53 protein-coding genes and 3 pseudogenes (2 of these 56 cut by a window edge) are annotated in these 57388 nt (G+C 57.2%); 25 read left to right on the plus strand and 31 right to left on the minus strand.

Translation table 11 applies throughout. The features are described from left to right. The 4 genes from ggt to repA all read right to left on the minus strand — a co-directional run. A protein-coding gene (gene ggt, locus GVK95_RS19670) for a gamma-glutamyltransferase (protein ID WP_159952454.1) crosses the window boundary here: on the minus strand, positions 1–1593 show its 5' portion. 165 nt of this gene lie to the left of the window's left edge; only the first 1593 of its 1758 coding nucleotides appear in the window; the start codon lies at positions 1591–1593; its stop codon lies off the left edge, out of view. Between the two features lie 560 nt (positions 1594–2153). Beyond that, complete coding sequence (gene repC / locus GVK95_RS19675; RefSeq protein ID WP_159952385.1) at positions 2154–3368, minus strand: plasmid replication protein RepC; 1215 nt, start codon at positions 3366–3368, stop codon at positions 2154–2156. 155 nt (positions 3369–3523) lie between these two features. Continuing rightward, positions 3524–4522: a plasmid partitioning protein RepB gene (gene repB, locus GVK95_RS19680; RefSeq protein ID WP_159952386.1), complete on the minus strand. Its 999-nt coding sequence runs from the start codon at positions 4520–4522 to the stop codon at positions 3524–3526. Beyond that, entirely contained in the window at positions 4519–5754 is a 1236-nt protein-coding gene (repA, locus tag GVK95_RS19685) for a plasmid partitioning protein RepA (protein WP_159952387.1), read from the minus strand. The genes repB and repA overlap by 4 nt, the downstream gene beginning before the upstream one ends. A gap of 754 nt (positions 5755–6508) precedes the next feature. On the opposite strand from repA, the gene GVK95_RS19690 reads away from it, so the two are divergent. The 12 genes from GVK95_RS19690 to trbI are packed head-to-tail and all read left to right on the plus strand — an operon-like array spanning position 6509 to position 16619. Continuing rightward, positions 6509–7135, plus strand: a complete 627-nt coding sequence (locus GVK95_RS19690; RefSeq protein WP_159952388.1) for an acyl-homoserine-lactone synthase — start codon at positions 6509–6511, stop codon at positions 7133–7135. A gap of 2 nt (positions 7136–7137) precedes the next feature. Next, positions 7138–8109: a P-type conjugative transfer ATPase TrbB gene (trbB, locus tag GVK95_RS19695; RefSeq protein ID WP_159952389.1), complete on the plus strand. Its 972-nt coding sequence runs from the start codon at positions 7138–7140 to the stop codon at positions 8107–8109. Further along, on the plus strand, positions 8099–8476 hold the full coding sequence (locus GVK95_RS19700) for a TrbC/VirB2 family protein (RefSeq protein ID WP_159952390.1): 378 nt from the start codon (positions 8099–8101) through the stop codon (positions 8474–8476). Before trbB ends, GVK95_RS19700 begins: the two co-directional genes overlap by 11 nt. Further along, on the plus strand, positions 8473–8757 hold the full coding sequence (locus GVK95_RS19705; protein WP_159952391.1) for a conjugal transfer protein TrbD: 285 nt from the start codon (positions 8473–8475) through the stop codon (positions 8755–8757). Before GVK95_RS19700 ends, GVK95_RS19705 begins: the two co-directional genes overlap by 4 nt. 10 nt (positions 8758–8767) lie before the next feature. Continuing rightward, on the plus strand, positions 8768–11224 hold the full coding sequence (locus GVK95_RS19710) for a conjugal transfer protein TrbE (protein ID WP_159952392.1): 2457 nt from the start codon (positions 8768–8770) through the stop codon (positions 11222–11224). 16 nt (positions 11225–11240) lie between these two features. Continuing rightward, positions 11241–11999, plus strand: a complete 759-nt coding sequence (trbJ, locus tag GVK95_RS19715) for a P-type conjugative transfer protein TrbJ (protein WP_244618834.1) — start codon at positions 11241–11243, stop codon at positions 11997–11999. Continuing rightward, a complete protein-coding gene (trbK, locus tag GVK95_RS19720; protein WP_159952394.1) occupies positions 11993–12169 on the plus strand; it encodes an entry exclusion protein TrbK in 177 nt (58 codons plus the stop codon). The genes trbJ and trbK overlap by 7 nt, the downstream gene beginning before the upstream one ends. Before the next feature lie 34 nt (positions 12170–12203). Continuing rightward, positions 12204–13352: a P-type conjugative transfer protein TrbL gene (trbL, locus tag GVK95_RS19725; RefSeq protein WP_244618835.1), complete on the plus strand. Its 1149-nt coding sequence runs from the start codon at positions 12204–12206 to the stop codon at positions 13350–13352. A gap of 21 nt (positions 13353–13373) precedes the next feature. Next, a complete protein-coding gene (locus GVK95_RS19730; RefSeq protein ID WP_159952396.1) occupies positions 13374–14036 on the plus strand; it encodes a conjugal transfer protein TrbF in 663 nt (220 codons plus the stop codon). 16 nt (positions 14037–14052) lie between these two features. After that, complete coding sequence (gene trbG, locus GVK95_RS19735; protein WP_159952397.1) at positions 14053–14865, plus strand: P-type conjugative transfer protein TrbG; 813 nt, start codon at positions 14053–14055, stop codon at positions 14863–14865. A 3-nt stretch (positions 14866–14868) separates the two neighbouring features. Next, positions 14869–15306: a conjugal transfer protein TrbH gene (trbH, locus tag GVK95_RS19740; protein WP_159952398.1), complete on the plus strand. Its 438-nt coding sequence runs from the start codon at positions 14869–14871 to the stop codon at positions 15304–15306. A gap of 14 nt (positions 15307–15320) precedes the next feature. Beyond that, complete coding sequence (gene trbI / locus GVK95_RS19745) at positions 15321–16619, plus strand: IncP-type conjugal transfer protein TrbI (protein WP_159952399.1); 1299 nt, start codon at positions 15321–15323, stop codon at positions 16617–16619. A 521-nt stretch (positions 16620–17140) separates the two neighbouring features. Here trbI and GVK95_RS19750 read toward each other — a convergent pair. Both GVK95_RS19750 and GVK95_RS19755 read right to left on the minus strand, forming a co-directional pair. Continuing rightward, entirely contained in the window at positions 17141–17755 is a 615-nt protein-coding gene (locus GVK95_RS19750; RefSeq protein WP_159952455.1) for a substrate-binding domain-containing protein, read from the minus strand. A gap of 54 nt (positions 17756–17809) precedes the next feature. Beyond that, positions 17810–18319, minus strand: coding sequence for a cytochrome b/b6 domain-containing protein (locus tag GVK95_RS19755; RefSeq protein ID WP_159952400.1), 510 nt, complete (start codon positions 18317–18319; stop codon positions 17810–17812). A gap of 325 nt (positions 18320–18644) precedes the next feature. On the opposite strand from GVK95_RS19755, the gene coxB reads away from it, so the two are divergent. From coxB to ligD, 5 genes are all read left to right on the plus strand, one after another. Further along, entirely contained in the window at positions 18645–19622 is a 978-nt protein-coding gene (gene coxB, locus GVK95_RS19760) for a cytochrome c oxidase subunit II (protein WP_159952401.1), read from the plus strand. Beyond that, positions 19619–22126, plus strand: a complete 2508-nt coding sequence (gene ctaD / locus GVK95_RS19765; RefSeq protein ID WP_159952402.1) for a cytochrome c oxidase subunit I — start codon at positions 19619–19621, stop codon at positions 22124–22126. Before coxB ends, ctaD begins: the two co-directional genes overlap by 4 nt. Continuing rightward, positions 22126–22509, plus strand: coding sequence for a hypothetical protein (locus GVK95_RS19770; RefSeq protein WP_159952403.1), 384 nt, complete (start codon positions 22126–22128; stop codon positions 22507–22509). Before ctaD ends, GVK95_RS19770 begins: the two co-directional genes overlap by 1 nt. Continuing rightward, positions 22506–23144: a cytochrome c oxidase assembly protein gene (locus tag GVK95_RS19775; protein ID WP_159952404.1), complete on the plus strand. Its 639-nt coding sequence runs from the start codon at positions 22506–22508 to the stop codon at positions 23142–23144. The genes GVK95_RS19770 and GVK95_RS19775 overlap by 4 nt, the downstream gene beginning before the upstream one ends. 243 nt (positions 23145–23387) lie before the next feature. Beyond that, complete coding sequence (ligD, locus tag GVK95_RS19780) at positions 23388–26054, plus strand: DNA ligase D (RefSeq protein ID WP_159952405.1); 2667 nt, start codon at positions 23388–23390, stop codon at positions 26052–26054. A 76-nt stretch (positions 26055–26130) separates the two neighbouring features. Here the strand turns inward: ligD and GVK95_RS19785 are convergent, their stop codons facing one another. The 4 genes from GVK95_RS19785 to GVK95_RS19800 all read right to left on the minus strand — a co-directional run bounded on the left by GVK95_RS19785 (position 26131) and on the right by GVK95_RS19800 (position 29472). Further along, complete coding sequence (locus GVK95_RS19785) at positions 26131–26937, minus strand: Ku protein (protein WP_159952406.1); 807 nt, start codon at positions 26935–26937, stop codon at positions 26131–26133. A 14-nt stretch (positions 26938–26951) separates the two neighbouring features. Further along, complete coding sequence (locus tag GVK95_RS19790) at positions 26952–27860, minus strand: Ku protein (RefSeq protein WP_159952407.1); 909 nt, start codon at positions 27858–27860, stop codon at positions 26952–26954. Positions 27861–28814: 954 nt separating this feature from the next. Continuing rightward, a complete protein-coding gene (locus GVK95_RS19795) occupies positions 28815–28985 on the minus strand; it encodes a hypothetical protein (protein WP_159952408.1) in 171 nt (56 codons plus the stop codon). 235 nt (positions 28986–29220) lie between these two features. Beyond that, the gene (locus GVK95_RS19800) at positions 29221–29472 is read right to left on the minus strand and encodes a hypothetical protein (protein ID WP_159952409.1); all 252 of its coding nucleotides are present in this window, start codon (positions 29470–29472) and stop codon (positions 29221–29223) included. A 165-nt stretch (positions 29473–29637) separates the two neighbouring features. Here GVK95_RS19800 and GVK95_RS19805 point away from each other — a divergent pair, with 165 nt between their 5' ends. Together GVK95_RS19805 and GVK95_RS19810 are read left to right on the plus strand one after the other, a co-directional pair. Further along, positions 29638–29868, plus strand: coding sequence for a hypothetical protein (locus GVK95_RS19805; protein WP_244618830.1), 231 nt, complete (start codon positions 29638–29640; stop codon positions 29866–29868). Between the two features lie 122 nt (positions 29869–29990). Further along, the gene (locus tag GVK95_RS19810) at positions 29991–30713 is read left to right on the plus strand and encodes an SOS response-associated peptidase (RefSeq protein WP_159952410.1); all 723 of its coding nucleotides are present in this window, start codon (positions 29991–29993) and stop codon (positions 30711–30713) included. A 723-nt stretch (positions 30714–31436) separates the two neighbouring features. Here the strand turns inward: GVK95_RS19810 and GVK95_RS19815 are convergent. The 8 genes and pseudogenes from GVK95_RS19815 to GVK95_RS19855 all read right to left on the minus strand — a co-directional run bounded on the left by GVK95_RS19815 (position 31437) and on the right by GVK95_RS19855 (position 41913). Then, positions 31437–31658 (minus strand): HU family DNA-binding protein, encoded by a 222-nt coding sequence (locus GVK95_RS19815; RefSeq protein WP_159952411.1) that lies wholly within the window; start codon positions 31656–31658, stop codon positions 31437–31439. 264 nt (positions 31659–31922) lie between these two features. After that, positions 31923–32171 (minus strand): annotated as a pseudogene (locus GVK95_RS19820) (zinc-binding dehydrogenase); the annotation flags it as partial. A gap of 40 nt (positions 32172–32211) precedes the next feature. Next, positions 32212–34266: a hypothetical protein gene (locus GVK95_RS19825; RefSeq protein WP_159952412.1), complete on the minus strand. Its 2055-nt coding sequence runs from the start codon at positions 34264–34266 to the stop codon at positions 32212–32214. A gap of 9 nt (positions 34267–34275) precedes the next feature. Next, positions 34276–35097 (minus strand): hypothetical protein, encoded by an 822-nt coding sequence (locus tag GVK95_RS19830; protein ID WP_159952413.1) that lies wholly within the window; start codon positions 35095–35097, stop codon positions 34276–34278. A 19-nt stretch (positions 35098–35116) separates the two neighbouring features. Continuing rightward, complete coding sequence (locus tag GVK95_RS19835; protein ID WP_159952414.1) at positions 35117–36007, minus strand: hypothetical protein; 891 nt, start codon at positions 36005–36007, stop codon at positions 35117–35119. Between the two features lie 913 nt (positions 36008–36920). Further along, positions 36921–38549, minus strand: coding sequence for an HWE histidine kinase domain-containing protein (locus tag GVK95_RS19845; protein WP_159952416.1), 1629 nt, complete (start codon positions 38547–38549; stop codon positions 36921–36923). 585 nt (positions 38550–39134) lie between these two features. Then, entirely contained in the window at positions 39135–41246 is a 2112-nt protein-coding gene (catE, locus tag GVK95_RS19850) for a catalase C (RefSeq protein WP_159952457.1), read from the minus strand. Between the two features lie 167 nt (positions 41247–41413). Further along, positions 41414–41913, minus strand: a pseudogene (locus tag GVK95_RS19855) (DUF892 family protein). A gap of 187 nt (positions 41914–42100) precedes the next feature. Here GVK95_RS19855 and GVK95_RS19860 point away from each other — a divergent pair. Next, positions 42101–42382 (plus strand): hypothetical protein, encoded by a 282-nt coding sequence (locus tag GVK95_RS19860; RefSeq protein WP_159952417.1) that lies wholly within the window; start codon positions 42101–42103, stop codon positions 42380–42382. Between the two features lie 211 nt (positions 42383–42593). Here GVK95_RS19860 and GVK95_RS19865 read toward each other — a convergent pair. Beyond that, positions 42594–42818: pseudogene (locus tag GVK95_RS19865) on the minus strand (DDE-type integrase/transposase/recombinase); the annotation flags it as partial. 102 nt (positions 42819–42920) lie between these two features. Then, on the minus strand, positions 42921–43640 hold the full coding sequence (locus GVK95_RS19870) for a Crp/Fnr family transcriptional regulator (protein ID WP_159952418.1): 720 nt from the start codon (positions 43638–43640) through the stop codon (positions 42921–42923). 93 nt (positions 43641–43733) lie between these two features. On the opposite strand from GVK95_RS19870, the gene GVK95_RS19875 reads away from it, so the two are divergent. Next, positions 43734–43961, plus strand: coding sequence for a hypothetical protein (locus tag GVK95_RS19875; RefSeq protein WP_159952419.1), 228 nt, complete (start codon positions 43734–43736; stop codon positions 43959–43961). Positions 43962–44059: 98 nt separating this feature from the next. Here GVK95_RS19875 and GVK95_RS19880 read toward each other — a convergent pair whose 3' ends face one another. Both GVK95_RS19880 and GVK95_RS19885 read right to left on the minus strand, forming a co-directional pair. Continuing rightward, positions 44060–44353 carry a hypothetical protein gene (locus tag GVK95_RS19880; RefSeq protein ID WP_200844340.1) on the minus strand — a complete coding sequence of 98 codons (294 nt, stop codon included), beginning with the start codon at positions 44351–44353 and terminating at the stop codon, positions 44060–44062. A 169-nt stretch (positions 44354–44522) separates the two neighbouring features. Beyond that, entirely contained in the window at positions 44523–45389 is an 867-nt protein-coding gene (locus tag GVK95_RS19885) for an SDR family oxidoreductase (protein WP_200844341.1), read from the minus strand. 710 nt (positions 45390–46099) lie between these two features. Here GVK95_RS19885 and GVK95_RS19890 point away from each other — a divergent pair. Continuing rightward, entirely contained in the window at positions 46100–46615 is a 516-nt protein-coding gene (locus GVK95_RS19890) for a hypothetical protein (protein WP_159952420.1), read from the plus strand. Between the two features lie 324 nt (positions 46616–46939). Continuing rightward, on the plus strand, positions 46940–47272 hold the full coding sequence (locus GVK95_RS19895) for a helix-turn-helix transcriptional regulator (RefSeq protein ID WP_159952421.1): 333 nt from the start codon (positions 46940–46942) through the stop codon (positions 47270–47272). A gap of 86 nt (positions 47273–47358) precedes the next feature. Here the strand turns inward: GVK95_RS19895 and GVK95_RS19900 are convergent, their stop codons facing one another. Continuing rightward, positions 47359–47661 (minus strand): hypothetical protein, encoded by a 303-nt coding sequence (locus tag GVK95_RS19900; protein ID WP_159952422.1) that lies wholly within the window; start codon positions 47659–47661, stop codon positions 47359–47361. A gap of 136 nt (positions 47662–47797) precedes the next feature. Continuing rightward, positions 47798–48232, minus strand: coding sequence for a pyridoxamine 5'-phosphate oxidase family protein (locus GVK95_RS19905; protein WP_159952423.1), 435 nt, complete (start codon positions 48230–48232; stop codon positions 47798–47800). A gap of 594 nt (positions 48233–48826) precedes the next feature. On the opposite strand from GVK95_RS19905, the gene GVK95_RS19910 reads away from it, so the two are divergent. Both GVK95_RS19910 and treZ read left to right on the plus strand, forming a co-directional pair. Next, on the plus strand, positions 48827–49063 hold the full coding sequence (locus tag GVK95_RS19910) for a hypothetical protein (protein WP_244618831.1): 237 nt from the start codon (positions 48827–48829) through the stop codon (positions 49061–49063). Between the two features lie 319 nt (positions 49064–49382). Then, positions 49383–51146 carry a malto-oligosyltrehalose trehalohydrolase gene (gene treZ / locus GVK95_RS19915; protein ID WP_244618837.1) on the plus strand — a complete coding sequence of 588 codons (1764 nt, stop codon included), beginning with the start codon at positions 49383–49385 and terminating at the stop codon, positions 51144–51146. Positions 51147–51286: 140 nt separating this feature from the next. Here treZ and GVK95_RS19920 read toward each other — a convergent pair whose 3' ends face one another. The 7 genes from GVK95_RS19920 to GVK95_RS19950 form a co-directional block, all read right to left on the minus strand. Then, positions 51287–51580 (minus strand): HU family DNA-binding protein, encoded by a 294-nt coding sequence (locus tag GVK95_RS19920; protein WP_280178088.1) that lies wholly within the window; start codon positions 51578–51580, stop codon positions 51287–51289. Positions 51581–51833: 253 nt separating this feature from the next. Then, positions 51834–52739 carry a nucleotidyltransferase and HEPN domain-containing protein gene (locus GVK95_RS19925; protein WP_159952426.1) on the minus strand — a complete coding sequence of 302 codons (906 nt, stop codon included), beginning with the start codon at positions 52737–52739 and terminating at the stop codon, positions 51834–51836. A 99-nt stretch (positions 52740–52838) separates the two neighbouring features. Beyond that, entirely contained in the window at positions 52839–53540 is a 702-nt protein-coding gene (locus tag GVK95_RS19930; protein ID WP_159952427.1) for an autoinducer binding domain-containing protein, read from the minus strand. Positions 53541–53577: 37 nt separating this feature from the next. After that, on the minus strand, positions 53578–54831 hold the full coding sequence (locus GVK95_RS19935; protein ID WP_159952428.1) for an aminotransferase class I/II-fold pyridoxal phosphate-dependent enzyme: 1254 nt from the start codon (positions 54829–54831) through the stop codon (positions 53578–53580). A 106-nt stretch (positions 54832–54937) separates the two neighbouring features. Beyond that, a complete protein-coding gene (locus GVK95_RS19940) occupies positions 54938–55648 on the minus strand; it encodes a response regulator transcription factor (protein ID WP_159952429.1) in 711 nt (236 codons plus the stop codon). Between the two features lie 140 nt (positions 55649–55788). Then, positions 55789–56850 (minus strand): ABC transporter substrate-binding protein, encoded by a 1062-nt coding sequence (locus GVK95_RS19945; RefSeq protein WP_159952430.1) that lies wholly within the window; start codon positions 56848–56850, stop codon positions 55789–55791. Next, positions 56847–57388, minus strand: partial view of an ABC transporter permease gene (locus GVK95_RS19950; RefSeq protein WP_244618838.1) — the 3' portion only. The gene runs 268 nt beyond the window's last position; 542 of the gene's 810 nt are visible here — the last part of the coding sequence; its start codon lies off the right edge, out of view — the gene reads right to left on this strand; the stop codon is at positions 56847–56849. Before GVK95_RS19950 ends, GVK95_RS19945 begins: the two co-directional genes overlap by 4 nt.

Genomic DNA, 57388 nt, shown 5'->3' on the forward strand with positions numbered 1-57388 from the left:
GATGTCATACTTGCCGAAGCGGTTGATAAGATGCGGTGCAGCGACGATCTCCTCCACTGGCATGCCCCAATCGATATAGCCGAGCAGCGCCTGCACGACATAGCCGATGATCTGGCTGCCGCCGGGCGAACCGATCGCCAGCACCGGCTTTCCCTCCTTCATCACAATCGTCGGCGCCATGGAAGAGCGAGGGCGCTTGCCAGGTTCCACACGGTTGGCAACCGGCAAGCCCCCATTATGTGTCCTGAAAGAGAAGTCGGTGAGTTCGTTGTTGAGAAGAAAACCGCCTGTCATGAGGCGCGAGCCGAAGCCGTTCTCGATTGTAGTGGTCATTGAGACGACATTGCCTTCTCGGTCAACGATGACGAAATGGCTGGTGGATGGCAATTCTAACGCAACATCTCTCCCGAACAGCAGCGCATGATCCCAAGTCGGCTCGCCAGCCGTCACCTGATCATCTGAAAGCGCTTTGTTCCCATCGAGCAGTCTTGCTCGTTCTCCAAGATAATCCTTGCTCAGCAGGCCCTTGACTGGTGCGGGGACAAAATCCGTATCGGCAAGATAACGTTCGCGATCAGCGAAGGCTAGGCGTTGTGCGTCGCCAATCAGCCGCCAGCTCTGCACGTGGTCGGGGCCGAGAGCCCTGATGTCGAAATTCTCGAGCATGCCGAGGATCTGTCCGATTGCGACGGCTCCAGACGAAGGCGGTCCCATGCCGCAAACATCGAAGGAGCGGTAGGTAAGGCAGACCGGCTGGCGCTCCTTGACGCGGTAGTTCGCAAGGTCGGCAAGCGACAAGACGCCCGGATTGCCCGCGGCTTCACGCACGGTATTGACAATTGCTTCAGCGATTGGCCCCTCATAGAAGGCGTCCGCGCCACCTTCAGCGATGGTCTTTAGCGTGGCCGCGTAACTCTTGTTCTTCAATACTGCACCGGCCACTAGTGGGGCACCGTCTGGACCAAAGAAATAGGAGCGGGCACCTTCATAGCGTTTCAGCTTGTCGCCCTCGCCGGCCACCAGCTTCGCCAGTCGCGGCGAGACTTCAAATCCGTCGATCGCAAGCTTCTCCGCCGGCGTGAAGAGCTCCGCCCAGGACAGCTTGCCGTAGCGGCTATGCACCACATCCATCAAGCGCACGGTACCAGGGGTACCGACAGAGCGACCTCCGACCACGGCATCCATGAATTTCAGCGGCTGTCCATCTGCGTCAAGGAACAGCTTCGGCGTAGCCAAAAGCGGTGCGGTTTCGCGCCCGTCGAAAGTCGTGAGCTTGCCGGATGATGCATCGTAATAAACAAGAAAGGCACCGCCGCCGAGGCCGGAACTCTGTGGCTCCACGAGGCCGAGCACTGTCTGAACGACCACGAGGGCGTCGATGGCATTGCCACCACTGGCAAGGATTTTTCGACCGGCCTCTGCGGCAAGCGGATTGGCGGCCGCAACCATGAAGTTCTTCGCTTCCACCCGTTTGGCTGAGGTGACATTCGTCGCCTTCTCGGGAGCAATCGTATCCGAAGCCTGCTGAGCGAGTGCCAACTGCGGGCACGAAAACACGAATGCGAAAACAAGGGCCAATGAAACTGCGCGCATAGTCGCCTCCCTTTTTTGGTCGGTCGATTGTGAAGGACAGGGAAGATAAGGACAAGGTCCACGCTCTGGATCTTCCTCTCGCCTATGGCAATCCGCCCAACGCTTTTGTTCGCAGCAGGGGCCGTACCCACAGCAAATACCCTCGCGGCCTGCAAATACGCGTGTCAATTCTGAAAAGCGCTTTCGTTTCAGATATTTAAGCATGTTGGGAGCGACCAACAGCCAAATCGAGGCGGAAAGGCTTCCGTTCGCCTACCCGGATCATCGCCACGCCGACATACTGTTTCAACACCATCTTCACGCTTCGAGCAAACGCCGTGGGCGATCACTCCTCGGTGCCCTACCCTGGCACACCCGATTTCCAGCGTTCCGGCCCGGTGCGGCGGAACACAGAACCAGCACTGTTGAGATGGAACAGACCACGCGCCTCGTCAGTCAGGCACCATGTCATTTTTGGAGTATTGTCCGTTCTCGTCCCAAGAACCGCCAACCCTGTTTGAACTTAAAATCCAGAAAGCACGTTTTTCCATATAGTTAGCTAGGTTGGGAGCGACCAACCACTAGCCCGCCCGCAACCGCTCCTGCCCGCTTGCCTTGATCAGCGCCATGATCATCGGCCCCAACGAAAACTCGCCGCGCGCCGCTCGTCTGGTCAGGTCGCGGAGATATCCTCCAGCCGACGTGATCATCGTTGCTCGCTCCAGGATGCAGGCCACAGCCACCGCAGCGTTTTCCGGCCCCATGATTTCGCAGGCCTCCTGGTAGGCCGACGGGCTGATCCCAAGCATAGATCGCACCACCACGGCCGCCTTCATCATGCTGCGCCAGTTCTCAATCGCACCGCCATCCCCATAGTCGGTGATTTGTGGGCATGCCTTCAACACCATCCCCAACGGGAATGCCTTCAGCGTCTCGGTACTTGGTTGGCGGGCTGGGTTCGGCTTCACCCCCTGCTCATTTCGAGAGCTTGGTTCAAGTTCATTTATAGATTCGGTATTTGAATTTTGTATGTGCTGCTCGTTATGGGCATCATTGGTGCTGGATTTTCCTGAAAAATCCTGAACTTCCAGCCGATTGAGAACTTCCTCCCGCAGCATCTGCATCTCGTCAAGTATTTCCCCGATCGTTGCCAGTGGTGCAACACGAGGGATACGTCCGACCAGTGCGACGTACATGTCCTCAATTGCCTGCCAGTCGCCTTCCGCGCCTTCATCCATTGCAGCCGTGATCAGCTTGCGGACGTCTCTGCGGCAAATCGTCAAGCTCTCTTTCGCCTTCCTGAGCGCTGCGCGATCGGCCATGACTTGCTGGGCCATATGCGCCAACTCCTCCGAACGCGCCAGAAGCGGCGACAGATCGAAGCCGTAGGCGCATTCGATCTCCCCTTTGCCGTCCTTCCTTGCGTATCGCTTTCCATTGGCGCTATCCTTACGCACGATCAAGCCCGCATCGACCAGCACGGCGAGATGGCGACGCAACGTGGCGCCAGCCATCGAATGGGCCCGCAGGCACAGCTGAACGTTCGATGGGAATACGACCAACTGCCCGTCCTGCCGGAGTTCATTGTCTGGATGAAACGTTAGCAGCGCATCGAGAACAGCCAAGCTGTTCGACTGGATACCAAGCAATTCGATCGCTGCGGAGGCATCCCTGAATACCTTCCACTTATCCACGGCCTTGCCCGGCTTGATGTCGGCTGTCTGCGTCTGCCGACGCACCAGCGCAAGCGTCATCGGCCGCCGCCCAAAGGGCGTCGTTACACTTCCCGTTTGCATTGTCTTTCACCTTTCAGCAGGCAAAAGAAAAACGCTCACCAAAACGGTGCCAAAGACTCTTGACGATGAATCCGGGAAATGCGATTCTGTGCTTGCTTAGGACACAGATTGGGCTTCCGGAACGGCGACGTTTTGGGGGCCTTTTCTTTTTGCGATTACGCTTCCTTCTTCTTCAGTTTCTCAGCTTGATGCTCCGCGAAGAGCCCAGGCAATAGTTCGAGCACGAAGGTCGCGAATTCCGGCGTGGCCTTCTTGTCGATTGAAATTTCAAGCTTGCCACGGCCATCCTTGACCAGCGCCAGGCGTGTCCCCGTCGGCGTCGACAGGATACCCGGTGCGCCGCGTTCGACGCGACGCGGCTTCAGCTGTGCAATCATCGCCTTGACCCGGTCTGCAGACGGTAGGTCCTGGACCGCATCCGACATGGCAAATCGCAATGCTTCCGGAAGGGCAGGGGTCTTGTCGAGCAAGTCGGCGAGTTGCTGCCAACCACCTCGCCCGACACCCGGGGCGGGCCCAATTGCATCGATGAGCTCCGCCGGCAGGGATTCGACGAGGCTCAACATCCTCGAGAGATCCGCCTTGTCCACAGACATGGCCGAGATGATGGTTTCACGCGAGAAACGATCCTTGAGCCGCGCCGCGAACCGCGCCTTCTCGATGAAGGTCAGGTCCTCGCGCTCGTTGTTTTCCTGGCCCTGTGCGATGACGAGCTGTTCATCCGTCATTTCGCGGACGATAGCTTTGACCGGCAGGCCCAGATCCGACACCACACGCAGCCGCCGGTGGCCGAAGGCGACCTGATAGCGGCCCGGCTCATCTGGGTGGGGCCGGACAAGAATAGGCACTTGCTGACCCTGGTCGCGAATGGATGCACGCAGACCATCGACGTCGCCCGGCATGCGGTCGCGGACAAAAGACGGCTCGATCGCGGCAGTGTCCAGCTCTACAACAGACTGGCCCTCGGCCAGTTTGCGCTCAATCTCGTTGGCGCGACGGCTCCGCTCATTCAAATCGCCAAGCGACCTGGTGACGGCCGCCATCGGTTTCGACTTTGCCGCATCGAGATGTGGACGGGAAAATGGCGGTGGCGCGGAAGGCTGGTCAGGCTTTGCGGTGCCGTTGAGCGAGGAGAGAAGATTTTTGCGGCTCATGATCTACCCCATGTCGCCTTGATCAGACCCTCGATCTCGGCGTTGACGTTGTTCATCGATTCCAGAGCCCGGTCGTAGGTCGTTCGAGTGAACTGGCTGCGCTCAACCTCAAAGAGGGTCTGGTTGGTTATTCCTGCATCCGATACGGCCGTGCTCTTCAGCATAGGATTGACCAGAACATCCTCGCCGAACATGGAGCGAAGAAATGCCACCATCTGGTTCTGTGGTCCGTCGGTTGGCTCGAAACGGGTGATCAGATAGCGCATCCAGTTGTTGCTATCCTCAGCACCCGCATCAGCGATCTCGCCGAGTAGTGCGCTTGTCATCGCCAGGAACTGGTTCATCGACATGACGTCCAGCATTTGAGGATGGATAGTTATAAGGACCGATGTCGCGGCCGTCAGCGCCGAAAGTGTCAGGAAGCCGAGTTGGGGAGGGCAATCAATGACCACGACATCATAGTCGTCACGAATCTCCTGGATCGCGGCCTGCAACCGGGCAAAAAACAGCACGTCGTCTGGCTTGCGCTGAAGCAGAGCCTTGGGCGTATCATGCTCAAATTCCATGAGTTCGAGATTGCCTGGAATAATGTGAAGATCGGGGATGTAGGTCCCGCGAATGATCTCCTGGATCGGCCGGCGCTCGTCATCGTATCGGATCGCACCGTAGATTGTCTCATTTGGGCCAACGTCGAATTCCGGCTGGTTGCCGAAAAGAGCCGAAAGGCTGGCCTGTGGGTCAAGATCAACGGCGAGCACGCGGTAGCCACGCAATGCAAGATATTGCGCAAGATGGGCAGCCGTCGTCGTCTTGCCCGATCCACCCTTGAAGTTCATGATAGATAGGACCTGAAGCTCCTCGCCCTCGCGCCGATGAGGCACATAGCGGCCGGTCGAACGTGCGGGTTTGTCCAGATGTGCCCGCATGGCTGCGATATCATGAACGGAATACATCCGTCGGCCGCCGGCCAGTGCCGGGCTGAATTCGTGCTCGCCTTCTTTGGCCGACTTTTTTTCCAGTCCAACTGCGGCGGTGCGAAGGTAACCCTCGGCTACTCCCAGAAGTTTAGCGGCTTCCGATGGTGTGAACGATCGAATTCCCTTACGGGCGTGGGGAGGGAAAATATTCGATTGATGCTCTTGCAGTCTGGCCGAAAGCGATGCCGCATGCGCCGTGATCTTCGAGCGCAGCGTGATTGTCTTTTTGATCTCAGCCTTTGCAGTATTCGTCATCTTCTCGCCTGTTTCGCCTCGCCTGCGGATCGAGGCCAGAAAATGACCAAAGTCCGCACACGACGAATAAGACCCGTTTACGTTCGCCGGGCAAGCTCTTTAAGGTTAATGTTTCCTTAAATAATCCGATTCCCGTTCCGGCTATTTCGATCTTTACTGTTTCTATTCAAGGCCTTGGTAGCACCACACCCGCCTAGTGATGTGGTGAGGAAAAAGTGTCGAAAAACCGCATCCCCGTCTCATATCCGTGTCCTGTCCATCTTCTTTCAGTTTTTGCCCTCTCATTTTGCGACTCAGTGCGACTCACGATGCGAGATTCGATTTCCCTAAGTCGTGGAGGGAAAGAACAAAAACCAACTCCTTCCTTTCTCTCAAGCGGCGATTTTCACGTTCATTTGGATTGTTTGCCATCATGAGGATTTGATCCAATTGTCGTGACAATCACCCGATACCCACACAGCATGGCAAGAAAAATAGAGCAGACAAACCATCAACGTGCACCAGTCAGTGCAAGGTCGGTCTGACCGAAAACCACTTTTCATAAATGATTCCGACGTGTTGCCTCTTGCGCGTTAGAAATCGCGCATCAAGCCCACTAACACTTTTGCTAGTCAACGTCCGCGGTTCAGTATTGGCTCAATCCGCGCTGGACACCCGAACAACGAGAATCACTCACTAACACTTTTGCCAGTAGATCGAAGTTTCTTGCCCCGGCAAATCTTATCGCGTCATCAATGCAAGGGAGATTTGCTCGATGCGCGTCATAGCCTTCAAGAGCCCAAAGGGCGAAGTTGAAAAGCGTCTCATCCACGAAATGTACCGGCTGTGCGCCCGCATGTTTTCAGGGCTGCGGGCACGGAAAGTCGGGTTCGGCTTCGGTGTGCAAGCCGACACTTTCGACGGAGTGAACACCGCCTACCTTTCTTACCGGGATCCGACTGATGCAGCTGTCGGCTGTGCACTCCCCGTATCAGTAGAAGGCGGATCAAGGATGCGAAACGTCTTTCCGCAGCGTTTGTCAGCAGGTCACCGGTCTACGCCTCGGAGAATAATCGAAAGTTCTCGCTCCTGCGTCGATACCAGAGCGATTGCCGACTGGGAGCAGGGCGGTCTCCATTTGGCGATCTTCTTGATGTCCGCCGAAATCGCTGAGTGGCGCATCCGCAGCGGCTACCGCGAAATCGGCATGGCAACAGACCTCCGGCTCGATGGCATTTTTCGTCGAGCCGGTTGGCCTTTCATCCGTATGTGGCGGCCGTCACAGATCAATGAAACGGGAAGCATCGCTGGCGTCGTGCGCGCCGACCGACAAAGCTTCGATCCGCTCCGACCCAACAGCCATTCCTCGCACTTCGTACGCCTTGAAGAGAAGGCGGTTTGATCATGATCAACAGCCAGAACCGCTCGCTGCCGCGACTTGTCAGCAAGCTTCGAAACGCCTTGGGAGATCATCTATGCGTCGCACTCGAAGACCCTGGTGTCGTCGAGATCATGCTCAACCCTGATGGGCGTCTGTTCATCGAACGGCTTGGTCACGGTATGGCAGCGGCTGGCGAGATGACACGCTCTGCCGCGGAAACCGTCATCGGTAGCGTCGCCCATGTTCTGAACTCGGAGGTCGATGACGATCGCCCAATCGTTTCGGGCGAACTGCCAATCGGTGGGCACCGATTTGAAGGATTGCTGCCACCGGTGGTCTCCGGACCATCTTTCACCATCCGTCGTCGCGCGTCCCGTCTCATACCTTTAGATGACTACGTGACCAGCAAGGTTATGGCATCAAAGCATGCGGAGTTCATTCGCAGCGCCATTGCCTTGAAGCTCAACATCCTGGTTGCCGGTGGCACGGGCTCGGGCAAGACCACGCTCACCAACGCAATCCTCGCTGAAATCGTGGCAAGCTCACCAGATGATCGACTTGTCATTCTGGAAGATACCGCCGAGATCCAGTGCGCCGCTGTGAACGCAGTCAGCCTGCACACCAGCGACGCCGTCGACATGTCGCGTCTCCTGAAGAGCACGATGCGCCTTAGACCGGACCGGATCATCGTTGGAGAGGTCCGTGACGGCGCAGCACTCACCATGTTGAAGGCCTGGAACACGGGGCACCCCGGAGGGATCGCAACGATCCACTCGAACAGCGCGCGCTCCGCGCTCCAGCGTCTCGAGCAACTAACTGCAGAGGTGAGCCACCAGCCAATGCAGGCTGTCATCGGAGATGCAATCGATCTGATCATCTCGATTGAACGAACGGCCAAAGGCCGGCGGATCAGCGAGATCCTTCACGTAACCCGATTTGCAGACGGCCAGTATCAGACCAAACCCTACGCAGAGGATAACCGCGATGCAGCATAAGAAGTCTTTCCTCGCCCTCATGCTGATCGCCGGCAAAGCAATCGCGGCCGCAACGCCTGCTTTCGCCAGCTCCGGCGGAAGTCTCCCATGGGAAGGACCGCTCGAGCAGATCCAGGAATCCATTACCGGCCCGGTCGCGGGTTATATCGCACTGGCTGCTGTCGCGATTGCCGGCGGCATGCTGATATTCGGTGGCGAGCTCAACGATTTCGCCCGAAGGCTAATGTACGTCGTCCTGGTCGCAGGCATTCTGCTCGGTGCCACTACGATTGTGGGTCTGTTCGGTGCCACCGGCGCCTCAATCGGCTTGCCAAAGGAACCGGTCAGCCAACTTGTTCCGCACGGCGAAGGGGAGGGGGCCCGATGAGCCTCCACCGCAATCGCATCCACCGCGCCCTGTCGCGACCAAACCTCTTGATGGGCGCTGACCGCGAACTGGTGTTGATCACCGGACTTGCGGCCGTAATCCTGATCTTCGTCGTGCTGACGGTCTATTCCGCGCTTTTTGGCGTAGCAGTCTGGATCGTTATCGTCGGCCTGCTTCGCATGATGGCCAAGTCTGATCCGCTGATGCGACAGGTCTATATCAGGCACATTTCCTACAAGTATCACTACCGGCCGACGACGGCGCCATGGCGAAAATACTAGAGGTGTCCTGATGGTTGTCCTCAAACGTTTCCGCGCCACCGGTCCGTCCTTCGCTGACCTGGTCCCCTATGCAGGCCTGGTCGACAACGGCGTCTTGCTCCTGAAGGACGGGAGCCTGATGGCCGGCTGGTACTTCGCCGGCCCGGACACCGAAAGTGCCACCGACCTCGAACGCAACGAGCTCTCCCGGCAGATCAATGCGATCCTGTCGAGGTTGGGCACGGGCTGGATGATCCAGGTCGAAGCAATCCGGGTGCCGACGGTCGAATATCCTTCTCCAGAGCAGTGTCATTTCCCGGACCCTGTCACCCGCGCGATCGATGCGGAGCGCAGGAGCCATTTCGGGCGAGAGCAGGGGCACTTCGAGAGCAAGCATGCGATCATTTTGACCTATCGGCCGCTCGAGTCGAAGAAGACGGCGTTTGCAAAATACATCTACTCGGACGAGGAGAGCCGGAAGAAATCCTATGCGGACACGGTCCTGTTCGTGTTTCGCAACGCCATCCGGGAAATCGAACAATATCTGGCCAACACTCTGTCGATCACCCGCATGCAGACGCGCGAAGTCCGCGAAAGGGGAGGGGAGAGGACAGCGCGCTACGACGAGCTTTTCCAGTTTGTCCGCTTCTGCATCACGGGGGAGAGCCATCCGGTTCGCCTGCCTGAGGTCCCAATGTACCTCGACTGGCTGGTAACGGCGGAGCTGGAGCATGGCCTGACGCCGAAGGTCGAGAACCGGTTCCTCGCTGTCGTCGCCATCGATGGCCTACCGGCGGAGAGCTGGCCCGGAATCCTCAACAATCTCGACTTGATGCCGCTGACCTACCGCTGGTCGTCGCGCTTCATTTTCCTCGATGCGGAAGAGGCACGCCAGAAGCTCGAACGCACCCGAAAGAAATGGCAGCAGAAGGTTCGCCCCTTCTTCGACCAGCTCTTCCAAACCCAGAGCCGATCGCTCGATCAGGACGCTATGACGATGGTCGCCGAGACCGAGGATGCCATAGCCCAGGCGTCCTCGCAGCTCGTCGCCTACGGCTACTATACCCCTGTGGTCATCCTTTTCGATGAAAACCGCGAAGCCTTGCAGGAAAAGGCAGAAGCTATCCGGCGGTTGCTTCAAGCCGAGGGCTTTGGAGCGCGCGTCGAGACTTTGAATGCGACCGATGCCTTCCTCGGCAGCCTGCCCGGCAACTGGTACGCCAACATCCGTGAGCCGCTGATCAACACAAGCAACCTCGCCGACCTCGTTCCCTTGAACTCAGTATGGTCGGGCAATCCGGTGGCGCCCTGCCCGTTCTATCCGCCGAACTCGCCACCGCTGATGCAAGTGGCCTCGGGCTCAACGCCATTTTGCCTCAACCTGCATGTCGACGATGTCGGGCACACCCTGATCTTCGGGCCGACGGGCTCGGGCAAATCGACCCTTCTCGCACTGATTGCCGCGCAATTCCGTCGCTACGAGTTCGCCCAGGTCTTTGCATTCGACAAGGGCAACTCGCTCCTCCCGCTGACGCTTGCTGCCGGCGGCGATCACTATGAGATCGGCAACGACCCATCCGGGGAGGGGAGGGCTCTGGCATTCTGCCCGCTGTTCGATCTCTCGACGGATGGACATCGGGCCTGGGCGACCGAGTGGGTTGAAATGCTCGTCGCCCTTCAAGGCGTCACCATCACGCCTGACCATCGCAATGCGATCTCACGCCAGATTGCACTGATGGCGACCGCGCCCGGGAAGTCGCTCTCGGACTTCGTCAGTGGCGTGCAGCTGCGCGAGATCAAGGATGCGCTGCATCACTACACCGTCGATGGCCCGATGGGTCAGCTTCTCGACGCGGAAGAGGACGGCCTGACGCTCCGGACGTTTCAGTGCTTTGAGATCGAGCAGCTGATGAATATGGGCGAGCGTAATCTGGTGCCCGTCCTCACCTATCTCTTCCATCGGATCGAAAAACGGCTCGACGGCTCGCCGAGCCTGATCCTGCTGGATGAGGCATGGCTGATGCTTGGTCACCCGGTGTTCCGCGACAAGATCCGGGAATGGCTGAAGGTGCTGCGCAAAGCCAATTGCGCTGTCGTTCTAGCGACCCAATCGATCTCCGACGCCGAACGCTCCGGGATTATCGACGTACTGAAGGAATCCTGCCCGACAAAGATCTGCTTGCCCAACGGCGCCGCACGCGAGCCGGGTACCCGCGAATTCTATGAGCGGATCGGCTTCAACGAGCGTCAGATCGAGATTGTCTCAAGCGCCATTCCCAAGCGCGAATACTACGTCGCCACACCGGATGGGCGCCGACTTTTCGACATGTCACTCGGACAAGTGGCGCTGAGCTTTGTTGGCGCATCCGGGAAGGAAGACCTGAAGCGCATCCGGGAGCTGAAGGCGGACCATGGCCAAGACTGGCCGGCCCATTGGCTTGAAATAAGAGGAGTTCACGATGCCGCATCGCTATTCAAAGCCCCATAACTGGGGCGTCGCAACGATGACGGCTCTGATTGCGCTGTCGCCAATTGTCTTCGCTCACGCGGGAGCCGCCACAGGCGCCGCAACGGAATGGACGCAGCTCGCCAACAATGCGCAACTCATCGACCTTCTAAAAAGCTCTGGCCTGCAGGTCGACAACCAGCTGACCCAGATCACCCAGTTGGCAGAGCAGATCCAGAACCAGCTAAAGATCTACGAGAACATGCTGCAGAACACGGCCCAGCTCCCTGACCACATCTGGGGCCAGGTCGAAGGCGATCTCAATCGGCTTCGCGATATCGTCGACCAAGGACAAAGCATCTCGTTTTCCATGGGCAATGCTGACGATGTCCTTCAGCAGCGGTTCAAGGGCTATGCGGACCTGAAAACCAACCTGCCCAATGCTGAATCCTTCTCCAACACCTATCAGATCTGGTCGGATACGAACCGGGACACGATCGGCAGCACGCTGAAGGCGGCAAGCCTGACTGCGGACCAGTTCGATACGGAAGAGGGCACGATGGACTCGCTGCGATCCATATCGGAGTCGGCCGATGGCCAGATGAAGGCGCTCCAGGTCGGACACCAGATCGCAGCCCAGCAGGTTTCCCAGATGCAGAAGCTGCGCGGTCTTGTCTCGCAGCAGACGACGATGATGGGGACGTGGCTCCAGTCCGAGCAGACGAACAAGGATCTCGCCCAGGCCCGGCGAGAGGAATTCTTCAAATCTGCCGCGCCCTCAACATCCGCCGGCGAAAAGATGAAGGTGGAATGGTGAGAACGAAACTGATCCTGGCCATCGCCGCTGCAGTCATCTCTCTCGGAGGAACGGGCCTCTGGTTCCTGATCTCGGAGAGACAGGAAGCGCAAGAACGGCGCGAGAAGTTTTTCGGGTCGACGAAGGAGCATCCGACGTCGGGCGGCGATAAGATGAAGATCGAGTGGTGATCGCATGACCTCTAAACTTCAGAACATCAGGGCCATGGTGGTGCCCGTCGCATTCATCGTCATATCGTTCCAGCCCGCAATTGCGCAGGAGGGATCGGTCCTAACTGCCCTCCAGAACGAGATCACCACTGCCGCCAAGGGTTGGGAAACCACAATCATGGATGCGGCCAGGTCCCTGTTCTGGATCCTCGCAGGGATCGAGATCGGGATAGCTGCCGTATGGTTGGCGCTTCAGGCCGCGTCGCTCGACAGCTGGTTCGCCGAACTGGTCCGGCGCATCATATTCGTCGGCTTCTTCGCCTTCGTTCTCGAGCAAGGGCCGACCTTCGCGAAGGCGGTCGTCGATAGCTTGTTCCAAATCGGCGCGGGGGGAGGCACGGCGTCGCCGGCCGATGTCTTCAACGCAGGCTTGGCCGTTGCGACCAAGATGTCAGAGAAGGTGCAATTCGGCCTGTTCGAGGACAACGCGCTCGCAATTTCAGCGGCTTTTGCGATGGTCGTGACGGTGATCGCATTTTCGCTCGTTGCCGCGATTTTCGTGTCAGTGATGGTCGAGATGTATCTCGGTCTGCTCGCGGGAATGATCATGCTCGGATTGGGAGGCTCGTCATTCACCAAGGATTTTGCCATCCGCTACCTGATCTATGCGTTCTCGGTCGGCATGAAATTGATGGCCCTGGTCATGATTTCCCGGATTGGATCCGAGGTCCTGATTGGCCTCGCGGGCCGGCCTGACGTCGGAGACCAATTCCAGTCCGCATTGGCGATCGCAGGGATCGCAGTCGTGGTCTTCATTGTCGCCATGTACGTCCCGAACATCATCCAGGGCCTTGTTCAAGGGGCATCGGTCACGGGCGGAATGGAAACCATTCGTCACGGTGGGCAGGCAGCATCTTTCGCGCTTGGTGCTGCATCGCTCGCCGCTGGCGCCGCCGGAACCGGCGCTGCTGCAACTCAGTCCGCCCGCGCTGCAGGATCTTCTGTGGCGGGCGCGGCACTTCGTGGCATGAGCGCCGGGATCGGATCGGCCGGAAAGGCGGCCGGCTCAGCTGCCAAGGAAAAGGCGATCGGTTCACCCGGAGCCTATGCCGGCTCGATCATGGGGCTTGCCAACGCCAAGCTCGATCAGGCCCGCACCGGTCAAAGCGGCCTTAGAACTCCGCCAGAACGAAACGACACGTAATCATCAGGAAGGCAAAAAGCGATGGCAGCAAACCGGCCACCCGACAGCCCTTACCTTGCCGCGCGGCAGGAATGGACAGAACGATATGGCTCCTATGTCCAGGCCGCGCGCGCATGGCGGATCGTCGGTATTCTTGGACTGTCTATGGCCGTGATTGGCTTCACCTATGCGATGTATCTCAGCACGCAGGTCAAACTCGTGCCCTACATCGTCGAGGTCGACAAGCTCGGCACCTCGGTGACGGCAGGCTTCCCCCAGCAGATCGAATATGCCGATGCCCGCGTCGTTCGCGCAACACTCGGCAATTTCGTCACGAGCTTGAAGTCGATCACACCGGATGCGGTGGTGCAGAAGCAATACATCGACCGGACCTATGCGCTCTTGAGAACCTCGGATCCCTCGACCCAGAAGATCAATGCCTGGTTTCGCGGCAATTCTCCGTTCGAAAAGGCTAAGACATCGACCGTCGCCATCGAGGTCAACAACATCGTCGCACTCTCCAACCAGACCTACCAGATCGACTGGACCGAATATGAGCGCGACCGCAAGGGCAAGGAAACCGGCACGCGCCGGTTTCGCGGCATCGCAACCGTCGCGCTGACCGCCCCACAGGACGAGGCGATCATCCGCCTCAACCCGATCGGTCTTTATGTCCAGGACTTCGATTGGACCGCACAGCTTTAAGCACAGAGGAAAAGACATGTACAAAACAGGATTGATCGCGACCGTCGGCTGCATGGCCGGGTTCGTCCTTGCGGACTGCGCAATCGCGCAGAGCATGACCTCGAACGAGGTGAAAGGCACCGACATCTCTCGAAAATGGCGGGGCACGTCCGGTCTGGTCACGACCGGCCCCGATGGCAAGGTCATCTTCCTGTTCGGCGAGACCCAGCCCTCTGTCGTCTGCTCGCCACTTCAGGTCTGCGACATCGAGATGCAAGGGGGCGAGATCGTCCGTGATGTGCTTGTCGGTGACACGGTCCGCTGGAAGGTCGAACCGGCGACGTCTGGCGCGACCGGCGGGCAGGCGATCCACCTCATCGTCAAGCCGTCCGAAGCTGGCCTTGTTACATCGATGGTCGTGACAACATCTCGGCGGACCTATCATATCCAGCTTAAATCCCATCCCAGCCAATATATGGCCCGGATCGGCTTTGAATATCCGGAGGATGTCTCGACCAAGCTGGCGGATATCAATGCGCGCCTTGAGACAGGCGGCATTCCTGGAATCGCTCCCGACAAGCTGAACTTTTCCTATTCAGTCAGTGGCGGTGCGTCGTGGCGACCAAAGCGCGTCTACTCCGATGGCGCCAGGACCTACATTCAGTTTCCTCGGTCTATCTCGGGTCAGGACGCCCCAGTGCTCTTCGTTGTCAGCGGCGGTCAGAACCGCATCGTCAACTATCGCATGAAAAACGACATGATGATCGTCGACTACGCCGTCGACAAGGCGGTGCTCGTCTCCGGGGTTGGTTGGCGCCAGCAGAAAATAACCATCCGGCGCGGAGGCTGACCGATGAAGAAGACAATCGCCGCCATCATCATCACTACCGTCCTTTCCGGTTGCCAGACTGCGGATGAAACCCTGACCACAAATTCCACTCCGATCACCGTCACTGGCGCCACCGCAAGCGCGATCGCCGGCGACATGGCAAGCCGCCTTGCCGAACAGGTCGATCCGGCCGGCACCACGACCCTCAAAATAGACAATGATACTTCCGAATACGCCATCGCCCTTGAGGCAGCGCTGAAGGGATGGGGATACACGGTCATCGCCGATGGAAAAGTCGGCAAGGATCAAAAACCGGTCGAGGTCGCGTGGTCGATCGACAGCTTTGACGGACAGGTCCTCGCGCGTGTCAGCACACCGGCCATCGCCCTCGGCCGGGCCTATACAGCAACGTCAGCGGGCGCGACGCCCGCCAGTCCGCTTTCGATCATGCAGCGAAACTGAGGGGAGGGGAGAGCATGGTTCAATCGCTCCAGCTTGGCACGACGGGCAATGCTGACGATCAACAGAGCATGCGGCGCCTAAATCGGCTTCCGATCATCGTCGCGATTGTCGTTATCGTGCTGTTTTTCGGCGTCGTCATCATCGGCCTCTCTTGGCGCGGTCTATCGTTTAGCCGTGGAAATGAACTCGACACCGGTTCCAATTCACTGGCGACCACATTTGGCGATCAGCTCAAGCGCGGCGTGTCGGACGCAATTATAGGCGAGCCAGAGAGCCGAGAGGTGTTTCAGCCGACACCAGTGGTTGTCGAACGCGAGCCTGCAGGGGAGCCGGCCGTGGAGCGCCAGAGCGAAGTCCGGACAGAACGCCGCTCACAACTCGAAACTGAAACGGAGTGGAAAGCTCGGCTGAAACGGGAACAGGACGAGCAGATCCTTCGGGAGGCACAGCGTCAAAGGATGGCGCGGCTGCAGGCACGAGCGACTGCGCTCGATTCACCGCTGAAGGTGGATGTTTCTGAGGTGCAGAAGAGCGCATCCGAGAGCAGCAGCGACGCTCGTCTGCCGCTCACGGCCACGACGAACAGTGCATCCGATCTCTACAGCGCTGCGATGAAGTCGGGTTTGACCGGACAGAATATTGACCAAAATGGCCAGATGTCGAAGGAAGACTTTTTCAACCAGGACATCAAGGATCTCGGCTATCTCCCGAACCAGGTGGTCCCCCAGCTATCGCCCTACGAGTTGAAGCGAGGATCGGTCATTCCGGCGACTATGATCACCGGCCTGAACTCTGATCTTCCCGGCCGGATTTCCGCCCAGGTCAGCCAGAACGTCTATGACAGCGCCACCGGCTATCGGCTCCTGATCCCTCAGGGAGCAAAGCTCTTCGGCCGATATGATTCGAAGGTGTCGTTTGGCCAGGAACGTGTTCTGGTCGTCTGGACCGACCTCATCTTTCCAAACGGCTCAACGCTTCAGATCGGCGGCATGTCGGGCACGGATGCCGAGGGGTATGGCGGTTTCAGGGACAAGGTCGATCGTCATCTCTGGCGCACGTTCGGCTCTGCCGCGCTTGTTGCCATCATCGGCACGGGGATCGATATGTCGATGCCGGAGAGCTCGACGCTGGCCACGCAGGATACGGCTTCGGACGCAGCGCGCCGGAATTTTGCCGAGAGCTTCGGCCGGGTGGCCGAGCAAACCATCTCAAAAAACCTCAATGTCCAGCCGACGATCAGGATCAGACCTGCGTACAAATTCAACGTTCTGGTCGATCAGGATCTAATTTTCCCGAACCTTTATCGCGAATGAAACATGCGTTCGCCCACGCCGATCAGCGGCTGCGCAATTGAACCGGGTTGGCGTGTCACAATCTTGCGGGGGGAAATTTTTCTGCAAAGTCGCAGTCTCTTTCGATGACTGTCAACCGCTCTAGAATTCAACGGCCTTCAGATGGGCTACGGGATCGACGAGGGGCTGCGTGCCAGCGATCTGGGACAGGCATAATGCGGTCATGATCGTGCAGGACAAGGCGACGCAGGAAACGTTCATCGACGACAGCCTGCAGCCGGCGTGCTCAGGCAAACATCCGCCGTAGCAGTCGCGGAGGCCTTGATCTCGATACCGATATTCCGGCTGAGCCGCTCGGTCAGGACGCCAGCTCAAAAATCACAGACGACGAAGCTCTCGAGCAGGGGCAGATTGACGGGCTGGGGCCGTCGAAGCAAGACGTCCGTCCAGCTGCTCTGCTCTTTGAAGCTGCCACGGGGCATCTAAACAGATCCAAGCCTTGATCGTCGAAGACTGATCGGCGATGTCCAGCGCTCTGGATTCTATCTGGATGGCAGGTTCTCTCGCAGAAAAATATCCATCTTTAACGGCGCAACGGAAAGCCCATTGCCGGATCGATCCGGTTGAGCCGGGCTGGAAGCGGCAAGGGCTGCTGTAATGACAAGGTCCGGATCAGAATTTATCACCGCGTCCATTGTGCCATCGAGGAGAAGGCGACGGGTATCGGTGCTCAGCCCATGACCGATAAAGACCACCTTGTCGCCGCAGTCACGCTCCCTGAGGGCGCGCGGGATGCCATCCGATGAGCCGCCGACATTGTAGATGCCGACCAGGTCCTTCGTCTGGTCCAGCAAAGCCAGCGTGTGACGATAGTTCTCATCGCGATCATCATGGCCCTCGCGAAGGCCGACGATATGCAACTTCGGGAATTGCTCCTCTATCAGGCTCTGAAAGCGCATTTCCCGTTCGGTATGGGCCCGGTAGATGCGGCTGCCGGCAATCACAGCTACGCTGCCCTCGGTCTCCCGGCAGAAGCGACCCAGCAAGTAGGCTGCAGTACGTCCGGCTGACTGGTTGTCGAGACCGACATAGGCTGTGCGGATTGACGGGGCAAAATCGGAGACGATCGAGATACCCCTTTCCCGGCGGCCACCAATTCGCCGCTTACTTCGCCGTGGCTGTCATCGCCATGGCTTACTTCGAAAGGCCGTTTATAGCCGCTCCGGCCTGAACATGCGCATCATAACCTGCGAGCGCCGGATCAGATGCTGGAATAGCGCGCCCGCTATATGGAGAACGATAGCAGCGAGCAGAACATTGGTCAGGAGAGCATGCACCAAGCCGGCCTGATCGATCCCAAAAAACCAGGCGGCCGCGCCTGAAACCGGAAGTAGCAGCAGTAGGACATAGATCACGCGATGCACAAGCTCCGAGATAAGCTGCATGACATGCGGCTCATCTTGGGGCGGCGGGGGGACTCCGCGAGTGAAACGCAAATATATTCTAGCAACCGCAGCGATAGTAACGAGGGCACCCGCTGCAATATGCAAATATGTCAGCACCGTCTGGTCTGACGGTGCGGGGTTGCCGCGAGCCAAGGCGGTCCATGAAAGCTCGATGCCTTTATGCGTCAAATATTGGAAGGCGACCAGAAACACGACGATCCAATGGAGGGCTATCTGAATCCGCGAATAGCCTGCAATTTTCCGGTCAATCGCCAAGAGTCTTACCCCCACCAGAGATTGTTCGCCGCCATTAGCAGACGCCCTGTGTGAATTTACACACTACACGCGGCCCTGATGAGCCATGGGCGCGTCAGGCAATGACAACGCCCGATGGGTCACATCGTTCCGCGCCTTGCCGAGATGAGGCGCTTTTCCCGTCAAAAACCGGCTCAGACTGGAACTAAGTGTTCTGAAAAGCATTTTGGCAAATTGAAGCTTATAGCGTCCCCATCGCGCGCCAATTACGGAGAGCCCCATCAGCAGAAATGCGACACTGTGGCCAACTCAAATCTATCTGGCGTCTCGATCAGGCGCTGGACCAATGCACGTCGTCTTGTATTTGGCGGTTCTTCCCATTCTTGGATCATGCAGTGGAGTGCAGTCGGCGCTAGACCCAGCCGGAGAAGAGGCCCGTCAAGTTGCAACGCTGTTCTGGGTCATGACCGTCGGAAGCGGTGCGATTTGGGGCATTGTCGTCGCTTTGGCGCTCTATGCATCGCGCCGGAAACGCAGACCTGTCTCAGAGGAGACCGCTGGCAAGCTCATCTTCTGGGCGGGGGTGGTCTTTCCCGTCACTGTCTTGACCGCCTTGCTGGCCTTCGCACTTTGGCTCATGCCAACGCTACGTCCCTTTGCCTTTGGCGATTTTGCGCGCCTGCGGGTCGAAGTGGTCGGCAATCAGTTCTGGTGGCGTGTCGTCTACCACCTGCCTGACGGGAAACGTGTTGTGTCGGCAAACGAAGTCAGGCTCCCGGTCGGCGAGCGGGTAGAATTCTCACTGACGAGTGCCGACATGATCCATTCCTTTTGGATCCCCGCGCTCGGCGGAAAAATGGATTTGATCCCAGGGCGTGTGAACCGCCTGTCCCTGCTCGCTACGGAGGCTGGAATCTACCGTGGCCAATGCGCCGAATTCTGTGGTGTCGCACACGCGCTGATGGCGTTTCCAGTGTTTGTCATGGAGCCGACCGACTTCAACGAATGGCTGAACGCGCGCACAACACCGTCGGCGGGCGTTGAGGCCGATGCAAGAGGCCGGGACCTATTCCTCGGAAGAGATTGCGGCACCTGTCATCGCATCGACGGAACGCAGGCGCAAGGATCGTCCGGTCCAGATCTCTCGCACATCGGGTCACGCCTTACTCTCGGCGCTGGACAGGTCAAAAATGACCCGGACGCGCTCGGGCGTTTTATCGCCCATTCGAGCGCCATCAAACCCGGGAGCATGATGCCAGCCTACCTCGATCTGCCGGAAGATGACATTGCCGCGATGGCTTTTTGGTTGAAAGGTCTGCAATGAGCGGAGCTGCACCACCTGACCAAGACAAGGCCGCAGAGGAAGCTAACCTCAGGGCTGTTTGGGCCACACCCGAGGGTTGGCGCTACTGGACGTCGGTCAATAACACCCAAATCGGCCTGTGGTACGGGTCCACCGCCTTTGCGTTCATGCTTTTTGCAGGCCTGCTCGGGCTCCTGATACGAGCTCAACTCGCCGTACCGGAGAACGATCTGCTCTCCGCCGACACCTACAATCAGGTCTATACGCTGCACGGAACCGTGATGATGTTTTTGTTCGCGGTGCCGATCTTCGAGGCGGTGGCAATCTTTCTGCTGCCGCCTATGTTGGGTGCGCGAGAACTGCCGTTTCCCAGATTGGGTGCATTCGGCTTCTGGAGTTTCCTGATTGGTGGCGTCTTCGTCTGCGGCTCGATCTTCTTCGGAGCAGCACCGAACAGCGGCTGGTTCATGTATCCACCGCTCGCCACCAGCGAGCAAGCCGGCATCGGTGCCGATATCTGGCTGCTCGGCCTCTCCTTCATCGAAGTCGCATCGCTCGCTGCCGCTGTCGAACTCATTGTTGGTATTATGAAGTGCCGCGCACCGGGCATGCGCGTAAACCTGATGCCACTCTTTGCCTGGTACCTGCTGATCGTCGCTGGTATGATCCTGTTTGCCTTTCCACCGCTTATCGCAGGCGACCTGCTGTTTGAGTTGCAGCGAATGTTCGATTGGCCGTTCTTCGACCCCGAGCGCGGCGGCGACCCCTTGCTCTGGCAGCACCTGTTCTGGATCTTTGGACACCCCGAGGTCTACATCATCTTCCTGCCGGCGATCGCCCTTCTTGCCATGATTATCCCAACTTTCGCCGGACGCCCGATTGTCGGCTATTCCTGGATCGTGCTTGCCGCAGTCGGAACCGGATTTCTGTCCTTCGGCCTGTGGGTTCACCACATGTTTGCGACTGGCCTGCCGCAGATTTCGCTCGCCTTTTTCTCCGCCGCTTCCGGCGCAGTTGCGATTCCGACTGGAGTGCAAATCTTTGTTTTCATTGCCACCATGCTTGCGGGTCGAGTGATCTTGTCGACGCCGATGCTATTTGCGATGGGTGGTCTCGCGATTTTTGTCATGGGTGGGCTGACAGGCGTTATGGTGGCGCTGGTGCCCTTCGACTGGCAGGCCCACGACAGCTATTTCATCGTCGCTCATCTGCATTACGTGCTGATCGGCGGCATGCTGTTCCCGGTCTTTGCGGGATTGTACTATTACTATCCGCTGATCGATGGAAAACAGATGTCCGTTCGGGTAGGCCGCTTCGCATTCTGGCTTATGTTCGCAGGCTTCAACATCGCATTCTTCCCGATGCATCTGTCCGGGCTGCGCGGCATGCCGAGACGCGTCTACACCTATCCGGCAAATCTGGGTTGGGACTGGTTGAACCTGATTTCTACCATGGGTGCCGTGGTTCTCGGCATTGGCATGTTCGCTGTCGTGGTCGATGTGACGCTCAATCGGAAAAGCAAGCCTCGCGGCAAAGACAATCCCTGGTGCGCCGGCACGCTGGAATGGATAAGCGAACCGGAGGAAAACTGGGGCGTGCGCTCAATCCCGCATATCGAGAGCCGCTATCCGCTTTGGGATCAGCCCAATCTCGCAGAGGAGGTGAAAGCGGGACACTGGTATTTATCCGACGCCAGGGAAGGCCGTCGCGAAACGCTTGTCACCTCAGTGCTCGATGCGGCGCCGGAGCAGGTTTTGCGGGTCGGCGGCACCTCCTATGTGACGATCATCAGTGCGGTGACACTGGGCGCGGTGTTCGTAGCACTCACTTTCAAATGGTGGCTGATCGCCCTCGTTGCAGCGATAGCCTTTTTGGCGGCCATCATCTGGTGGCTCTGGACCGGTACCGGTGAAATTCCGGAAAAGGCAGAGAAAGACATCGGACGAGGTCTGAGCCTTCCCATCTATGCGTCCGGTGTCAAGTCGGTGGGCTGGTGGGCCATGTTTATTACCATGACCGGCGACGGCACGGCTTTCGCCAGCCTCGTCTTCGGCTATTTCTTCTTCTGGACCATACATGAGGATTTCACCGGCGGGGTAGGTGGCCCGGGTATGATCTGGCCGCTCACGGCGCTCGCCCTGTTTGCGGGCGCTTGGGCAGCTACTCTTGGAGCCCGTGAAACCAACCGGCGTGGAGCAATATGGGCCGCGCGGTTCTTGCTGCTTGCTGGCGCTCTTGTGTCGGCTTTGGGGTGTGCGGCAGCTCTCGCCGGACCCTGGTCCACAAGCATGGACCCGACTGCCCATGTCTACCCGGCGATCGTTTGGGTCTTGGTCATCTGGGCTACCGTGCATGGAGCGGTTGGCATCATCATGCAACTTTATTGTCTGGCGCGCAGCCTCGCAGGCAGACTGACCCCGCAACATGACATGGAACTTCATAACGTGGCACTCTACTGGCACTTCATGCTGGTGACGGCGCTTGTCACCTTTGTGGTTGTAGGCCTGTTTCCGGAGGCTCTTTAATGTGGCGCCTGCTACCCCGCCAGATCGAGACGTTGTGGACGCTGTTCACCTCGCCGGTGGTCTGGGCTCTGCATTTCCTCGCTTGCTACATTGGCGCTGCGATTTTTTGTGAGAAGCCACAACTGTTCGCCGACGATTTCAACAATCTACGCATCGGCATCGCTATAGTGACGACAATTTCGCTCTGCATGATCGTTTTTGCCGCTCTTCTTGCCTGGCGGCAATGGGGCTTTGGTTCCCGCGCCCCTCCACATGACAATCCGACCCGCCGCGAGCGCGTGTTCTTCCAGGGCTACGCGACGCTGCTTTTGTCAGGCTTGAGCTTCATTGCCGTGATTTTCACGGCGATGCCAGCTCTCTTCATCACGGAATGCCTGCGATGAGGCAAGTTGCGCTGTCGATCGGTCTACTGCTTCTCGCCCTGATCTGGCTTGGGCCACTTCTCGGCGCATGGCGCGGGTCCTTCGCTTCGGGTATGGTCGCACATATGGGCGTCGTCGCTGTCGCCGCGCCGCTGATCGTCATTGGGTTACCCACGCACTGGCAGATCGGTGCTTCCATGCCGACGGCGTTGCCGGTCGTCGCCTCGCTGCTCGAGCTTCTGGCGGTTTGGGGGTGGCATGCGCCCGCAATGCGCGCCGCGACGCAAGCATCCCTTGCTGTGACCATTCTTGAACAGTCAAGTTTCCTGTTTGTCGGTCTGTTCCTCTGGGCCACAAGCTTCACCCAGCAGGGCGAACGCAAGCACGCCTTGACAGGCGCTGGCGCGCTGTTGCTCACCTCTATCCATATGACCTTGCTGGGTGCGCTTCTGGCGCTCAGTCCGCGCTCTCTGTACGGCGCGGGCGATGTCACCTGCTTCGGCACTGTCCTGAACGCGGGGCAAGATCAGCAGCTTGGCGGGGTCATCATGCTGCTGATCGGCGCGATTGTCTATCTGGTTGGGGGCCTGGTGCTGATCGCGCGGCTGCTGGAAGAACCGCGGCCAAGGATTGGCGGCAGCATCGGAACGCAATAGACGAGTGAAAACTCTAGGAAAATGTCGGAAACTACAGGTCTCTCCAGACGTTGTGTTTTGCATGCGAACGAGAGGAAGCAAGACCATTGCCGACGACAGCATGACGACGACCCGACCACCTTCAAGACAGGGCAGGCGGAGATGCAAGCGTGATCCGCGCTCCAGGGCGCGGAAGAAATACTGGGAATGAAGAAGACGGTTCTTCCCGGCTCCATCCATCTTGGCTGCAGGAGGTGAAGCTTAATGGCTGACAATCTCTCGACCTATCGTTCCAAGCGGAACTTCAAAAAGACGGCCGAACCGAGTGGTGAGGTTGGCGACAAGGTCACGATCCATCCCTCGAACCGCCGGCGTTTTGTGATCCAGAAACACGACGCGACGCGGCTTCATTACGATCTGCGCCTGGAGCTCGATGGCGTTTTCAGATCCTGGGCCGTCACCAGAGGCCCTTCGCTCGATCCCCATGACAAGCGCCTGGCCGTCGAAGTCGAGGACCATCCGCTCGACTACGGCGATTTCGAAGGCACGATCCCGAAGGGTCAGTATGGCGGAGGCACTGTGATGTTGTGGGATCGCGGCTACTGGGAGCCGGAAGGCAACAGGACGCCTGAAGAAGCTTTAGCGAAAGGCGACTTCAAGTTCACCCTGGAAGGCGAGCGGCTGCAGGGAAGTTTCGTGCTTGTCCGAATGCGCCATGATCGCAATGGCGGCAAGCGGACAAACTGGCTGTTGATCAAGCATCAAGACGAATTCTCGGTTGAGAAGAACGGAGCGGCGGTCCTCGAGGACAATGATACATCTGTCGCGTCAGGCAGATCCATGGAGGCGATTGCAGCAGGCAAAGGCAGGAAGCCAAAGCCTTTCATGTTGGACGGAAACGCGGTTACCGAGGATGCCGTCTGGGACAGCAGCCGAGGCCTCGCGGCCGAGGAACGCAAGGCCGGAACCAAGTCGTCCAGGAAGCTGACTGCGGTAAAGCCTGCAAAACCCATCATTCCAGATTTTGTTGCGCCGCAGCTCTGCGAGACATTGGCGCGTCCGCCTGCCACTCATGGCTGGATCCACGAGATCAAGTTCGACGGGTATCGCATCCAGATGCGTGTCGTGGACAGTGACGTGTCTTTGAAGACACGCAAGGGGTTGGACTGGACGTCAAGATGGCCAGCTATTGCCAAATCGGCTGCATCCCTTCCCGATTGCATCATCGATGGCGAGATCTGCGCGCTCGACGAAAACGGTGCCCCCGACTTTGCAGCGCTTCAAGCGGCTTTGTCTGAGGGCAAAACCGATGACCTGGTCTATTTTGCTTTCGACCTTCTTTTCGTTGGCGCTGAGGACCTTCGCGACCTGGAGCTAGCCGAACGCAAGGACCGGTTGGCGACGTTTCTACAGGATGCAGGCGACGACCCGCGCCTTCGGTTCGTCGAACATTTCAAAACCGGGGGTGATGCCGTTCTCAAATCCGCCTGCCGTCTCTCCCTGGAGGGTATCGTCTCCAAGAAAGCTGATTCCCCCTATCAAAGCGGGCGGTCTGACACATGGAGGAAGTCCAAATGTCGGGCCGGGCACGAAATCGTCATCGGCGCCTATGCCATGAACAATGGCAAGTTCCGCTCTCTCTTGGTCGGGGTCAATCGTGGAGACCATTTCGTCTATGTCGGCCGCGTGGGTACGGGATACGGTACGAAAACCGTAGAGATGCTTCTCCCTAAATTGCGGGCCATGGAGGCATCGAAGTCGCCTTTCACCGGTATCGGCGCACCCAAAAAGACCACAGACATTGTCTGGCTGAAACCCGAATTGGTGGCCGAGATCGAGTTTGCTGGTTGGACAGCCGATGGCCAGGTGCGACAGGCGGCATTCAAGGGACTACGGGAGGATAAACCGGCTAAAGAGGTCGAGGCGGAAAGACCGGCGACACCAGCCAAGGCCGAGGTGCCTGACCCGGAAATGGCGAAACCGGCTCCAAAACGCTCCCGTCGAGCCATCGGCAGGCAGGAGGTCATGGGCGTGATGATTTCCAGCCCTGACAAGGAGCTCTGGCCGGACTCCGGCGAAGGGGAACCGGTCACCAAAGTCGATCTCGCCCGATACCATGAAGCGGTGGGGCCCTGGCTGCTCGATCACATCAAGGGTCGCCCGTGCTCGATCCTTCGCGCGCCGGACGGGATCGGTGGCGAGCAGTTCTTCCAGCGTCACGCAATGCCTGGCACATCCAACCTGCTTGAACTGGTTACAGTGCGCGGCGACAAGAAGCCTTACCTGCAGATCGATCGGGTGGAGGGGCTTGCGGCCATCGCCCAGCTTGGCGGCGTCGAGCTGCATCCCTGGAACTGTGAGCCCGGCCAACCCGAGGTGCCAGGTCGGCTGGTCTTCGACCTTGATCCGGGTCCCGACGTCGAGTTCGCGACTGTTGTCGAGGCGGCGCGCGAAATCCGCGATCGCCTGGAAGTACTCGGCCTGGTCAGTTTCTGCAAGACGACGGGTGGCAAGGGCCTGCATGTCGTGACACCCCTCGTCGCACCCAAGGGCAAGAAGCTCGGTTGGGACGAATCCAAGCGCTTTGCCCACGATGTCTGCCAGGACATGGCGCGCGACAACCCGGGTCTCTACTTGATCAAGATGGCCAAGGCACAGCGCGAGGGCCGGATCTTTCTCGACTATCTGCGCAATGACAGAATGGCCACGGCGGTCTCACCCCTGTCGCCGCGTGCCCGGCCGGGCGCGACAGTGTCGATGCCCCTCAACTGGACCCAGGTGAAGGTGGGCCTCGATCCAAAGCGATTCACGATCAGGACCGCGCCGGACCTGTTGACGGCAAACACACCATGGCTGGATTATTGCGATGGGCAACGATCGCTGGAGCAGGCGATCAAGCGATTGAACAAGGCGAGGAAGGCGGACGCCTGATAAGCGCCGGTCACAATCGGAGTGTTGTTTGTCCGCTGTCGCGCGCATTCATATGTAAGAAGCGTGCCGCACCAGTTCATTTGGCTCGGTTGGCTGCGGCGACAGATTTTTTCAAGGCGTCCATGATGTTGACGACATTGCTCGGCGGCGTTGGCGCGGGCGATTTTGCCTTGCTTTTCGCCGACTTCTTCAGGGCCTTCTTCTTCGCATAGATGATGTCGAGAAGTTTGTCCTGAACGGGATCGGCAACCAGTTTCGGTGTCCAGTCCTGTGTCTGCTTCTTGATCAACTTCTGGACGAGGGGCATCATTTCAGAATCGGCCTTCTGGTCGCCGATGCCATCGAAATAAGCGCCTTCGTCGCGGACTTCGTCGCCGTAGCGCAGAGTCCAAAGGACGATACCATTGCCGCGCGGCTCCAGCATCACCGCACGTTCGCGGCGGCTGATCACCAGACGCGAGATGCCGACCATCTTCTCGGATTCCATCGCGTCGCGGATAACCGAAAATGCTTCCTGACCGACGGGATCGTTTGGCGAAAGATAATATGGCGTGTCGAGCCAGATCCACTCGATCTTGTCACGCGGTGTAAATGTCGAAATGTCGATCGTCTTGGTGCTGTCGAGTGCTACGGTCTCCAATTCGTCGTCTTCAAGCATAACGTAGTCATCCTCGCCGCGCTGGTAGCCTTTCACCTCCTCATCTTCCTTGACCTCTTTTCCGGTCACGGAATCGACGTAGTGGCTGACGACCCGGTTCTGGGTGTCACGGTTCAAAGTATGAAAACGGACCTTTTCGCTTTCGGAGGTCGCGGGCATCATTTGCACTGGGCAGGTGACAAGCGACAGTTTCAGATAGCCTTTCCAGAATGGGCGGACGACCATGGCAATCTCTCCCTCTAGCTGGCCCGGCGCCTAGATGAGGGAGCGGATTTTGACTTGGACTCGGTTTTCGCCGTCGGTTTTGCCGATTTCTGCCTGGTTTGGCCACTGTTGGCGTTCGCAGCACTCCGCTTCGACTTGGATTTCTTGCCACCCATGCCGGCACTTTCTCGCAATGCCTGGAGCAGTTCGTTCGGTTTGAAGGCCGGCGACGCCTTCATTTTCGGCAGTGTGCGGCCTTCGATTTTGGCCTTGACCAGTTCGGCGACGGCAGCCTCATAGCGATCGTCAAAGCTGCTGGCGTCGAAGCTGCCCTTCTTGGTGCCGATGATATGTCGAGCGAGTTCTATCATCTCGCCCTCGATTTTCAGCTCCGGAATGTCTTCGAAGGCTTCGACCGGAGAGCGGACTTCATAGTCAAAATTGAGGGTCGAGGCGATCAAGCCTTTGCCATGCGGCCGGATCAGAACCGTGCGCATCCGCCGAAAAAGCACGGTCCGGGCGATCGCTGCCACCTTCTGGCTCTTCATGCCATCCCGCAGGAGCACGTAAGCTTCGGTGCCCAATTTATCGGGGGCCAGGTAGTAGGGCTTGTCGAGATAGGCAGTGTCGATCTGCGAGCAGGGGATGAAGGCTTCTATCCTGAGCGTCTTGTCGCTTTCGGGAACAGCAGAAGCAACCTCATCCGGTTCCAGGACGACATACTGGCCATTTTCGATCTCATAACCTTTGACCTGATCATCGCGCTCGACAGGATCGCCGGTCTCTGAATCGATGAATTCGCGTTTCACCCGGTTTCCGGTTTTGCGATTGAGGGTATTGAAGGCAATACGCTCAGACGACGACGCGGCAGTGTAAAGGGCAACCGGGCAAGACACCTCGCCGAACTTGATGTAACCTTTCCAATTCGCTCTGGGAGCAACCATGATGCCCATGTCCCTTCAACAACCACTACGCTTCAATCGAATCTGCCTATGATTGTTCCAAGTCGCGACGAAACATTTTATTGTTGGCCGGCGCCCACTTTCGGCGAGCATCGCAATGTGCACCTTTTGACCGGCGAACGCGTTGCTTCATTGAAATAATCCAAAGGGGGCTCACCATAATGAAGCAGGCAAAGCACGCCCGCAGTCATCGGGAGGGCGATCTCAAGGAAAGCGTCGTGCCACCGCGCCGACGGATTGACCAGAGTAGCATCTGCGTCCGCCGCAGGTTCGACAGCACCGGGCATGCGTGAATACCTAGAGGGAATGGACAATGTTGTGCCGACTGTGCGGGCCCGAACGATTCGGACGTCGAGCGCGCTACAATAGCGTTGCGTGGACAGTTTGACGGACTGCGACGACGATTGGAGGAATTTCAACCCGAGGATGCTTCCCCGGAAGGACAGGCGGCGGTCTGCGCGTCGCCCAAGCATTGCTGATTTGCCTAACACGCGCGGGTGTCGCTACCAGATGGAGGCTCGCCGCGTGGGCGCCGTACCGTTGGCTGTTGCACAGCTCACCCGAAGGTTTTAAGGGAACCGCGCGCTTTCGGCCTTTCTTTGAGCTGTCGTTAGGCGCGAGACTATACCTGTCCGACCCGCCATTGAGGCAGGTATTCGCTTCTTAAGCCGACGAATTGCTCTCAGCTTGGGCGTGATCCGGCGGCTGGCCGCCCAGAGGACATTAAACTGATCGGTCTCAGCCACCAATCTTCTAGAATGCACACAAGATGGCCGTCTGAGAACTCGCTGCGCATCGCAAAGGGTGGCAGGTAGCAGGTAGGCAATCCCCAGCGCCGTGATCGCCAACTCGATCAGGGGGTCGACCGCCCAGAACGGATGAAAATGCAATGATAAGGGAGGCCGGATGGTCTCCCTTGGCTTTGTTCGGATCCGATCAGCGCTTATCCTGAGGTTGTTTCGCCTGGTCGTCGCGGCTCTGCTTGGATTGTTGTTCATCCTGCTCGCGCCGCATCTTCTGCTGCTGCTGGTCCGCCGCCTGTGGGCTGCGCTGCTGCTGCTGCGGGTCTTTCTGTTGGCCGGGATTGTTCTGCTTTTCAGTTCCCATTGAAATATTCCTCATAGTTGGGACACCTCATTTCGAGGCACTATCCGAACCGGCCCGAACCGAGATGGTTCCAGTGGCGCAAAAAAAGAGGTTTGTTTTTGTGGCGCCGCGACTTCTATACGGTGCGCTGGCGCAATGAAGCACCGTTTCCGGCGCTCCAAAGTTTGGTCTCAGAGCAAAAAAACCAAACGCTCCCGAAAGCTGGAGGAGATTGGGTCGAAGGTCTATCGGCCCTTCAATTTTGCGCCAAATGCTGATCATCAATGAAACGTCCGATCTGCCTTAGATACGCGACGATGTCTTGCCTGAGATGATCACGCTCGCCGTACCGTTCGCAAACCTCGTGGACCTCGTTTTCGACCCGATCGAGGTCCTCAATCTGCACATCCGCCTCCGCGAACACATAGACATCGTGACCGACAGCCACGATCGGGGTGCCGGTGGCAAGGATCTCATCAACGAATTTTGGAATCTCAGTCTTATTCATGGAAGCGTCCTCGCTAGTGCACGAAGGCTACCAACCGCCAAGACTTGCAACAAGTTCCGAAAATTAAGGTAATAGTCACACCCTGCTCACCGCAGGGTGCCGCCCACTAGCGGGCGCGAGATGACCTGCACTTGAAGTTCGCATCGACGCCGCAATATCAGCACCATGAGAATTGACGCGCCAACACCAGACGCAGATCTGGCCGATCGCCACCTGGCTTGCCAGGAGGCAATCGAGCTTGCGTTTCAGGCGCCTGTTGACGAAGCCATGGCCGCAGGCTGGAGCGAAGCCGAGTCTGTCGCCGCCGTCATCGAACTGTCCGAGAATCACATGCTTGCCAAGTCCGAGAATGAACGCTTGAATGCGGTTATCGCGGCCTTGGAAAGCAGAACCTGATGCGCATCATCGAAGTCATTCTGATGATTGCACTCGGCATCTTCGCCCTCTTCACGTTCGGCGTCATTGTCTATCGGCTGGTGGAAGCCGTCAGAACGGCCTTTTGGTGACCAGGAGGACACATGTGCAATCTCTATAATGTGACGACGAACCAGGAAGCGATCCGCGCGATCGCCCGAACGATGTCCGACCTGATTGGTAACATGGAGCCGTCCCTCAACGTTCATCCCGATTATTTCGGACCGATCGTCAGGAACAATAAGGGCCGCCGCGAGCTGGCCGCCGTGCGCTGGGGCCTGCCGTCGTCGCAATTCGCATTGATGCAGGCCGCGAAGAAGCGCGCTGCCAAGCTTGAGGAAAAGGGAAAGCCAGCAGATTTTGCCGAGCTGCTGAAGATGGAGCCCGATCGCGGCACGACCAACGTACGAAAGACTGACAGCAAGCACTGGACGCGCTGGCTCGGCGTCGAGCATCGTTGCGTCGTTCCCGTCACCAGGTTCGCGGAGCCAAACCCCGGCAGCAAGACGGACGACGGTCGCACGCCGAACGCCTGGTTCGCGCGGGATGAGCTACAGAGTCTCATGTTCTTCGCTGGCATCTGGGTGCCGCAATGGACGAGTGTGCGCAAGATCAAGGACGGGCTGACCACCATCGATCTCTTCGCCTTCCTGACCACAGAACCAAACGATGTCGTCGGCCCGATCCACGAAAAGGCCATGCCGGTCCTACTGACGGAACCGGAAGAAATCGAAATGTGGATGACGGCGCCCTGGTCAGATGCGCGGGCTCTGCAGCGGCCGCTTTCCAATGACGAGCTTGTCCTCCTACCAGACGGCATCATGTGAGCGGGTCAACGCTCAGATGCGTTAGGTCAAATTTTAGACTCCAACTCGCCCGAATTTCGTTGTACGATTCGCGCACTTGAGGGAGGTGGCCATGTCAATTAATCAACTTCCGTTATCCCCATCTAATCTCGCCGTTCGCGTCCTTTCCCACATTGAGCGTGTAAGTCCGCTCGCCCCAGATCAGTTGGAAAATTCCCGAGAACTCATACTCGAGTTCGTGGGTTCCGGCGTCACCGACATCGACGAATTAGTCGAACTAACGCTGATGGCCGAGGGGAAACAATTTCTACCTGGTGGGACGTTTTCCTTCGGAAGGCATCTGTCGGACTGCGGGCCTCAATCTGTATGAGGTTTTTGACCAAACAATGGAACCAACGCCGAGGAATGCGCGTTCAGGGGCGTTATGTTCCCCTCATAACTCCCAACGCATGCTGACCCCCGCTTTTGGGGGTCTTTTTTTGCTTTGGGAAAAACGACCGCATGCCTCACACGTCAAACTCGGCATGACACCTAAAAGAACGAGATGTAATGGCCACATAAATATCCGGACACGATCTCCCACTTAACAAGTGTGCGAGGTAATGTGCCCATTAATTTTGTTCCGGCGTCCGTGGCGGCGCCCCGATTGAACGGGGCAATGGGGCACCGCTTGTCATCAGCCGCGCTGGAAGCGTGGCGGGAAGCGACGATGGGCCCGGCCGTCGTGGTGGAACCGCACCTGAACTATCTGTTCAATACATCGTTGAGCGCCTTGGCCGGCGTAAAGGCTCGCTTCCTGGAAGCTGCAACAGTCATTTTCTCGCCGGTCGCAGGATTGCGGCCTTCGCGCTCCAGCGAGGCCTTAGCCTTGAACTTCCCGAATCCTGGGATTGAGGTTTCTGCGTCGGAGCTCGCCGCATCCGCGATGGCATGGAACACAGCTTCGACGATGGACGCGGTCACCATGCAGGCACGCGCAGCGGAGATGGGAATCGCCCTGTCGGGCGACCGCGGTGTCGAGGCCGCACCTAAATTCCTCGAACGACTGAGCTTCAAGTCGAGTTGAGCTTGGTGAGTCGACGACGAACCTCGCCCGCCAGACCGGCAGGAAATCAATACCGCAGCGCGCGGCAGCATTGGGGCCGGAAGGAGAATGTCCGCTCCTCTCGCAAGAGTCACGGAAGCGTGACATCATGCTTTAATGGAATTGAACTACTGCTGGCGAGACGGTCATTGCGAAACGGCAACGACAACCTTCCCCTTGGCGCGTCCGGTTTCGACATAAGCCAAGGCTTCTGGTGTCTGCGCAAAGGGAAAAACCTTGTCGACGACCGGACGGATGGCGCCGGCGTCGATCAGCTTGGCGATCTCACCCAGTTGCTGGCCTTCCGCGCGCATGAAGAGGAAGGAATAGTCGACGCCGCGGCTCTTTGCCTTTTTCAGAATGCTGCGGCTCAGCATCCGCATGACGAGGCGCAGCAAGAAGTTCTGGAGCCTGCACCAGAATTGCCTGCCTATGCTATTGCGGAAGCACACCTGGTGTGGGCTTCAGGCCCTGAATATCGGCCACGCTCCGCTGCAGTGCCGAAAGTTCGGCCCGGATGTCGGCGATCTCCGGGTCGAACAAGCCGGAGTAAGACGACGTTGATTCAAGCTTTGTAACATTATATCCATTATCGCTTGCCGCGTAGATGGTATCCCGTTCGCCAACCGCCACAACGTCGGTGGTTTTCTCGCCGAAGAAACCGACAAAGGTACCAAAGCGGTCAAAGATCTGAATCACGTGGTTCTGAATGTCGGTCGCGTACAGTATCCCATCTGCATCGACTGCGATATCCCAGAGGTGGGGGTCTATCGGAATCCAGTTAGGCGCTTTGCCGTCGCCAACCTTAGGTCCAAAGGACGCAACGATACCGGTGGATCTGATCTTTAAGATTTGCTGTTGTTTAACGTCCAAGACAAAGAGGTCACCGTCGGGTGAGACCGCGATGCGGTCAAAGTGATGGTCTTGCCCTCCGATTGCATCTAGGCTCCATCCATCAACATATTCACCGCTTGAGTCATACTTTCTGATGTTTGCATTGGAGCTGGTATAAATTTCTCCGTAGGGTCCAACAGCAAGTGCAGTGAGGATTTCACTATCACTGCGAATGACAGGCGTCAGACGGCCGCCGGGATCGATCCGCGACACCCCCTTGTCTGTGATAACGTAGACGCCGTGGCCGAAACGGGAAGACACATAGTGGATCGGTCCGTTGACGTCGCCATCGCCTCCCCAGGTTTGCAAAGCCGTTCCCTGCGCATCGAACAGTCCCAACTTACCGGTCCGCTTGTTATTGAGGTAAATGCGGCCATCTGCGCCGACCGCCAGGCTTGTGATTGACGGTAACACTGCATCCAGCGGGAGCGTGCCAACCCTCCTCAATTTGATCTCTACAACAGCGCGCTGATACGCAGCATCCATGCGCTGCTCAAGGGCGGAGAGTCGGGCCGTCACATCTGCGAGGAGATCGGCGTCCTCGGTCCAAACCCCCTCGCCGACACCACTTCTGCGATATACACGCCCGCTGGTGTTGTCGAAATAGACATCTCCCCTCGGCTGCACTTCCTGAGCAGGTACGCCGCTTCCAGTTAGGAATGAAGCGCCTCGCGCACCAGCAAGTCCCTGCTGGCCGCTGTCGCCTTTCTGACCGCGGTCGCCACGTTCCCCCGCCACCCCTGTAGGTCCGGCCGCGCCGTTACAAACTGTCTCGCTTACGTCGCTAGTCCCACTTTTTGTGATTTTGACTTCAACACCACCCGACTGGCAGCTACCTTTCGTACCAAGGAATGGTGTTAGCGTAATCGCCGGCGTTTCTTTCGTCACGAGGCCAGTGAGCATGGAAGTAAATAGACCTGAAAGCGCACCCGCTGTGCCGCCCGCAATCGCTGCGATTTCCGCGTTGACCTGCGCCGCTATCGCATCTTTCACATTCTGCGCGGCTTCGTTTGCTGCCTTCGTCGCCGCGTCCGCAGCAGCTTTCCCCCCGGCATCCGCCACTTTTCCAAGCAGTGTGGAACTGCAAAAGAGACGGCCGTTGGCATCGGTCGCAAGAAGCCCCGTATCTCCGGAACAATTTTTGGTCATTTGGCCAGTAAGGGTGAGACCTGTCACCTCGGCACGGCCGGACGAATAAAAGGTGCCGTCCACGCCGAACTCGAAATGATTTAGCTCGTTTAGGTTCTTGACGCTGAGCTTAAGTCGTTTTGTACTGGGATCATAAGCGATGCCCCCACCGTCATGTATATCTCCACCACGTGGTAGCGAGCCTTTCAGGATGATCGAATTGCCGGTTATGTCCCCATCAACGTCCAGTTGTGTCCGCGGAGTGGAGGTGTTTACCCCCACCAATCCCGCCGCGTTGTTCTTCGACGCAGTTACAACTATCGACGGCGGTTCATCATGTTCGTCGCCATCGTTTCCGAAAACCACGGTATCGGAACTGAAAATGAAGTCGAACTCATCCTGATCTTGGGATATTGCAAGGCTTGGAAAGGCAAATAAAGTCATCAGAAGACAAAAACCACGAGTCATGGCGGATCCTCATTCGTATCTGGTTAGTTTGGCGCATACCTCTTCTTCAGAGTCGTCTTGGACTGGAACCCAGCCGTCCTCTGGACAGCTGCGCTTAGCGCCACGACCGCCGCAGTAACTCGATCCGCCGCCTTTATTCAGAACCAATATTGTCAATACACATGTAGCCAGATCAACGGTTCCATCAAAGTAATAGCCGTCGCCAGTGTCCTCTATGTAGATGTCAACTCGATCCATATTGATGCAATTTATAATAAGCGACTTCAAGTTGGCGCTTGCGCTCGGAATTAATGCTTTCTGATATGGGTCCATGCCAATCAACGGCGAAGCTATATAAGCATCAGCAACGTTTCGTAGATTTTTTTTGTCTTCCCTTTCCACCTGAAAATACTTTATCTTCGGGATCGCATGTAAATTAAGTTGAATTAAAGGTATATTACTCAAAACCTCTCCGGCAAGCAAACTTCTTTGAAGTACAATAAAGGGCGATACCACGGCATAGATCAGAAGCGAAGCATTGGATTTTTCGTCCCAGAAATTGTCCAGACTAATGTACAAGCTGATCGACGCTTGCTCCCGATCTCGATGCGCGCTCAGCACGAGTTGTTTCACTTCTCGAATGCTCACCGCGGTTCTCGCGGAGCCTTCGTCGAGAAATGCGCCTACGTATATGGAGTCTCCGTAAGTGGTCCACTCTTGCTCCCGTTGCGAAGTTGGACAGAAAGTTGAATTAACTCTTTTTATCCAATCGGGCTCATCTTCTGCCGCAGCAGAAACGCAGGACCCGGCGTAACCAAGAGCAAACAAGAATAACACGGCACAGATCTTCATATTCGTTGTCCAAAATTATCTACTTTAATCTCAACATTACCCCGATGTGATCGGAAGTATTATTTCTGTAACTTGAGCATTTCGGAGATGAAGTATTAATTATGTCGCACGAAAGCACAACCTCTACGTCAGTTCTTTTAGGATCTATATTAAAAATCAGGAAATGATCGTAGCTACTACTGAGAATTCCTTTTGGATTCAGCGTGCTATATTCATCTTGCAAGGCTTTCCAACCTGGACGGTTTTTAGTTTGATCCTCTATCTGTTTAAGGCTTAGGTTGAAATCGCCAGCCAAGACTACACTAGTAACTGGTGCCGCAATTCCTTTACAACTGTTGTCAATCGAAATCGGCGACTTGGTGATCAAATCGTTCGTGATGTAATCTAGCACAGTGTTCAGCTCGGATATCCGCTCCCCGACGCGGTTACCCCAGATTGCGTGAAAGTTCGCAATCCACAATTGATAGCTCCCTTTATTTACCAGCAAGAGATCAGGTGGGCGCATAACCTTTGGGATAGTGGAGAGGCCAGGGCCGAAGTTTTGCAACGTTACGTGGCAGATTACGCTGTTGGGATCTTCCACAACAAACAGATAAGCTTCTACATAGGCGCGACTATTTTTGGCGTTAAAGCCTTTGAAGTGATTTGATAGAAAGGCAGCATAGTTAAGCGGAGTTACGCTGTTGACGGTTACGGACGGCATAACCTCTTGAAATAATGCAACGTCCGGCTTGATCGTGGTGGCGATCTCCTTTAAAAAGTAATCGTACTTGTTCTGCGCGTAATTATGTATTTTGCTGCTGTTGTTTCCTAGATGCAATGTATTGGTAGAAAGGATTTCCAGGTCAGCGGCCCGTAAATGACCGTTGAGTATGAAAAATACACCAATAGCTGTCAGGATCAGGTGCATCCTCATCTTGGAATTTTCACGGTGGTTATCCTCAATATTGAAGGAAATAACTGGACGCAGTTTCGCATACGGTGACCGTCAGGCAACCTGAAGTCGATGATCTAATCTGAGTGACCGAAAGAGTTCGTGGATTATGACATGCTCGTCGGCGCGATCAAGAGATTGTTCGAACAAGCCTTAAACAAATGGCACACTGAGAAAGGTATTAAGGCCCGAACCACAAACGAACGCAAATATCGACGAATTAGCGATGCAGATCATTCTCATGCCTTGGCCTCATGATACACAATAGCCACTGGCACGTGGTAGGCTCCTAATTCCACTAAAGTCGGTTCCAAACGCCGCTACGGTTCGGGATCGCTAGGTCCGCAAAGGCCGCCTCATATATGCTCTGAGGCCTTGCGCAAAATGGACGGGACGACGATTTATTGTTGCTATGGGCGATTCGATCAAATCCTTTGGGCCTGTGTCGGCTTACAGGATGCTCGAGCTCGTAGCCGCCGGACTGCTCCGGGCCCCAAACCCGGCTCCACCCTGGACGAGGCGGATGTCTCCTATGAAGGCGCATTCTTGCCATCAATGTCGGAGCGGCATTTTTCGGAATGGCCAATCGAGCTTGGTCAATGTGCGAGGAAAACACCTCTTACTCAGTAATGTAGGTCTCCGCCGGAAAACCTCCTCACTGCTCATTTCTAAGGCCCGGCACCTCGCGCCGAGCCACGGAAATCGTTTAAGTAATGGCGAACGCGCAGGGTGCGCCGATCAGGCGCACCTCGCGCAAACGCGTCATAAGCTCATGAAGAATTCGGTAGAGTGCACGCTCAACAGGAGCACACGTCGAATATCACATGTGGCCCCACCTGACTTAATCAGAACTTAATCAAACGGGTTGCATCGTTTTTTGCCCGCGACGTCACTTTGCGCGGAAAGAGAGCCGGAACTTCAAGCCGTCGGGTGCAAAATCGCTTTTTGTCTCAGGCTCCATGGTCATTGGGAAGGCGCTGGAGATCAGCGTTGATCCAAAACCTTTGCCACTGGGCGGAACGACAGCTGGCCCGTCTAACTCTTGCCAGAAGAAATCGATCCGTCCGTCTCGCTCTTCCCACTCGATTCGGACGCGTCCGTTCGGATGGTTGAGAGCGCCGTACTTTAGGGCATTTGTCGCCAGCTCGTGGACAACCATGGAAAGTGCACCGACAGCCTCAGGTTCAAGAAGACATTTAGGTCCCGAAATGGAAATTCCTCTTTCCACGCCGCCGCATACTGGCAGTAGGGCTCGCTCTACCACTTTCGCAATCTCCGCCGCGCTGCGGTCATCCGTCATGAGTATATCGTAGGTTGCACCAAGTGCACCAACTCGGTTTGCGAAAACAGCGTTTTGCTCCGCAAGGTTTCGATAAGTCTGTCGGGCAATGGCTTGAACGATAGCGAGTGTGTTTTTCACCCGGTGGGTAAGCTCTTTCGCCAACAGCCTGCGCTTTTCCTCCGCGCGGGCGCTTTCGCACCGTCGTACCTCGAGTTCATCGAGCAGCCTGTCGACCGACGCGCCCACTTGTCCCAACTCGCCGTGCCGCCCCATCATCAGGGTTCGAGCAGTACTGTCGCCGTCTCGCCAGCGCTCAAGCACCTGGACAATATGATTGATGGGACCCAGAATGAACTGGTTGCCCACAAACACAGCGGCACCGAGTGCCATGGCAGTCCCAATCACCGTCATTACAAGTCCGGTGAGTGTGGCGCGATTGATGGGCGCAAAAGCGACATCCTGCGAAAGCCCCGCGCTGACATACAGCGGATTCCTGGCGGACACTGGAATATAACCCATAATCCGTCTGGTGCCATCTTGACTGAGCACTTCCGTCGTTCCCGGCGCCTGAGCCGTGATCAGATGCCTATAATCATTGGGTATAGTCGTGCCGACAAACTTGTCGGGTTCCGGGTCGCGTGCCAGAATGACGCCTTTCCCGTCGGCAATTGTCATTGCACCACCCGGTGCCACACCACGTGCCTGTATCTGATCTTGCAACCATTCAAGCCTGACGCCCGTTGCCAGCACGCCGACCGTTTCTGCTCCCTGCTTAAGGGCAATCGCCACCGGTAGAATGGGTGCATCTGAGACCCGTGCGATCGTGTAGTTGCCAATCACCAGGCCGTCTGTATTCAGTGCCCTCTGAACGTAGTCTCGATCAGCAAAATTCGTCCCTGCCTCCCATCCCATGCTGTCACAGACGAGCTTTCCGTCTCTGTCCAACACGAGGATATTGCGAATGGGTGCAAGCTTACTTGCGACAGACCTGAGCACGACGTTGCAGGAGGCTGGATCTCGTTCGGCTACCGCAGGAATTGCAGAGGTTGCGATGAGGATTCCCTTGATCCCGTCGATGACGCTACCGACGTCCGATGCACCCTGCCGCGCCATCTGGGCGGCATGGCGATGGACCTCGACGCTTCGTTCGGAACGAGCTGCAATCTCGTTGTAGGCAAGCATACCAATAGTGGGTGTCAGAGCGGTCAAAACCACGGCAAATAGTCGCTTTTTCACGGGCCGGCCCCCCAAAGTACATAGGTCTCGCACGGTATCGATCTATCAGTAGCTCTTCAAGATTGCTAGATTAGGTGGCGTGCGCAAGTCTTCCGACACTGAGAATCAAACATATCGTGACCGCCTTGCAGATGGTCACGACCGCGTCTTGAACCGCGCTGTGTCAGAACTTGTCCGGGTGGTGCGGTTGACGCAGCGCGGCAATCTCGGGCTGTGGCGGACACAATCGATCGGGACGGAATGTGGGCTAATACGCCGATCTCCGGCGTTGCGATAGCTGGGTTGACCGTACCCCACGTGCTGTACGGCCTCCGGCGCCAGGATGAGGCCTGCTTGCACTGGCAATTATGACGCAGGTCATGTGAGCGTTTGTCGTTCATGTCAATCTGATTGGATATTCACAGCGGCGGCGCCGCGCTTATCCAATCAGACGCCGAAACAAGCAAGTTCTTTCCGATCACTGCTGGCAAGCACCTCATTTATAGTTTAAGAGGCCGACGACCCTTATCCGCACGACGGACGCCTAAACGAGCTGCCTCGACTGCTGGATGAGAAGGGCGCGGAGAACCACGCCCTAAGTGAAGACTAGTTGATCGGTGCTGAAGCTTTTCCCAGCTTCACCGATGGCTCGCGCGCCCAAACCCTGAGCTTGCCAAGTTCCGACACGAAAGTAGAGAGACCGCCCTCTCCGGGCAAGGCAATAACACCTTCGTCAAGATCAGCAGCAATCCCGGCTTTCTCGAGCAATGGCAGGGCAGACTGATCAAAACCGATGAATTTGCAGTGCTGGAAAGCGTCGGCAACAAAGTCCCGGCCCGTCGACTCTTTCACCAGATCGTCGATCGCCGCAGGTGATGTGAGGATGGCCACCGCATCGAAGAGAACCGATGGCCCGCCGTCGATCATGTGATGCGCCTTGATCCACGAGCCATCTGATGCCGTCACGCCGCCGACTTTAGGGGCGATCAACTCGACCACCGCTTTCTCTTTGGTGATCGCAGTGGTCAGCCCCTTGAGTAACTTGGCATCGACTCCATCAGTGATCAGAATGCCAAGCTTGCGACCTTCGAAACGCTTGGGGCCGCGTTCGACGATGCTAAGCGCCGGGGAAGGTTCAAGGTCCTGACGGGTCGGCATGGCTGCATCAGCCGGCTTCGGCATTGACTGGAATCCCAGCTTTTGCGCAACCGTCGTTGCCAACGTCCCGTCGATGTTCATCAGATGCGATACCATTCGTTCCCGAATGACAGGCGCTTCGACCTTGCTGAGTTCGAATGTCAGCGCCATGGCGATGTGGCGCTGCTCGGGCGGCGTCTGGCTGATGTAAAACTGACGTGCCTGGCTATAGTGATCGGCGAAGCTCTCAGGCCGAAGGCGAACCTTCGACCCTTGTTCTTCGGAGGGGAAATGTCGGTAGCCTTTGACCGGAGACTCCCGGGGTCCTTCGTTGCGCGAGTTCGGCTGATAATTGGTACGACCCACCGGGTTGCGCATCGCCATGTGGCCGTCCTGCTGGAAATTGTGGAACGGACACTTCGGCGCGTTGATTGGAAGGTGTGTGAAGTTCGGCCCGCCCAGTCGCTTCAACTGTGTGTCGAGATAGGAGAAATTGCGACCCTGCAACAGCGGGTCATTGCTGAAGTCGATGCCCGGCGGCACATTCTGGGTCATGAACGCAACCTGCTCGGTTTCGGCGAAGAAATTGTCGGGCATCCGATCCAACACCAAACGGCCGATCGGTTGAACCGGCAGGATTTCCTCTGGAATGATCTTTGTCGGGTCCAGGATGTCGAAATCGAAGCTATCTGCTAATTCTTGGTCGAAAAGCTGGACGCAAAGTTCCCATTCCGGAAAATTGCCGGACTGTATCGACTGCCAGAGGTCACGGCGGTGGAAGTCGGGATCGGCGCCATTGATCTTGACCGCCTCATTCCAAGCGACCGATTGTAGCCCCAGCTTCGGTTTCCAATGGAACTTGACGAAGGTGGACTCGTCCTTGGCATTGACGAACCGGAAGGTGTGCACCCCGAAACCTTCCATGAAGCGGAAGGAGCGGGGAATGGTGCGGTCCGACATGATCCACATGACCATGTGCATGCTCTCTGGCGTCAGCGAGATGAAGTCCCAAAAATTGTCATGGGCAGTCTGCGCTTGCGGGAAGGCCCGGTCCGGCTCCTGCTTGGCGGCGTGAACAACATCGGGAAATTTGATGGGATCTTGAATGAAGAAGACCGGAATGTTGTTACCAACCAGATCCCAATTCCCTTCCTGGGTGTAGAGCTTGACGGCAAAACCTCGGACGTCGCGTGCCAGGTCGGCCGAACCCTTATTGCCGGCGACCGTCGAGAACCGCACGAATGCGGGCGTCCTTTCGCCCGACCGTTGAAAAAGGTCTGCACGTGTATAGGCGGCCAAGGATTCATAGGTTTCGAAGAAACCATGAGCGCCATAGCCTCGTGCGTGTACCACCCTTTCGGGAATACGCTCGTGGTCAAAGTGAAAGATCTTTTCCCGGAAGTGGAAATCGTCGATAAGGGCCGGGCCGCGGGCGCCGATACGCAGGGTATTCTGGTCGTCTGCCACTGGCCCGCCTTGTGCTGTCGTCAAGACATCATGTCCGCCCTCTGCAAACTGATGAAGCTCGCCGCCCTCTCCGCGATGGAGTTGCTGGTCATGGATCGTTACGGTGTTACCCATCGATTGTTTTGGGATCGCTGCTTTACCAGACGTCGAAGTCTTGGGCGACTTTGCTGCTTCTTTCGACGGAGCGGATTTCTTGACCATCGGTCTCTCCTCGTGATGGTTGCGGCACATAGAGGAATGGCCACCCGATTGGGGCGGCATCTCAAATGACGGCGGAATGATCAGGCAGCTTTTTTGCCCTCGGGATTTGCGGAGGCCTTGGCGAGTATTGCGTCAGCTTCTGATCGGTCGCTTCTTCGTCAGCGGGGTTCGCCTGAAGAAAGGGAACTGCGTCCTTTAGGCCGAGCTGCTCGGCCCAGGCAATCTGCGTGCCGTATCGGGAGATTTCATAGTGCTCAACCGCCTGGGCTGACGAAATCAGGCCCGCGTCTGGAGCGACCGTGCCCTTGTATGCCTCCATGATCTCTTCGCCTTCGGCAATGATCCATTGAATGGCTTCGCAGGACTTGTCGCGCGCAGCTTTGCCCAGGAGTTCAAAGACCTGCTCAAGGCGCTCGATCTGGCCCTGTGTTTCTTGGCGATGCAGGAAACCGGCCTTACCTTCTTCTGGCTGGGCGACACGTGCCATTGTCGTCAATGCCTTCGGGATCTGCTTTTCGGCAAAGTAGAAATCCTCGGGCGTATCAAGGAAAGGGTCGTCCAACTTCTTCTCGACCATAATCTCCTCCTTCGGCGGGAAGCTGTTCATGCGGCTCCAACTCCGCGGTCACGAAAATGTTCCTGGCGCCTGGCCGCCACATCGCGTCGGCCGAATCGCGAGTGGAACATCCTGTCCAATCCCCGGTTTATGCGTGAGCGGCATGCATGGAGCATTCCGCTCCTGCGGCTCGGAACGAGGGAAAGGTGTAATGACCAATATCAGATTGAGAGGCTTCGACAGCCCTGCCCAGATGCGCGAATACCTCGAGGAGGTCGATGACGCGGATAGGGCCGTAGATTCAAGGCAGGAGGAGACCGCCATGGTCGGTGCCGTAAAAGAGTTGCGCGCACAGATCGAGGGGCTGCGCAGGCAACTGGAAGACGTGCCCAGGCAGGAACCTGAGACGACAAAGCGGGGAAGTGGCTGGCTCCGTATCGTCGCAACCATAACCATATCCATAGCACTTGGGCGGATCGTGGGGCGCGTTTGACTTGGCGTCCTCGAAGCCGTCGCTGCGCCGCGGGTCCTGGCACAGATGCATCGCACTCTTTTGGCCGAGTTCCTGGCTGAGGCGAGTTTTTGCGGATATTTGAACGGAGAATGGACAGTCTGGTTTCCGCAACGCCATTGCTCGCCTCGAGACGCCGCGTTTGAGGAGCACCTCGACTATTCTTTCCTATCCACTTGGAAAGCGCTCAGCCCATGCTCGTGAATCGCGATCCCTGTTCTGAATGCGCCAAAACCTTTTCCTTTGGCTTTCGCCGCCAGACAGCCCGTAGCAATAGTTGCATTATGACATCGGCTGTTTGACGGCTCCGCACCGACCAGCCACTGCCGCGGCGGGAATAGAGATCGATGAGGACTTCCAGATTGGCAAAGCCTTCACTGGTACGGATGTAGGTGATGTCGCTAACCCAGGCTTTGTCGGAGTAGCTTTGTCAACGCCCGCAGAACGCATCCGGCGCGCGAAAAATTTCCGACGCCTGGGAACTGGAGGAAAATTAGGGCTGGTATTTTGCCGGTTGGTTTCATCTCGGCTCATGGATCAAATTGAGATAGCTGTCGTCAAACTCAGCTATTCTTTTAAGCTCATTCCAATCCAGTACGGTAAGAATGCGATCTACCCATCTGATGACATCATCGCCTCTTAATTTTTGCAGCGTCTTGTTAAGGTGAACAAGAGATAATCCGAGAGTATCCGCGACTTCTGCTTGGGACAGCGGCAGATGAAAACTATTGTCGCTCACCCTTCCAACGACGGATAGGCGGGTAAAGAGTTCGCAGATCAGATGTGCCAAATGCCCCTTCTTGCTCCGCCGACCCATTGCAACGATCCATTCCCGGTGGATCGCGCCGTCGATCACTGTTGAAAGCCACAACATTCGAGTGAGGTGCGGGCAGGTCTCAGTAACTTGCTTGAGATCCTTGTGTTCAGCGGCAGCAACTTTGCAGGGAGACAAGGCGATCACGCCATGATCCATGGTTTTGAGCATGAAGGCGTGGAGATCCAGGAAATCTCCTGGCACATGCAAGGCGGTGATTTGCCGTTTCCCGTCTTCCAGCACCCGGTAGCGACCCGCTATGCCTTCCAACAGGAGAGTGCTTTCTTTTGGGCGTGAACCTTCACGCACCATGTCCACGCCAGTGGGGACCAATCTCTCATGTTTTATGACACGTTCCAATTCCCCGATTTCGCCAGCATCCAACGTGTCCCTCGCGCTGAGGTTGAGGATTAGCAGTTCGATCATGCTGGACTCCGTGCCGAGGGTTTGATCGGATCAATTTGCCCGAAGGGGAACAAACTAATTCGTCGATCATTCCGCTGTAAACAGGAATAGGACATGGCCAAATACTTCTTCGACTTGCTGAATGGAGACGGCTTCTTCAAAGACATCGAGGGGCGCGATCTGTTCGATCGCGCCTCAGTGCATAAGGAAGTGGCGCTCATCTTGTTGGACATCGCAGGTGATGAAATGGATGGCGTGCATCCGTTTGACGCAAAGATTACGGTTCGGGACCAAAAAAACGCTACCTTGCTGACGGGTTCGCTATCATTCCGAGTTGATTGATAACTCACTCATCCGAGCCGCCACCGTCGCATTGGAGGATTACAGTTTAGAGTCGCCTGCTCAGGAATGGCGAACTTTTTTCGCCAAATCGCCATGGCCTACCACCAGTGTTCATCCAGATCCGCTGCCACAGTTTCGGCGAGGACAATCTCATAGTGTTCGGTGTCGGAGCTTGCCTGCCATGTCCCCTTGGCCGGAGCATGTCGATATAAGGTCATTCCTCCAAACTTCTGCGTCGGGCGGTGGCGATCTTGTTCATAGACATTGGCCTCGAACGGCGTCCCAGCATCATCTCGTTGGGGCAGCAAAATCTGGATAAGCCAGCAGTCGCGTCGAGTGTCAGAGAAGTCACCCTGGGGGGTGTCATCGATGAACGGAATTTTGTCTTCCAATGCACACGGTGGCCAAGGCAGCCCTCCACCCCGAGTGCTCGACATCACAAGACTACTATCCTTTGGCTTGGTCGGAACGTACTGCAAGCTCAGGAGATAGATCTGTTATGCCGCACAACTAGGGTGTTGACGGTGGCCGCCGCACAGTTGGCGGCCGGCCAGGTGCGTATCAGATCATGATCTCGCCGCCCGTCACAGGGAGGACGGCTCCTGTCATGTAGCTTCCCAGATCAGAAGCAAGTAGGACGTAGGCACCCGCCAGTTCTGCTGGCTGCCCAGCTCGGCCTATGAGAGTATTTTCCCCAAACTTCGCGGCTTTCTCCGCCGGCATGGTCGAGGGAATGAGGGGCGTCCAAATCGGCCCCGGTGCGACCGCATTTACGCGAATGCCTTTTTCAGCAAGCATCTCGGCGAGACCCGCAGTGAAGTTCGAAATCGCACCCTTGGTAGAAGCGTAGGCGAGCAGCTGCGGCGACGGCTGCCGCGACTGAATCGAGGTCGTATTGATGATTGAGCTGCCCGGCTTCATGTGAGGAGCGGCCGCCTTCGACAGGAAGAACGGTGCGTAGATGTTGGTGCGGAAAGTTTCGTCCCACTCTTCGGCCGTGATGTCGGCAATGTCGGCGTAGGTTCGCTGGAACGCAGCGTTGTTCACGAGAATGTCTATGCCACCAAGTTCGTCGACGACGCGCTGAACGAGATCCTTGCAGTGTTGTTCGGATTTGATGTCACCCGGAATGACAAGAGCTTTGCGCCCAGATTCTTCGACCCACTTCGCGGTGTCGCGGGCGTCGTCGTCTTCGTTGAGGTACGATATAACGACGTCGGCGCCCTCTCGGGCAAAGGCAATGGCGACGGCCTTCCCAATCCCGGAGTCGGCCCCGGTGATGAGGGCGACTTTGCCTGTGAGCTTGCCGTCACCCTTGTAGGACTTTTCACCATGGTCGGGGACAGGTTTCATCCCGGCTGTCTTCCCCGGTGGCTCCTGCTGCTGTTCCGGATAGGGCGGAGTAGGGTGTCGGGCGTCTTCCATCATGTCTCTCCTTTTTCGAGGTCAGGGCGATAAACCGTGAAGGGCGCTTCGGGTTCCAAACGGATGATTGCGGATGACCCGCCATGCTATCGAAAAAGAACTCGCGGTCGGGCCCTTGGCCCATCGCTACCGTCTCAGATGCCAGTTCCCGAGCCATCATCGATCAGTGGCACGGACGTTTCAGCAGGCTAAGCTCAGCTTGTCGATGACGGTCATGCGCTGGAAATCTGGAAAGATGCATCGGGGAGAGATGCCATCGAGCACTGCCGGATCGTGGGAACGGGCCACGGGACGCCCGTCGATGCGACGTCGGGTATGGTCGACCTGCCCATATGCTCGATGCCGGGATTTCCTCGACCATGCATATCGCGCAGGCCTGTGGGCTGACCCCATCCTTCGCTCGGCGGGAGAAAGCAACCGCGCCCGATTCTGCCCGTGTTGCTCCCCAGCAGAGTGATCCCTCGAAGCCCGATGGCATCCAGGAGGTCATCGAGAATGCATTGCGGGCTGCAGGCCTCATGAGATGTTGTCGGCGGAGTACTGGCTGGCTGCAGAGCAGCGCCCGATTGGAATTAGCAGCCTCGTGAAAGGCTCTCGCGACTTTAATTCCCGTGTTCCCGGAACTTCCGGGCGACCATGAGGTTTTCCAACATAACTGCCTGCGAGATCAGCCTGCGTCATGCGCCGGTTGTCCGAGATTGAAAGACAAGTTCATGATGAGATTTTCTGTCCGGTCCTTCGCGGCCGCTACGGCACTTGTCTTAGCGTCTGGAAGCTTTGCCCATGCCGACGAAGCGGCCTTCCTGAAGTCGATAGCCGGTAGCTGGAACGGCAAGGGCACGGTTAAGGTTCGGACCAATTCACCGACGATCAATGTGACATGCCAGTTCACCTCGGACACCACGCAGCAATCGCTTTCGCTGGACGGTAAATGTACCAGCCTTGCGATTTTCTCGCGGGCAATCTCCGCTGATCTGAAAGCTACGGGATCGCAATATACCGGCTCCTATGTTGGTGCTGGCACCGGAACAGCTGGACTGGGCGGACAGCGCGCCGGAGATACTATCAACCTCGGCATCACCTGGGCAAAAGAGGTCAATGGTGATCGGCGTGCGCAGATGAGAATCGAAAGGGTTGGCACCACTGGCATGCGCCTGACGACAGTCGATACCGATCCGAAGACTGGCAAATCGATCGTCACGAGCCGTATCGATCTGCGTCGCCTTTGAGACCCTCATAAAGGTAGACGTGGTCGTTCTCAGCCTGCGGGATGACACATCGCCGGTCTCCCCTGTGTGTAGGCGACGTAGAGATAGATGGCTGCCCGCTGGAGGTTATGTCGTGGAGTGGCCTTGTGGTGGTGGTCTCCCTGAAGTCCTTCATCAAAATCTGATAGTGGCGAGGGCCGTTGCTTAATCGGTAGGTGATCGAGGCGCCGAGCGAGGTTTCAGACCGCTGGAAGAGGCTCCGCGGTTTCACTGCCCGATCGCGCCTGTCGAACTACCAAGTCCGCCAGTTCTCGTTATGCACCGACTAATCTGGAGGAGAAGTCCTTGATTGACGGAAGACAAATCACAGCCGCACGAGCCCTGCTCGGCATAACGCAAGAGGAAGTCGCTAACCGCGCGCAACTATCCATTTCTGCCATGCAGGCGCTTGAGGCGGGTTCAGGTGACATCGATCATGACCGCGAATTGAATCTGGCGGCGGTCAGAACGACGCTCGAAGATGCGGGGATCATCTTTATCGACGAGCGCGCCACGAGCGCCGCAGGTGGTGCCGGCGTGCGGCTTGCGGTTGCGTCAGCCTCTGTCGACACCAACGAGCAGCAAACCGTGCAGTATCCGGAGATGGCCCGTAACGGGCCTTTTGGGGCTGGCGGATAAAGCCACAAACGAATGGGCCTTGTACCAAACTAGTGTCGATTAGGGCTCCGGCTCGCACCAGCGCTCAAGGTCCGCGCAACGCGAGTTCACGCGGCTCCTGCGTTCAGCATTTCGCTGGGGGCAATCCGAGGCGATGTGAAAGGGAGATGGCTGATCGTCTCGACCATTGAAGTGTTGTGAGAGGAAAATTGCCTGACCGCAGGCACACTGCAGGTCATGGCGACACAGACCTTGTCGAGATGCCCGCGCCGTAGCCGCCAGCCGCCAAGCAGATTTCCCGCGTCGAGATTGTCGTAGGCCTCGTCACCATCCGTCTTGAGGAAGGGGCGTCTGCGGCCCGGATTGCCGCCATCGCGCGTGCCTTTGCGGCGGCAACATGATCTTTCCATCGAACCGCGTCGGATCATCGTAGCGACCGCCCTGAAGGCGATGCTGTGAGCTGTATCGCACCGAAGCCGAATGCGCGGCCTCAATCCAGAGGCTCGTCTTGCTGGACGGCAAGAACGCTCGCCCGTTCTCCACCAGTTACAATGAAATCTGGCCTTCCTCGCTGCCGTCCCAGTAGCGGATCGACTTCGCGTGTACCTTGATCATTACGACGCCGGGCGTTTCGATCCCCTCAGGAAAATAGCGATCGAGGTCCTTCGTCCAGTGATCGGCGAACGCCGACTTGTCCTCAATCAGCGACGCCGATCCCTCGACACCGACGAATATCGGCGAACCGCCCAACATCCCCAGCGCTCCCGTGTAGGTGAGGCTCACCTTGTTGTCGGCCCGGATTTCAGAGATCTTTCGCGACTGCGTGTAGGCGAAGAAGTAGCTGTCGCCGTCATACTCGACGTCGCCGTTATTGCTCATCGGTCGGGAGGTCAAGCCTCCGCCTACCGCTGCCGTGTTCAGCATGGCGAAGTCAAGCTTCGCCATTTTCTTGGACAGGTCATGCAGGGTTAGTTCGGACATCGATTCCTCCATAAGATACTGGGCTCTGCAGAAATCGGAACAGACCAGTGTCGAATATGTTCCGCATCGTCGATGAAACATGCTCGACTACCACTCAGTGCTTCCGCCGCGCCAGCTCCAGACCGGTCATCACTGGTATCAAGAAATCAGCGATTGTCCGCCATCACGCCCTCGAGACAAATGGCTGGTAATTCAGAAGAGAGCATTTCTGGTTCATCATAGCTCGATCAAAGGAAGCGAAGATCAGACATAAATCAGGGTCCTGCAACCTCCTGCCGTCTCATAGAGCTATCTGCCCGGCTGTGGCGAGAGGGCCGCAGCTTCTGGCGCGCCCTTGGCTTCGCGAACAACCTGTGAGAAGGCCTGAACTGTGGGCCAAGTGATTGGCTCACGCAGCAGCTATGCCATCCGGCAAGCGAAACCCCGTCCGATTGGAACCCGCCCCAACCCTGAGCTGCTCGCAATGCTAACCTGTGGGCAAGTCAGCGAACCAGCCGCTCATGGAACCGTTCGGCCCGCGCGTAGTTAGTCGCTGGCGCGCCGCACATTGGATTTGGCGACCGCAACGAAGTCAGATCGCAAAGGAGCATAATGATGGGTACGAAAGAGCCGTCTTCCAAGGAGCAGATTGAGGCGGATGCACGGGGGCAGTCGGAGAAAAATCACCAGGGTGGCTCCAACAACGGCGTGAGCAGCGCCAAACCACGCGTTCTAACCCGCAGCGACGACGCAACCACCAACAAGCCGGGCAGCGGTTCTGGGAAAGGGCAAAAGGACTGGGATGTAAACTATGACCCACGCGATACTAACGATGGCGAGTTTCGCGGCTGAAGACCTTTGCCGAATTGCTGCTTTTAATGTCCCATCGACCTATGTCGAATTTTGCATAGCCGAAGATCTGGATACCCCCCTATAGGCAACCGAGGTGGATGGCCGGGGTCGGCGAGAACACCGCTGCCATCCAGACGGGATGGCCGAGCGAGGAAATGTGAAACTCGAAAATCTCGCACGGTTTACACAAAGCAACGATGTCAGGCAGTGCCAGACCACTATTCAAGCAAAAAGAATGTCACGTCAGACGAGACACTGACCACCGTAGACTGAGGAGTTCTGGCAATTGAATGTTCGGTCCAAACTCGAAATATGCCCCTTGCGAACTCGAGAGTATGCTTGGGGACCGACCTTTATTGACGGAGACACGCGTTTTCGAATTTGGGCGCCCGGGCAAAAGAGCGTAAAGCTTCGCCTTTCAGGTGATCATGTCATGACGTCTTCTGAAGGCGGGTGGTTTGAGCTTGTAGTAGATGGCCAACCTCTCGGTTCCCCCTATGGTTTTGTGTTGAGTGACGGCAGAGTCGTTGGCGATCCCGCCTCGCGACAGCAGGTGTCAGATGTTTCAGGTTTGTCGATCCTGACGGACCCTCAGTCCTATCGTTGGCAGCACGAAAACTGGGCGGGTCGTCCTTGGCACGAAGCCATTATCTACGAACTCCATATTGGAACCTTCACTGAGCAGGGAACGTTTCAGGCAGCGGCGTCGAAACTTGAGCGATTGGCCGAACTGGGATTTACGGCCGTTGAACTACTACCAATCGCGCATTTTCCCGGCAACAGGGGCTGGGGATATGACGGTGTCTTTCACTATGCGCCGCACGGTGCCTATGGCACGCCGGATGACTACAGAGCATTTGTCGATGTAGCTCACGGATTGGATTTGATGGTCTTTCTGGATGTTGTCTACAATCACTTCGGACCAGAAGGTAATTTCATCCCCGAATACGCGCCCCAATTTTTCCGCGACGGCAAAGCAAACCCCTGGGGCGCACAAATTGCCTTCGAAGAAGAGCCCGTTCGCAGTTTTTTTATTGAAAATGCGCTGTACTGGATTGAGGACTTTCGTCTTGACGGATTGCGGTTTGATGCCGTGAGCGAGATCAAAGATGACAGCAGACCACACATTCTTGAGGAATTGTCGACCGTCATTCGCGAGCGTGTCACAGACCGTCCTGTTCATCTGGTTACGGAGAATCCTGACAATGGAACAGATTTGTTAGCGGAAGGACTTTTCGTCGCAGATTGGAACGATGCCTTCCATCATGTTATCCATAATATCGCGACCGGCGAAGACACAGGATTTTTCGAAGAGGTCAGTCATGCGCCGCACGACAACCTACGGAAGGTCATGTCCGAGGGATATTTGAAGCTAGGCGAGCCAACGGTCCGCAAGCCGCTTCCGCCAAGTGCTTCCCTGCCTCCTTTGGCGTTTGTACACTTTCTCCAAAATCATGATCAGGTTGGCAACCGAGCTGTGGGCGACCGCTTGCACATGGGGATCGACGCCAATTTGCATCGTACCCTCACAAGTACACTTCTGCTTTCACCCCAAATCCCGCTCCTTTTCATGGGCGATTGTTACAAGGCGACAACTCCCTTTCACTATTTCGCGGACTACGAGGGAGATGTTGCCGATGCCATTCGCGAAAACCGGGCGCAACAGGCAGAGAATTTTGGGGGATATCCCTTGGGGATTTCGGCGGCGGATATTCCAGACCCAAATGCCGAAGCAACATTCCTTCGCTCAAAGCTCGATTGGTCCAATGCCCGCACCGAGGAGGGTAACGAATGGTCGTCATGGCTACAGCGTTTGATCAGCGTACGCCGCGAGCAAATCCAGCCACATCTCGGCCGAGCGGCCGGATACTCGGCGACTGTGTTGGCTGCACCGGATCAATGCGTCTTTATCGACTGGACGCTGGACAAGATAGTGCTGCAGCTCCGGCTCAACCTGTCCAACGCTGCAGTTGTACTCGGCAAAGGGCTCGGAACGTGTATTTGGTCTAATCCGGAGGCAGGGTCGCCGCTCACCATGCCTGCAATGTCCCTGCGCGTCTTTTGCATTGAACGCGCTTTGTGAATTCCTTGATCGTACACCTTTGGCGGCGCCCCGTCGCCCCGATCGAACAGGGCAATGGGGCGCCGCTTGTCATCAGCCGCACTGGAAGTGTAGCGGGAAGCGACGAGGGGCCCGGCCGTCGTGGCGGAGCCGCACCTGAACTACTTGTTCAGTGCATCCTTGAGTGCCTTGGCCGGAGTAAAGGCTAGCTTCCTCGAAGCTGCAACAGTCATTTTCTCGCCGGTCGCAGGATTGCGGCCTTCGCGCTCCGGCGAGGCCTTCACCTTGAACTTCCCGAATCCTGGGATTGAGGTTTCTGCGTCGGAGCTCGCCGCATCCGTGATGGCCTGGAACACGGCTTCGACGATGCCCTTGGCCTGAACTTTCGTCAGGTTGTTGGCTGATGCAATCTTGTCGGCAATTTCGTTGGTGGTGGTCATGGATTTCCTCGCAATCTCTAACTGAGATTGAATCCGTGCCAGCTTATGATCGTGTTGTCATTGAAGGCCGTGCCGAAGCGCCAGGTATATACGGGATTTCCACAGTTCGTTCCCTTCAGGTGGCCCGTTTTGGCGTTTTTCCAAGCACCTTGAGGACGGATTGGAGTTCGCGGACCCATTGGCAACCCGTTGCCACACAGGGTTGCCCGTGCGCCGTACGCTGCCGCGTGGTTCGAACGGGGGGCCAGAAGTGACCGGCTGTATCAATTCAGGTTAGTTTGCCTTCGAGTACTTGGATGTGCTCGCGGCAAATGGTCTCGACGGTCGCCTGAAGCAATTGTGTCTGTCCGATCAGCCATGACAGCGCCTCATCGCTGATCTCGAAATGTTCCGAGTACCGCGCTTTCACATAGGCTTCGTTGAGCACATTATACCAGGCGGTAAACCTGTGCTGATCACGCGGCCAGACTTCCACCAACTTGCGATCCAGGTCCTCGGCCAACCCGCGCAGGAACTTGAGATTGTGCGAGGGAGGGCTGTAGTTGGTTAGAGTCAGAAGTAGGCACGAATAGAGAGTTTCGGTCGTTTGATGAAGATTGAAGGCCGCGTGATTTAGCATACCATCTGCAACAGCATACTGCGCAAGCTGGCAATAATAACGTGCGCTGCCTGCCTGCCTGTCAAAATGTGCCTGGGCGATCTTTAACTCGTCAAGAGCCGACAGGTTTTTGGGCTCTCCTAGCGGTTCCTCGTCAATCTCATGCAGGACGATACCTTCGCGGCGAATGTCGGCGAAGAAATACTGGCCGTCTTTCAGCGCCTTGTTGACCTCGCGCAATCCATGCACGATCAGGCCAACCGGTGTCTTCACACCCGGGTCCCACAGAAGGCGATCCTCCGCCTTGTCCCAGTATTGCCGATCGGCGAGCTTGCCGGTGTTGACGATGACGAGGATGTCATAGTCGGACCGGTAACCCTTCATCGTATGGGGTTCGTCGACCCAGGTTCCCCGCGCGTACGACCCGAAGAGGATGATCTTGAGTATGCGGCCGCGCTTCTTGAAGTCGGCCCCGGCGCCGGAAAGCGCGTCGGCAAACTCTTCCTCGATGATTTCGACGACGCGAGCAAGCTCGCGCTGTTTCTTTTCCGGGAGGTGCTCAAGGCTCGATTTCATCGCCAATCGATAGGACAAAGGTCGTGCTCCGTCTACTCGGACATTTCATAGTTTTTGAAGGAAAAGTCGCTCTTTTTTCGTCTTACGTCTGAATGTCGTTCAAATCAGTTGGAGCCTGGTGGCAATGGCGATCGCCTGGGCGATACTGGCTGCACCAAGCGTTCGGCGGGCATTTGTCAGGTGAAACGCGACTGTCGACAAACTGAGGCCTTCGAGCATTGCCGCGTCCCTCATCGTCTTTCCCTCGGCCGACCAGCGCAGGCAGACGGCCTGCATCGGCATCAGACTGACAGGCTCCCTGTCGTGGCCAATCGCGGGACGGTCTTGATAGCGCGCATACAGGAGCGCCACGACGGTGGCAGCCTTCACTTCATCGACCGGTTTCAGGCTGATGGCTTGGTTGGCCGAGGTCAGTATCAGAACGGCGATGTGACCGAACCCGGTCTCTATCGGGATGGTGAGGCCAAAGCGCATTCCACGCCGGTGAGCATCATCCAACAGGAGCCTGGCCGATCGCGACGCAATCTGCCGCAGGGTCGGGATGTCCCAGCTAAAGACACTCATTCTACCGCGTGCCAGCGCTATCATTGGATCGACGCAGCTGGCGGTGATGTCGAAATACAGTGTCTGCCAGTCAGGGGGTGTATTGGTGACAAAATTGGCGCCATGGGAGGAGGAGTGCATATAGGTAAAGTACTCAAAGCCCGCCTGCTGGACGACCTGCGCCAGTTCTTCGCTAAGCTGATCCGGGTTCTTTGTAATCGCGACCCTATCGATGATGGATTGAAGCCAGGAACTCACGCATGATCTCCTTGTCTGATTGATCGCCGTCTCGCACTCAAGCGCCTGCGTCTCGGATCTCAGCTCTCACCACTTCGATGGCAAGGCAAAGGTCACGGATTTGCGCCTCGGTGTGCGATGCAGTGAGGCAGATGCGCAATCCTGCATCGCCGCGCGCCACCGTCGGGAAGAAGATTGCCGACGTGTAGAAGCCGAGTTTCAGCAGCTGGCGCGCTGCAGCCACCGAAATAAGCTCGTCGCCAAAGCGGAGAGTGCGGATCGGCAGGTCCATTGTCCGGTCACGGGTTGGCAGCAATTGGTCAAGCAGCGCAAGATTGCGTCGAAGTGCATGCTGACGCTCGGCCAGCTCTCGACTTCTGTGGATTGCTGCCGACGCCGCTGCCGCCCCGATCGCCGCCGTGTTCAGCGACGCCGAAAATGCATGTGCCACGGCAAATCGGCGAAACAGCAGTTCCTGGGCAGCGGTGCCGAGCATCAGGATACCGCCGGACGCACCGAAACCCTTGCCAAGCGAGGCAGCCACAATGGTCCTGTCGCCAAGCTCGGCAAATTCGGACCGGGCAAAGCCAGATCCGTTTTCGCCAAAGAGCGAAATGCCGTGGGCATCATCGATATAGAGGAAGAGGCCATACCTCTCCTGCAGCGCGCAAAGCGCCTTCAACGGGGCGCTGCCGCCCATGGAATAGACGCCGTCACAAACATAGGCCACGCAAGGATGGCTGCGGCAAAGCACCTCCAGCGCAATCATGTCATTGTGCTGGATCGTCTCGACCGCAGTTTCGCCAGCAACCGTCGCCTTGTGCTGTGCAAGCGTCGCATGAGCTGAACGATCGAAGACCACGAGAGGTTTTACACCGCCGGTCAGATGGCCAGAGGCGAGCAGAGGCAGGGCGCTCATATTGGCGGCCAGGACGGTGGTGAACGTGATGACTCTTGCCTGGAACAGATCCGACAGGTTTTCCTCAAGCTCGCCCAAGATGCTGAAGTTCAGCCGTGTCCTGGCACAAGACCAGTGCAGGGTCCCTGCATCATGTACCGCCCTCTCAGCGCCCTCAACGATTTCCGGATGATTGTCCAGACCGAGATAGGAGCAGCGGACGAAATCGGTGATATCGCGATCCTCCGCCGTGAGCCGAACCGTGCGGCCGGAAACAGGCGCCGCATAGAGCGCCATGATGCCCTGGTAGTGCGCTGCCTCGAAATTGGCGCCTGCAGCATCGATCATCGTTGCAGTGTTGCGGAAATGGGTTGGAAGTCTTGGACCATCCGGCGGCTGAACTGCGTTGCTCATATCGGCCTTCCTTGCTACTTTCGCGAGCAGTTGGCCATTGTTTCCTTTTTGTGACAACGAAGCTTGTGCAAAGAAAACTTCAAGATTGTTCAAAGATCCGGCGGGCTCAGCCTCCAGCTCCTCGGACAACGGCGACATAGCCGCTTGATCGCACGGTGCGGATGCGGGTGTGCCCAGTTGTGGCCGCCATGTCGCGCCGCAGATTTGCAATGTGAACATCAACGGTGCGGGCACTGACATGACTGTGCCCGGGCCATGCCGCTTCGATCAATTCGGCGCGAGATACCACGTGGCCGGGCGTCTGGAGAAGACGCCGTAGCAAGCGGAACTCGATTGGGCTCAGTTGCGCGCTACCTTGTGCGCTGCGGATAAGCCGGGTCTGGGTATCGATTTCGATATCGCCGAAATGGTGGACAACAGGAGCGGGCCCTGCCTGCCCGCCGGATTTGGTGTTGGTACCCGCCAGCCCGTGGAGATAGGCGAGGATGCGCTCTGGCGAGACGGGCCGCACAAATCCTTCATCTATGCCTGCTTTGAGCAAAAGGAGATAACTCTGCTCGTGGCGAGCCCGTATCAATGCAATAATTGGCAGTTTTGCCGTCAGGCCGTGTGCTTTCACCTCACCACAAAACCGCGTCAGCGGATCGATATTGTCGCCGGTATCGAGAAGAATTGCAGCGATTGTCGACGGTGGCGCACTGAGGATCGAAGCCAGGTCATCGGCTGGCATTGTCCTGAACCCAGAAGAAGACAGGATATGGCTCATCAGCATGTAGAAATCGGGATCCTTGGAATAGATCATTACCAGATCGATCATCAAACCCTCTCACCTCCATGTGTTTGGGCATGTGTTTGGGCATGTGTTCGGGATCTTCATAGACCAGCCAATGCGATTGCATCGGCTGGTCGTCACTCAATCCTCGCATGCCGGTACCGGCATTCATCGAAGAGGCCGGGTCAGCGTACCCAGTTGTTCCAGCGCTGCAGCAGCATCACCGCATTGGCGTTGAGCCACATCGCGTCTGGCACGATCACATTGGTCTTGATGTCCTCGGGTGTCGGCATCGACTGACGGGTTTTCTCTGACATCAGCGCTATCGCCTCGGTGCTTGGCGGTGTGCAGGACAGCACATCGCAAGCCTTCGCCTGGACCCTGGGTTTGTCGAGCCAGAAGGCGATCAGCTTCAGGGCATTCTCCCGGTTGGGCGCACCCTTGACCACGGCGACGCGGTCACCCACAAGGAACGAGGCCTCATAGGACCAACCGATCGGCAAGGCATCGTTCTTCATCGCTCTTGCGCGTGTCAGCCAGATCTGTCCGAGGTCGTATTCTCCATTGCGGAACCCCTGGACACTCTGGTCGCCGGTCTTCCACCACACAGTGACCTCGTCACGGATCTCGTCAAGCTTGGCAAAGGCGCGGTCCACATCAAGGGGAAAGAGCTCGTCCTTTTTCACGCCATCGGCAAGAAGAGCAGCGGCCAGAACCCGCCAGGGGTCGTCGAAGTTCGGAAAGGCGCGACCACCGGGAAAGGCCTTGGTGTCCCACATGTCAGCCCATGTCCGGGGAGGTTCCTTCATCCCCTCGTCCAGTCTGTAGGCGAGCAAGGTGGCAGTCGATTGCAGGAGCGCACCACCGGCAGCGCAGGCATTGCTGGCAAGGTCCGCCTTTGTCGAGAATTGCCGGCAAAACTCGGTCAAGTCCTCCGTCACCAGCCGGTGCGCTTCAGAGGCCGCCTGGATCTCGCCTTCAAGATAGAGATCCCAGGTGACATTGCCCGCCTTGACCATGGCAGCGGCCTTGGCCCGCATTTCCGCATTCGTTGCGGACACGATCGTGACGGGAATACCGGTTTCAGCCGTGAAGGGATCGAACCAGGCTTCCTTCAGAGCGCGGTCATAGGCGCCGCCGGTCGATGCGATGGTGATCGGTTCTGCAGCATCCGCTGGTCGCTCGGTCGCAAGTGTGCCGACCAGAAGGCCAAAGGCAGACAGGCTGATTGCATAGATAGTCGTCATGGATGTTCCACTCCTGTAGGGTTCTGGGGATTTGCGGCCTTCGCGAGGAAATGCATGAGGCCGATGAGTAAAAGGGAGGCGACAACCGTGACGCTGGAAGCGGCCGCGATCACCGGTGTCAGGTTGAAATCGATGTCTTCGAACATCTTGCGGCCGATGGTCTTGCCGCCAACGTCGGAAATGAAGAAGGCAACCGTTGCCTCATCGAAAGACGCGAGGAAGGCGAAGATGGCACCTGAGCCAATCCCTGGACCGATATTGGGAAGGGTCACGTGGAAAAAGCTCTGGAGACGACTTGCGCCGCAGTTGAGTGCGGCAAGTTCCAGGGCCGGATCCAGTCGCTTGAGCGCCGCAGTCACAGTGATGATGACGAAGGGCACTGCCAGCACCGTATGTGCCGTCAGGAACCCAACCAGCGTGCCGGTCAACCGCAATGGCGCAAACACCAGATAGAGCGCCACCCCCATCACGATATGCGGGACAATCATTGGCCCGAGCGCAAGCGCATTGAGCACACCCTTGAAGGGCATGTCGCCAC

The sequence above is a fragment of the Rhizobium sp. 18065 genome (assembly GCF_902706095.1).
Lineage (GTDB): Bacteria > Pseudomonadota > Alphaproteobacteria > Rhizobiales > Rhizobiaceae > Allorhizobium.

Bases quoted from the DNA above. Each gene is read 5' to 3' on its own strand.
- repC (WP_159952385.1), bottom strand. From the start codon at position 3,368: ATGCAAACGGGAAGTGTAACGACGCCCTTTGGGCGGCGGCCGATGACG.
- repB (WP_159952386.1), bottom strand. From the start codon at position 4,522: ATGAGCCGCAAAAATCTTCTCTCCTCGCTCAACGGCACCGCAAAGCCT.
- repA (WP_159952387.1), bottom strand. From the start codon at position 5,754: ATGACGAATACTGCAAAGGCTGAGATCAAAAAGACAATCACGCTGCGC.
- GVK95_RS19690 (WP_159952388.1), top strand. From the start codon at position 6,509: ATGCGCGTCATAGCCTTCAAGAGCCCAAAGGGCGAAGTTGAAAAGCGT.
- trbB (WP_159952389.1), top strand. From the start codon at position 7,138: ATGATCAACAGCCAGAACCGCTCGCTGCCGCGACTTGTCAGCAAGCTT.
- GVK95_RS19700 (WP_159952390.1), top strand. From the start codon at position 8,099: ATGCAGCATAAGAAGTCTTTCCTCGCCCTCATGCTGATCGCCGGCAAA.
- GVK95_RS19705 (WP_159952391.1), top strand. From the start codon at position 8,473: ATGAGCCTCCACCGCAATCGCATCCACCGCGCCCTGTCGCGACCAAAC.
- GVK95_RS19710 (WP_159952392.1), top strand. From the start codon at position 8,768: ATGGTTGTCCTCAAACGTTTCCGCGCCACCGGTCCGTCCTTCGCTGAC.
- trbJ (WP_244618834.1), top strand. From the start codon at position 11,241: ATGACGGCTCTGATTGCGCTGTCGCCAATTGTCTTCGCTCACGCGGGA.
- trbK (WP_159952394.1), top strand. From the start codon at position 11,993: ATGGTGAGAACGAAACTGATCCTGGCCATCGCCGCTGCAGTCATCTCT.
- trbL (WP_244618835.1), top strand. From the start codon at position 12,204: ATGGTGGTGCCCGTCGCATTCATCGTCATATCGTTCCAGCCCGCAATT.
- GVK95_RS19730 (WP_159952396.1), top strand. From the start codon at position 13,374: ATGGCAGCAAACCGGCCACCCGACAGCCCTTACCTTGCCGCGCGGCAG.
- trbG (WP_159952397.1), top strand. From the start codon at position 14,053: ATGTACAAAACAGGATTGATCGCGACCGTCGGCTGCATGGCCGGGTTC.
- trbH (WP_159952398.1), top strand. From the start codon at position 14,869: ATGAAGAAGACAATCGCCGCCATCATCATCACTACCGTCCTTTCCGGT.
- trbI (WP_159952399.1), top strand. From the start codon at position 15,321: ATGGTTCAATCGCTCCAGCTTGGCACGACGGGCAATGCTGACGATCAA.
- coxB (WP_159952401.1), top strand. From the start codon at position 18,645: ATGCACGTCGTCTTGTATTTGGCGGTTCTTCCCATTCTTGGATCATGC.
- ctaD (WP_159952402.1), top strand. From the start codon at position 19,619: ATGAGCGGAGCTGCACCACCTGACCAAGACAAGGCCGCAGAGGAAGCT.
- GVK95_RS19770 (WP_159952403.1), top strand. From the start codon at position 22,126: ATGTGGCGCCTGCTACCCCGCCAGATCGAGACGTTGTGGACGCTGTTC.
- GVK95_RS19775 (WP_159952404.1), top strand. From the start codon at position 22,506: ATGAGGCAAGTTGCGCTGTCGATCGGTCTACTGCTTCTCGCCCTGATC.
- ligD (WP_159952405.1), top strand. From the start codon at position 23,388: ATGGCTGACAATCTCTCGACCTATCGTTCCAAGCGGAACTTCAAAAAG.
- GVK95_RS19785 (WP_159952406.1), bottom strand. From the start codon at position 26,937: ATGGTCGTCCGCCCATTCTGGAAAGGCTATCTGAAACTGTCGCTTGTC.
- GVK95_RS19790 (WP_159952407.1), bottom strand. From the start codon at position 27,860: ATGGTTGCTCCCAGAGCGAATTGGAAAGGTTACATCAAGTTCGGCGAG.
- GVK95_RS19795 (WP_159952408.1), bottom strand. From the start codon at position 28,985: ATGGGAACTGAAAAGCAGAACAATCCCGGCCAACAGAAAGACCCGCAG.
- GVK95_RS19800 (WP_159952409.1), bottom strand. From the start codon at position 29,472: ATGAATAAGACTGAGATTCCAAAATTCGTTGATGAGATCCTTGCCACC.
- GVK95_RS19805 (WP_244618830.1), top strand. From the start codon at position 29,638: ATGAGAATTGACGCGCCAACACCAGACGCAGATCTGGCCGATCGCCAC.
- GVK95_RS19810 (WP_159952410.1), top strand. From the start codon at position 29,991: ATGTGCAATCTCTATAATGTGACGACGAACCAGGAAGCGATCCGCGCG.
- GVK95_RS19815 (WP_159952411.1), bottom strand. From the start codon at position 31,658: ATGGTGACCGCGTCCATCGTCGAAGCTGTGTTCCATGCCATCGCGGAT.
- GVK95_RS19825 (WP_159952412.1), bottom strand. From the start codon at position 34,266: ATGACTCGTGGTTTTTGTCTTCTGATGACTTTATTTGCCTTTCCAAGC.
- GVK95_RS19830 (WP_159952413.1), bottom strand. From the start codon at position 35,097: ATGAAGATCTGTGCCGTGTTATTCTTGTTTGCTCTTGGTTACGCCGGG.
- GVK95_RS19835 (WP_159952414.1), bottom strand. From the start codon at position 36,007: ATGCACCTGATCCTGACAGCTATTGGTGTATTTTTCATACTCAACGGT.
- catE (WP_159952457.1), bottom strand. From the start codon at position 41,246: ATGGGTAACACCGTAACGATCCATGACCAGCAACTCCATCGCGGAGAG.
- GVK95_RS19860 (WP_159952417.1), top strand. From the start codon at position 42,101: ATGACCAATATCAGATTGAGAGGCTTCGACAGCCCTGCCCAGATGCGC.
- GVK95_RS19870 (WP_159952418.1), bottom strand. From the start codon at position 43,640: ATGATCGAACTGCTAATCCTCAACCTCAGCGCGAGGGACACGTTGGAT.
- GVK95_RS19875 (WP_159952419.1), top strand. From the start codon at position 43,734: ATGGCCAAATACTTCTTCGACTTGCTGAATGGAGACGGCTTCTTCAAA.
- GVK95_RS19885 (WP_200844341.1), bottom strand. From the start codon at position 45,389: ATGATGGAAGACGCCCGACACCCTACTCCGCCCTATCCGGAACAGCAG.
- GVK95_RS19890 (WP_159952420.1), top strand. From the start codon at position 46,100: ATGATGAGATTTTCTGTCCGGTCCTTCGCGGCCGCTACGGCACTTGTC.
- GVK95_RS19900 (WP_159952422.1), bottom strand. From the start codon at position 47,661: ATGGAAAGATCATGTTGCCGCCGCAAAGGCACGCGCGATGGCGGCAAT.
- GVK95_RS19905 (WP_159952423.1), bottom strand. From the start codon at position 48,232: ATGTCCGAACTAACCCTGCATGACCTGTCCAAGAAAATGGCGAAGCTT.
- GVK95_RS19910 (WP_244618831.1), top strand. From the start codon at position 48,827: ATGGGTACGAAAGAGCCGTCTTCCAAGGAGCAGATTGAGGCGGATGCA.
- GVK95_RS19925 (WP_159952426.1), bottom strand. From the start codon at position 52,739: ATGAAATCGAGCCTTGAGCACCTCCCGGAAAAGAAACAGCGCGAGCTT.
- GVK95_RS19935 (WP_159952428.1), bottom strand. From the start codon at position 54,831: ATGAGCAACGCAGTTCAGCCGCCGGATGGTCCAAGACTTCCAACCCAT.
- GVK95_RS19940 (WP_159952429.1), bottom strand. From the start codon at position 55,648: ATGATCGATCTGGTAATGATCTATTCCAAGGATCCCGATTTCTACATG.
- GVK95_RS19945 (WP_159952430.1), bottom strand. From the start codon at position 56,850: ATGACGACTATCTATGCAATCAGCCTGTCTGCCTTTGGCCTTCTGGTC.